The 54444-nt window shown below is 58.5% G+C and carries 58 protein-coding genes, 1 tRNA gene and 1 riboswitch (2 of these 60 only partly in view); of the genes, 19 read left to right on the forward strand and 40 right to left on the reverse strand.

What is annotated here, in order from left to right; translation table 11 throughout:
- From B9Z41_RS00550 to B9Z41_RS00655, 22 genes are all read right to left on the reverse strand, one after another.
- Window positions 1-3 carry the beginning of an acyltransferase gene (locus B9Z41_RS00550; RefSeq protein ID WP_100143936.1) on the reverse strand. The gene continues 1122 nt to the left of window position 1, outside the view, so only the first 3 of its 1125 coding nucleotides appear in the window; it begins with the start codon at window positions 1-3; its stop codon lies beyond the left edge, outside the window.
- Between the two features lie 4 nt (window positions 4-7).
- Window positions 8-928 carry a cell envelope integrity protein TolA gene (gene tolA, locus B9Z41_RS00555; protein WP_100143938.1) on the reverse strand — a complete coding sequence of 307 codons (921 nt, stop codon included), beginning with the start codon at window positions 926-928 and terminating at the stop codon, window positions 8-10.
- A gap of 18 nt (window positions 929-946) precedes the next feature.
- Window positions 947-1378, reverse strand: a complete 432-nt coding sequence (locus tag B9Z41_RS00560; protein ID WP_100143940.1) for an ExbD/TolR family protein — start codon at window positions 1376-1378, stop codon at window positions 947-949.
- Between the two features lie 16 nt (window positions 1379-1394).
- A complete protein-coding gene (gene tolQ, locus B9Z41_RS00565) occupies window positions 1395-2084 on the reverse strand; it encodes a protein TolQ (RefSeq protein WP_100143942.1) in 690 nt (229 codons plus the stop codon).
- The gene (ybgC, locus tag B9Z41_RS00570) at window positions 2081-2491 is read right to left on the reverse strand and encodes a tol-pal system-associated acyl-CoA thioesterase (RefSeq protein WP_100143944.1); all 411 of its coding nucleotides are present in this window, start codon (window positions 2489-2491) and stop codon (window positions 2081-2083) included. Before ybgC ends, tolQ begins: the two co-directional genes overlap by 4 nt.
- Window positions 2492-2497: 6 nt before the next feature.
- Window positions 2498-3682 carry a pyridoxal phosphate-dependent aminotransferase gene (locus B9Z41_RS00575; protein WP_100143946.1) on the reverse strand — a complete coding sequence of 395 codons (1185 nt, stop codon included), beginning with the start codon at window positions 3680-3682 and terminating at the stop codon, window positions 2498-2500.
- Complete coding sequence (gene nusB / locus B9Z41_RS00580) at window positions 3679-4206, reverse strand: transcription antitermination factor NusB (RefSeq protein ID WP_369823275.1); 528 nt, start codon at window positions 4204-4206, stop codon at window positions 3679-3681. The genes B9Z41_RS00575 and nusB overlap by 4 nt, the downstream gene beginning before the upstream one ends.
- Window positions 4206-4679, reverse strand: coding sequence for a 6,7-dimethyl-8-ribityllumazine synthase (gene ribH / locus B9Z41_RS00585; RefSeq protein WP_100143951.1), 474 nt, complete (start codon window positions 4677-4679; stop codon window positions 4206-4208). Before ribH ends, nusB begins: the two co-directional genes overlap by 1 nt.
- A 19-nt stretch (window positions 4680-4698) precedes the next feature.
- On the reverse strand, window positions 4699-5820 hold the full coding sequence (ribBA, locus tag B9Z41_RS00590) for a bifunctional 3,4-dihydroxy-2-butanone-4-phosphate synthase/GTP cyclohydrolase II (protein WP_100143953.1): 1122 nt from the start codon (window positions 5818-5820) through the stop codon (window positions 4699-4701).
- The gene (locus tag B9Z41_RS00595) at window positions 5817-6479 is read right to left on the reverse strand and encodes a riboflavin synthase (RefSeq protein WP_100143955.1); all 663 of its coding nucleotides are present in this window, start codon (window positions 6477-6479) and stop codon (window positions 5817-5819) included. Before B9Z41_RS00595 ends, ribBA begins: the two co-directional genes overlap by 4 nt.
- A gap of 28 nt (window positions 6480-6507) precedes the next feature.
- Window positions 6508-7608: a bifunctional diaminohydroxyphosphoribosylaminopyrimidine deaminase/5-amino-6-(5-phosphoribosylamino)uracil reductase RibD gene (gene ribD / locus B9Z41_RS00600; RefSeq protein WP_100143957.1), complete on the reverse strand. Its 1101-nt coding sequence runs from the start codon at window positions 7606-7608 to the stop codon at window positions 6508-6510.
- A 30-nt stretch (window positions 7609-7638) separates the two neighbouring features.
- Window positions 7639-8895 (reverse strand): HipA domain-containing protein, encoded by a 1257-nt coding sequence (locus tag B9Z41_RS00605; protein WP_100143959.1) that lies wholly within the window; start codon window positions 8893-8895, stop codon window positions 7639-7641.
- Window positions 8892-9239, reverse strand: a complete 348-nt coding sequence (locus tag B9Z41_RS00610) for a helix-turn-helix domain-containing protein (RefSeq protein WP_100143961.1) — start codon at window positions 9237-9239, stop codon at window positions 8892-8894. Before B9Z41_RS00610 ends, B9Z41_RS00605 begins: the two co-directional genes overlap by 4 nt.
- Window positions 9240-9382: 143 nt before the next feature.
- Window positions 9383-9820, reverse strand: coding sequence for a type IV pilin protein (locus B9Z41_RS00615; protein WP_100143963.1), 438 nt, complete (start codon window positions 9818-9820; stop codon window positions 9383-9385).
- 17 nt (window positions 9821-9837) lie between these two features.
- The gene (locus B9Z41_RS00620) at window positions 9838-10491 is read right to left on the reverse strand and encodes a hypothetical protein (protein WP_143474122.1); all 654 of its coding nucleotides are present in this window, start codon (window positions 10489-10491) and stop codon (window positions 9838-9840) included.
- Window positions 10492-10499: 8 nt separating this feature from the next.
- A complete protein-coding gene (locus tag B9Z41_RS00625) occupies window positions 10500-11294 on the reverse strand; it encodes a PilW family protein (protein ID WP_158236099.1) in 795 nt (264 codons plus the stop codon).
- Window positions 11228-11731 carry a type IV pilus modification protein PilV gene (gene pilV, locus B9Z41_RS00630; protein ID WP_100143969.1) on the reverse strand — a complete coding sequence of 168 codons (504 nt, stop codon included), beginning with the start codon at window positions 11729-11731 and terminating at the stop codon, window positions 11228-11230. The genes B9Z41_RS00625 and pilV overlap by 67 nt, the downstream gene beginning before the upstream one ends.
- Entirely contained in the window at window positions 11722-12243 is a 522-nt protein-coding gene (locus tag B9Z41_RS00635) for a Tfp pilus assembly protein FimT/FimU (RefSeq protein ID WP_158236129.1), read from the reverse strand. The genes pilV and B9Z41_RS00635 overlap by 10 nt, the downstream gene beginning before the upstream one ends.
- A 53-nt stretch (window positions 12244-12296) precedes the next feature.
- Complete coding sequence (nrdR, locus tag B9Z41_RS00640; protein WP_100143973.1) at window positions 12297-12746, reverse strand: transcriptional regulator NrdR; 450 nt, start codon at window positions 12744-12746, stop codon at window positions 12297-12299.
- Window positions 12743-12931 carry a hypothetical protein gene (locus B9Z41_RS00645; protein ID WP_100143975.1) on the reverse strand — a complete coding sequence of 63 codons (189 nt, stop codon included), beginning with the start codon at window positions 12929-12931 and terminating at the stop codon, window positions 12743-12745. Before B9Z41_RS00645 ends, nrdR begins: the two co-directional genes overlap by 4 nt.
- 373 nt (window positions 12932-13304) lie before the next feature.
- On the reverse strand, window positions 13305-14549 hold the full coding sequence (gene glyA / locus B9Z41_RS00650) for a serine hydroxymethyltransferase (RefSeq protein WP_100143977.1): 1245 nt from the start codon (window positions 14547-14549) through the stop codon (window positions 13305-13307).
- A gap of 47 nt (window positions 14550-14596) precedes the next feature.
- Window positions 14597-14724: riboswitch (ZMP/ZTP riboswitch) on the reverse strand.
- Window positions 14725-14728: 4 nt separating this feature from the next.
- Window positions 14729-15577: a lytic transglycosylase domain-containing protein gene (locus B9Z41_RS00655; protein WP_100143979.1), complete on the reverse strand. Its 849-nt coding sequence runs from the start codon at window positions 15575-15577 to the stop codon at window positions 14729-14731.
- 81 nt (window positions 15578-15658) lie between these two features.
- Here B9Z41_RS00655 and B9Z41_RS17175 point away from each other — a divergent pair, with 81 nt between their 5' ends.
- Window positions 15659-18526 carry a DUF349 domain-containing protein gene (locus B9Z41_RS17175; protein WP_100143981.1) on the forward strand — a complete coding sequence of 956 codons (2868 nt, stop codon included), beginning with the start codon at window positions 15659-15661 and terminating at the stop codon, window positions 18524-18526.
- Here the strand turns inward: B9Z41_RS17175 and B9Z41_RS00665 are convergent.
- The 4 genes from B9Z41_RS00665 to B9Z41_RS00680 are packed head-to-tail and all read right to left on the reverse strand — an operon-like array spanning window position 18516 to window position 21098.
- Window positions 18516-19340 (reverse strand): UDP-2,3-diacylglucosamine diphosphatase, encoded by an 825-nt coding sequence (locus tag B9Z41_RS00665; RefSeq protein ID WP_100143983.1) that lies wholly within the window; start codon window positions 19338-19340, stop codon window positions 18516-18518. The genes B9Z41_RS17175 and B9Z41_RS00665 overlap by 11 nt on opposite strands.
- A gap of 25 nt (window positions 19341-19365) precedes the next feature.
- Window positions 19366-19872 (reverse strand): peptidylprolyl isomerase, encoded by a 507-nt coding sequence (locus B9Z41_RS00670; protein WP_100143985.1) that lies wholly within the window; start codon window positions 19870-19872, stop codon window positions 19366-19368.
- Window positions 19873-19875: 3 nt separating this feature from the next.
- Window positions 19876-20475: a peptidylprolyl isomerase gene (locus B9Z41_RS00675; RefSeq protein ID WP_100143987.1), complete on the reverse strand. Its 600-nt coding sequence runs from the start codon at window positions 20473-20475 to the stop codon at window positions 19876-19878.
- The gene (locus B9Z41_RS00680; RefSeq protein ID WP_158236100.1) at window positions 20472-21098 is read right to left on the reverse strand and encodes a tetratricopeptide repeat protein; all 627 of its coding nucleotides are present in this window, start codon (window positions 21096-21098) and stop codon (window positions 20472-20474) included. The genes B9Z41_RS00675 and B9Z41_RS00680 overlap by 4 nt, the downstream gene beginning before the upstream one ends.
- A gap of 100 nt (window positions 21099-21198) precedes the next feature.
- Here B9Z41_RS00680 and cysS point away from each other — a divergent pair, with 100 nt between their 5' ends.
- The 6 genes from cysS (at window position 21199) to B9Z41_RS00710 (ending at window position 26556) form a co-directional block, all read left to right on the forward strand.
- On the forward strand, window positions 21199-22572 hold the full coding sequence (gene cysS, locus B9Z41_RS00685; protein ID WP_100143991.1) for a cysteine--tRNA ligase: 1374 nt from the start codon (window positions 21199-21201) through the stop codon (window positions 22570-22572).
- On the forward strand, window positions 22572-23219 hold the full coding sequence (locus B9Z41_RS00690; RefSeq protein WP_100143994.1) for a DNA-3-methyladenine glycosylase: 648 nt from the start codon (window positions 22572-22574) through the stop codon (window positions 23217-23219). Before cysS ends, B9Z41_RS00690 begins: the two co-directional genes overlap by 1 nt.
- Before the next feature lie 21 nt (window positions 23220-23240).
- Window positions 23241-24218, forward strand: a complete 978-nt coding sequence (locus B9Z41_RS00695) for an acetyl-CoA carboxylase carboxyltransferase subunit alpha (protein ID WP_100145043.1) — start codon at window positions 23241-23243, stop codon at window positions 24216-24218.
- Window positions 24181-25149 (forward strand): tRNA lysidine(34) synthetase TilS, encoded by a 969-nt coding sequence (tilS, locus tag B9Z41_RS00700; RefSeq protein ID WP_100143996.1) that lies wholly within the window; start codon window positions 24181-24183, stop codon window positions 25147-25149. The genes B9Z41_RS00695 and tilS overlap by 38 nt, the downstream gene beginning before the upstream one ends.
- A gap of 33 nt (window positions 25150-25182) precedes the next feature.
- Window positions 25183-26451, forward strand: a complete 1269-nt coding sequence (locus B9Z41_RS00705; RefSeq protein WP_100143998.1) for an aspartate kinase — start codon at window positions 25183-25185, stop codon at window positions 26449-26451.
- A gap of 12 nt (window positions 26452-26463) precedes the next feature.
- Window positions 26464-26556: transfer RNA gene (locus tag B9Z41_RS00710), tRNA-Ser, on the forward strand.
- 102 nt (window positions 26557-26658) lie between these two features.
- Here B9Z41_RS00710 and B9Z41_RS00715 read toward each other — a convergent pair.
- The 5 genes from B9Z41_RS00715 to B9Z41_RS00735 all read right to left on the reverse strand — a co-directional run bounded on the left by B9Z41_RS00715 (window position 26659) and on the right by B9Z41_RS00735 (window position 31483).
- Window positions 26659-27300, reverse strand: a complete 642-nt coding sequence (locus B9Z41_RS00715) for a flavin reductase family protein (RefSeq protein WP_100145045.1) — start codon at window positions 27298-27300, stop codon at window positions 26659-26661.
- Window positions 27301-27394: 94 nt separating this feature from the next.
- Window positions 27395-28441, reverse strand: coding sequence for an esterase (locus B9Z41_RS00720; protein ID WP_100144000.1), 1047 nt, complete (start codon window positions 28439-28441; stop codon window positions 27395-27397).
- A 53-nt stretch (window positions 28442-28494) separates the two neighbouring features.
- Window positions 28495-29472: a tripartite tricarboxylate transporter substrate binding protein gene (locus B9Z41_RS00725; RefSeq protein WP_100144002.1), complete on the reverse strand. Its 978-nt coding sequence runs from the start codon at window positions 29470-29472 to the stop codon at window positions 28495-28497.
- Window positions 29473-29484: 12 nt separating this feature from the next.
- A complete protein-coding gene (locus B9Z41_RS00730) occupies window positions 29485-30288 on the reverse strand; it encodes an enoyl-CoA hydratase (RefSeq protein WP_100144004.1) in 804 nt (267 codons plus the stop codon).
- Between the two features lies 1 nt (window position 30289).
- Complete coding sequence (locus tag B9Z41_RS00735; RefSeq protein WP_100144006.1) at window positions 30290-31483, reverse strand: CaiB/BaiF CoA-transferase family protein; 1194 nt, start codon at window positions 31481-31483, stop codon at window positions 30290-30292.
- Window positions 31484-31705: 222 nt separating this feature from the next.
- Here B9Z41_RS00735 and B9Z41_RS00740 point away from each other — a divergent pair, with 222 nt between their 5' ends.
- The 4 genes from B9Z41_RS00740 to B9Z41_RS17000 are packed head-to-tail and all read left to right on the forward strand — an operon-like array spanning window position 31706 to window position 33825.
- Entirely contained in the window at window positions 31706-32152 is a 447-nt protein-coding gene (locus B9Z41_RS00740) for a DUF2141 domain-containing protein (RefSeq protein ID WP_100144008.1), read from the forward strand.
- A 2-nt stretch (window positions 32153-32154) separates the two neighbouring features.
- Window positions 32155-32952, forward strand: coding sequence for an SDR family oxidoreductase (locus B9Z41_RS00745; protein ID WP_100144010.1), 798 nt, complete (start codon window positions 32155-32157; stop codon window positions 32950-32952).
- Window positions 32953-32963: 11 nt separating this feature from the next.
- On the forward strand, window positions 32964-33659 hold the full coding sequence (locus tag B9Z41_RS00750; RefSeq protein ID WP_100144012.1) for a TetR/AcrR family transcriptional regulator: 696 nt from the start codon (window positions 32964-32966) through the stop codon (window positions 33657-33659).
- Between the two features lie 4 nt (window positions 33660-33663).
- The gene (locus B9Z41_RS17000) at window positions 33664-33825 is read left to right on the forward strand and encodes a hypothetical protein (protein WP_158236101.1); all 162 of its coding nucleotides are present in this window, start codon (window positions 33664-33666) and stop codon (window positions 33823-33825) included.
- A gap of 70 nt (window positions 33826-33895) precedes the next feature.
- Here B9Z41_RS17000 and B9Z41_RS00755 read toward each other — a convergent pair whose 3' ends face one another.
- From B9Z41_RS00755 to B9Z41_RS16885, 4 genes are all read right to left on the reverse strand, one after another.
- A complete protein-coding gene (locus B9Z41_RS00755) occupies window positions 33896-35008 on the reverse strand; it encodes a HupE/UreJ family protein (RefSeq protein WP_158236102.1) in 1113 nt (370 codons plus the stop codon).
- A gap of 26 nt (window positions 35009-35034) precedes the next feature.
- The gene (locus tag B9Z41_RS00760) at window positions 35035-35955 is read right to left on the reverse strand and encodes a YHYH protein (protein ID WP_199172906.1); all 921 of its coding nucleotides are present in this window, start codon (window positions 35953-35955) and stop codon (window positions 35035-35037) included.
- A 61-nt stretch (window positions 35956-36016) separates the two neighbouring features.
- Window positions 36017-37060, reverse strand: a complete 1044-nt coding sequence (locus B9Z41_RS00765; RefSeq protein ID WP_100144018.1) for a YHYH protein — start codon at window positions 37058-37060, stop codon at window positions 36017-36019.
- Between the two features lie 19 nt (window positions 37061-37079).
- Window positions 37080-37358: a hypothetical protein gene (locus B9Z41_RS16885; protein ID WP_143474123.1), complete on the reverse strand. Its 279-nt coding sequence runs from the start codon at window positions 37356-37358 to the stop codon at window positions 37080-37082.
- A 175-nt stretch (window positions 37359-37533) separates the two neighbouring features.
- On the opposite strand from B9Z41_RS16885, the gene B9Z41_RS00775 reads away from it, so the two are divergent.
- Together B9Z41_RS00775 and B9Z41_RS00780 are read left to right on the forward strand one after the other, a co-directional pair.
- Window positions 37534-39111, forward strand: a complete 1578-nt coding sequence (locus B9Z41_RS00775) for a multicopper oxidase family protein (RefSeq protein ID WP_100144022.1) — start codon at window positions 37534-37536, stop codon at window positions 39109-39111.
- Window positions 39112-40359 (forward strand): YHYH protein, encoded by a 1248-nt coding sequence (locus B9Z41_RS00780; RefSeq protein WP_100144024.1) that lies wholly within the window; start codon window positions 39112-39114, stop codon window positions 40357-40359.
- Here the strand turns inward: B9Z41_RS00780 and B9Z41_RS00785 are convergent.
- The gene (locus tag B9Z41_RS00785; RefSeq protein ID WP_100144026.1) at window positions 40347-41153 is read right to left on the reverse strand and encodes a MipA/OmpV family protein; all 807 of its coding nucleotides are present in this window, start codon (window positions 41151-41153) and stop codon (window positions 40347-40349) included. The two genes, B9Z41_RS00780 and B9Z41_RS00785, sit on opposite strands and share 13 nt — an antisense overlap.
- Before the next feature lie 148 nt (window positions 41154-41301).
- Between B9Z41_RS00785 and B9Z41_RS00790 the strand changes: the two genes are divergently transcribed.
- Together B9Z41_RS00790 and B9Z41_RS00795 are read left to right on the forward strand one after the other, a co-directional pair.
- On the forward strand, window positions 41302-42762 hold the full coding sequence (locus B9Z41_RS00790; protein ID WP_100144028.1) for an ATP-binding protein: 1461 nt from the start codon (window positions 41302-41304) through the stop codon (window positions 42760-42762).
- Window positions 42759-43445: a response regulator gene (locus tag B9Z41_RS00795; RefSeq protein ID WP_100144030.1), complete on the forward strand. Its 687-nt coding sequence runs from the start codon at window positions 42759-42761 to the stop codon at window positions 43443-43445. Before B9Z41_RS00790 ends, B9Z41_RS00795 begins: the two co-directional genes overlap by 4 nt.
- Before the next feature lie 43 nt (window positions 43446-43488).
- Here the strand turns inward: B9Z41_RS00795 and B9Z41_RS00800 are convergent, their stop codons facing one another.
- The 3 genes from B9Z41_RS00800 to B9Z41_RS00810 all read right to left on the reverse strand — a co-directional run bounded on the left by B9Z41_RS00800 (window position 43489) and on the right by B9Z41_RS00810 (window position 49440).
- Window positions 43489-45585: a spermidine synthase gene (locus B9Z41_RS00800; RefSeq protein WP_100144032.1), complete on the reverse strand. Its 2097-nt coding sequence runs from the start codon at window positions 45583-45585 to the stop codon at window positions 43489-43491.
- A gap of 129 nt (window positions 45586-45714) precedes the next feature.
- The gene (locus tag B9Z41_RS00805) at window positions 45715-48558 is read right to left on the reverse strand and encodes a bifunctional diguanylate cyclase/phosphodiesterase (protein ID WP_233202445.1); all 2844 of its coding nucleotides are present in this window, start codon (window positions 48556-48558) and stop codon (window positions 45715-45717) included.
- A gap of 144 nt (window positions 48559-48702) precedes the next feature.
- Window positions 48703-49440 carry a hypothetical protein gene (locus B9Z41_RS00810; RefSeq protein ID WP_158236103.1) on the reverse strand — a complete coding sequence of 246 codons (738 nt, stop codon included), beginning with the start codon at window positions 49438-49440 and terminating at the stop codon, window positions 48703-48705.
- Window positions 49441-49813: 373 nt separating this feature from the next.
- Here B9Z41_RS00810 and B9Z41_RS00815 point away from each other — a divergent pair, with 373 nt between their 5' ends.
- Genes B9Z41_RS00815 through B9Z41_RS00825 form a run of 3 tightly spaced genes read left to right on the forward strand, consistent with a single transcriptional unit; the run spans window position 49814 to window position 52817 of the window.
- Window positions 49814-50035, forward strand: coding sequence for an HNH endonuclease (locus B9Z41_RS00815; RefSeq protein WP_100144039.1), 222 nt, complete (start codon window positions 49814-49816; stop codon window positions 50033-50035).
- Complete coding sequence (locus tag B9Z41_RS00820) at window positions 50032-51483, forward strand: pitrilysin family protein (protein ID WP_100144041.1); 1452 nt, start codon at window positions 50032-50034, stop codon at window positions 51481-51483. The genes B9Z41_RS00815 and B9Z41_RS00820 overlap by 4 nt, the downstream gene beginning before the upstream one ends.
- Window positions 51480-52817, forward strand: coding sequence for a pitrilysin family protein (locus B9Z41_RS00825; RefSeq protein WP_100144043.1), 1338 nt, complete (start codon window positions 51480-51482; stop codon window positions 52815-52817). The genes B9Z41_RS00820 and B9Z41_RS00825 overlap by 4 nt, the downstream gene beginning before the upstream one ends.
- A 3-nt stretch (window positions 52818-52820) precedes the next feature.
- Here the strand turns inward: B9Z41_RS00825 and B9Z41_RS00830 are convergent, their stop codons facing one another.
- Window positions 52821-53651, reverse strand: coding sequence for a metal-dependent hydrolase (locus B9Z41_RS00830; protein WP_100144045.1), 831 nt, complete (start codon window positions 53649-53651; stop codon window positions 52821-52823).
- Between the two features lie 84 nt (window positions 53652-53735).
- On the opposite strand from B9Z41_RS00830, the gene B9Z41_RS00835 reads away from it, so the two are divergent.
- On the forward strand, window positions 53736-54444 hold the 5' portion of the coding sequence (locus B9Z41_RS00835) for a hydroxymethylglutaryl-CoA lyase (RefSeq protein WP_100144047.1). The gene runs 209 nt beyond the window's last position; 709 of the gene's 918 nt are visible here — the first part of the coding sequence; the start codon lies at window positions 53736-53738; its stop codon lies beyond the right edge, outside the window.

The raw sequence follows: 54444 nt of genomic DNA on the forward strand, positions 1-54444 counted from the left end.
CATTCAGTCAGTCTTTGGGACGGAAACTAATCAACAGCGGAGAGTGCACCCGACCGTCTACATCGCGCGGCAGCACCTCTGTCTTGTCGATAGCTTTGAGCACAGCGTTGTCCCAGGCAAGGTTGCCACTGGACTTGACGAGCTTCTTGCCTACGATGGTGCCGTCGGGTGCGCAGCGCACCTCGACCTCGGCCGGGGTGTTGCCCACAACCTCTTCGGTGAACACGATGTTGGGTTTGATGCGGGCACGGATGCGACCGCCGTAACTGTCAGAGGGCCCTGCTGAGCGCAGCGCCGATCCGGTGGCATTATCGCCGCCTGTGGCCCCGGCCAGGCCTGCGATGCGCTTCATGTTTTCGTTACGTATCGCTTCCAATTTCTTGGCATCCTCTGCCGCTTGCTTGGCTTCTTTTTGAGCCTGGAGTTTTTTGGCTTCTTTGTCTTTGCGCTCCTTGTCCTTACGTTCTTCTTCACGCTTGGCGTCGAGCTGGCGCTTGTCTTCCTCGGCCTTGAGCTTGGCTTTCTTCTCGTCGGCTTTCTTTTGTTCAGCCTTTTTCAGCTCGGCCTGACGGCGCTCGGCGTCTTTGGCCTGTTGCAGCTTTTTCTCGTCGTCGAGTTGTTTGCGTTTCTTGGCCAAGGCAATGTCGGCCTCACGGTCTGGCGCAGGCGGTGGCGGCTTGACCACTTCTTTGGGGGCAGGAGGCGGTGGTGGAGGGGGCTCCACCTCGACCAGCTTGGGTGCAGCGGCCTGAGGTACGGCAGACCACAATTCGGCTTCCGCTGACAAGGGGTTGTCTTGGTTCCACTGAATGCCTGCGGTCAGTGCCACCAGCAACAAGGCGTGCACAAACAAAGCGAGCGTCAACGAACGCCCCGTGCCCGGTGGGGGTGGGGGCGCGAATTCGAGGTGCTGGGCGTGGGCGCTCATGGGGACGCGAGGTGTCAATCAGTCCACCAGCTGCACAGCCAGTCCCACACGCTGCACGCCAGCGCGTTGCAGCACATCCATGGCTTTGACCACGGTTTCGTATTTGATGGTGCGGTCCGCCGTGATGACCACCGGGCCTTGCGCCACCTCACCCTGCAGCTGGCGCACATCGCGCGCCAGCATGTCCAGCGTGCTGCTTTGCGTGGCAACTGTGGTGCCAGTGCTCTTGAGGGTGATCTTCTCGTCTTTGCTGATTTCGACGTGGATCACCTGGTCGGGCACCGTGGCTGCTTTGCCCACGGTGGGCAGGTCGATCACGCTGGGCGAGATCAGCGGGGCAGTGACCATGAAGATGATCAGCAGCACCAACATCACGTCGATGAAGGGCACCATGTTGATCTCGTTCATGGTGCGACGACCACGGCCGGAGCGGGGAGCGATAGACGCCATGGGGGAGCCTTTGAACTCAGTGAGCCAGCGTGGTGGCGCTGACGTTGCGCTGCAAGATGTTGGAGAACTCTTCGATGAAAGTCTCCAGCTTGATCGACACGCGGTCGATGTCGCGCGCAAAACGGTTGTAGGCCAGCACGGCGGGAATGGCCGCAAACAAACCAATGGCGGTGGCCACCAAGGCTTCGGCAATGCCGGGGGCCACTTTGGCCAGCGTCACTTGCTGCATACCGGCCAAGCCGGTGAAGGCGTGCATGATGCCCCACACCGTGCCAAACAAACCCACATAGGGCGACACCGAACCGACCGAGGCCAGCAAAGACAGGTTGGATTCGATGGCATCCATCTCACGTTGGTAGCTCGCGCGCATGGCACGGCGTGCACCGTCCATCAAGGCACTGCTGTCGTTGATGCGGCGCTCACGCAGTTTTTGGTACTCGCGCATGCCACTGGCAAAAATGCGTTCCATCGGGCCTGACTGCTTGGCGTTTTTGGCGGCAGAGGCAAACAGCTCGTTCAAGCTGGTGCCCGACCAGAACTCACGTTCGAACTCTTCGTTCAGGGTCTTGACGCGTTTGAGTGAAATGATTTTGCGAAAGATCGCGGTCCAGCTGGTGATGGACACGCCCATCAGCATCAGCACCACCACCTGCACCACCCAACTGGCGTTGAGCAACAAATGGACGATGGAAAAGTCTTGTGTCATGTCAGGCGTTCCAATACAGAAGAGGGAATTCTCGCAGGCTTGAGGGTGGCGGCATCGACCCAGCCAATGCGGATCGTGCCCTCGCACAGCAGCGTGTCACCGCACCATGCTTGTTGGGCTATCACCAGGCTGGCGCGGCCATCTTCGGCCAAGCGCGCGGTCACACGCAGCAAGTCATCAAGCTGCGCCGGGCGGTGGTATTTGATGCTGGTTTCACTCACCACAAACATGCCGCCAGTGGCTTGACGCAAGGCATGTTGTTCCACACCCAGGGCACGCAACCACTCGGTGCGTGCGCGCTCAAAAAACTTGAGGTAGTTGGCGTAAAACACAATGCCACCGGCATCGGTGTCTTCCCAGTACACCCGCACAGGGTGTTCAAAGGCTGTGGGTGTGGTGTGCGTCATCGGTGTTCAGCCCAGCAAGGTGTGCAAACGGGCCACGGCTTCGCGCAACTCGGGCAGCGAGCGGGCGGTTGAAAAGCGCACAAAGCGCGCGGTGTCGGCCTGGCCAAAGTCACGCCCCGGCGCACAGGCGATGTTGGCGCGTTGCAGCACTTCAAACGCAAAATCCCAACTGCCTTGAACGCCCAGTTTTTCGCAAGCGGCGCTGCAATCGGCCCAAGCGTAAAACGCGCCGTCGGGCATCACCGGCACGGTCAGGCCCAGCTGATTCAGGGCTGGCACAAAGAAATCGCGCCGGGCTTTGAACTCGGCGCGGCGGCGTTCGTACTCGGCCAGGCTGTCGGCTTCAAAGCAGGCCAGCGCGGCATGCTGCGCCACCGTGCTGGGGCAGATGAACAGGTTTTGCGCCAAGCGCTCGACCACCGGCACCAAGGTCTCTGGCACCACCATCCAGCCCAAGCGCCAGCCGGTCATGCTGAAGTACTTGGAGAAGCTGTTGATGCTGATGATCTGATCGTCCAGCGCCAAGGCGGTGTGGCCAAACTCGTCGTCGTAGCTCAGGCCCAAATAAATTTCGTCAATCAGCGTCACGCCCCCGCGCTGCGACACCTCGGCATGGATGTCACGCAAAGCGTGGGGGTGGATCGAGGTGCCCGTAGGGTTGGACGGTGAGGCCAAGAGCACACCACGGGTGTGCGCGTTCCAGTGCTCGCGCACCTGCGCCGCATTGAGCTGAAAGCGGTCTGCGGCGGTGGTGGGCACCAACACGGCCCGACCTTCGGCTGCGCTCACAAACTGGCGGTTGCAGGGGTAGCTGGGGTCGGGCATCAGCACTTCGTCCCCGGCCTCAATGAGGGCCAGACACGCCAGCTGCAAAGCCGCCGAGGCACCCGCGGTGATGACGATGCGGCTGGCCGGCACCTGCACACCAAACCGCTGGCTGTACCAGCCGCTGATGCGTTCGCGCAAAGCGCCAAGTCCCAAGGCTGCGGTGTACTGCGTCTGTCCGTCGCGCAGGGCACGCACGGCGGCTTCTTGCACCAGCGGCGGGGCGGTGAAGTCGGGCTCGCCAATGCTCAGGTAGACCATGGCCGGGTCGGTGGGCCCCAAAGTGGCGGCGCGTGCAGCCGCCGCCTTGGCGACTTCCATCACATAAAAAGGCTCAATGCGCTGTGCGCGCTGGGCGATCTTCATCTGGCCTTGCCGTTGTTCCGATCGGCCTGCACTTCCAGGGGGCGCAGTTGAGGTGCCAAGCCATTGAGCACGGCGTTGACGTACTTGTGGCCATCGGTGCCGCCAAACGATTTAGCCAGTTCGATGTATTCGTTCAACACCACGCGCCAAGGCACGTCGATGCAGTGCTGAAACTCATACACACCCATCCACATCACCGCATGTTCAATGGGGGAGATTTCTTCCAGCTTGCGGTCGAGCAGCGGCACGATCAAGGCATCTAGCACTTCGCGCTGTTCGACGCAGCCGTACAGCAGCGCGTCGTAGTGGGCTGAGTCGGATTTGTGAAAACCGCTCAGGTCACGGGTGAACACATCGATGTCTGCCGCCTCGTTGCGGCCCACCAAAAATTGGTACAGGCCTTGCAACGCAAATTCACGCGAGCGGCTGCGGCCCGATTTGGCTGAGCTCTTGCGCGGTGCTTTGGCTTCAGGCGTGGCGGGCTCTGGCGTCGGGGCAGATTCGGGTGTGACGGTGTCAGTCATCATGCGAGTTGCTCCAGCAGCAAGGCCATTTCCACGGCCACGCGGGCGGCGTCGCGGCCTTTGTCGGTTTGGCGAGCCACGGCTTGCTCTAAGTTTTCGGTGGTCAAAATCGCATTCGCAATCGGCACGTGGTAGTCCATGCCCACGCGGGTCACGCCGGCGCCCGACTCGTTGGCCACCAGCTCGAAGTGGTAGGTCTCGCCACGGATGATGCAACCCAAGGCGATCAGCGCGCTGAAGGGCTCGGGGTCTTCAATTTGGGCCAGCGCTGCCAGCGTGAGGGGCACTTCCAGTGCGCCGGGGACTTGCACCACGGTGATGCGCTCGTCGGCCACGCCCATGGCCTTGAGTTCGGCCACGCAGGCTTCACGCAAGGTGTTGGTGATGTCTTCGTTGAAGCGGGCTTGGACAATGCCGATTTTCAGGCTGCTGCCGTCCAAGGTGGTGGTGCTGGCGAGGTTGGAGACAAACATGTCAGAGGTTCCTTGAGACTTATTCTTTGGCCAGATAGCCGACGATTTCGAGGCCGTAGCCGGTCATGCTGGGCATGCGACGCGGGTTGCCCAACAGGCGCATCTTGTGCACGCCGCAGTCACGCAAAATTTGCGCGCCCACACCATAGCTGCGCAAGTCCATGCGGCCACGCGATGGCCCATGGGCCGAGCGGGCGGTGCCGTCAAACTGGGCCAGCAACTGCTCGCCGCTTTCGCCACAGTTGAGCAACACCACCACGCCGGCGCCTTCTTGGGCAATGCGTTGCAGGCTCGAATCCAAGCCCCAGGAGTGCATGACACGGTTGGGCTCCAGCGCATCGAGTACCGAGAGGGGTTCGTGCACCCGGGCCAACACGTCTTGTTCTGCGCGCCAGCTGCCCTTGACCAAGGCCATGTGTACGGCACCGTTGGTCATGTCTTTGTAGGCATTGGCGGTGAACTCGCCGTGCGCTGTGTTCAGTGGGCGGCTGCCCACTTTTTGCACCAGCGACTCGGTGCGGCTGCGGTGGGCAATCAGGTCGGCGATGGTGCCAATCTTCAAACCGTGCTCGGCCGCAAACAGCTGCAAGTCGGGCAGACGGGCCATGGTGCCGTCGTCTTTCATGATTTCGCAAATCACCGAGGTGGGCGAGCAACCGGCCATGGCAGCCAAGTCGCAACCCGCTTCAGTGTGGCCTGCGCGCATCAACACGCCGCCGTCCACCGCTTGCAGCGGGAACACGTGGCCGGGTTGCACCAGATCACTGGGCTGTGTGCCTTTGGCCACGGCTACTTCGATGGTGCGGGCGCGGTCAGCAGCGGAAATGCCGGTGGTCACGCCCTCGGCGGCTTCGATCGACACGGTGAACGCGGTGCTGTAGACCGTGCCGTTGCGTGCGGCCATGGGCGGCAGCTTTAAAAATTCGCAACGTTCACGGGTGAGCGTGAGGCAAATCAAGCCACGGCCAAAACGGGCCATGAAGTTGATGGCTTCTGGCGTGACATGGTCGGCGGCAAGCACCAAGTCGCCTTCGTTTTCGCGGTCTTCTTCGTCCACCAAGATGACCATGCGGCCAGCTTTCATCTCGGCCACGATCTCTTCCACAGGCGAGATGGCCACGGGTGTCAAGGCAGTTGTCATTGGGGTGCTTTCAAAGAGGTGTCTACGCGCAGCATGCGTTCAACGTAACGCGCCACGGTGTCAATTTCAAGGTTCACCGTGCTGCCTGCTTGCAGGCTGCCGAGGGCGGTGTTCTCAACGGTGTGAGGAATGAGGTTGATGCTGATCTCTGAACCGCGCAAACCCAGGGGTCCCGCGGCATCGAAAAAGTCTTGCACCTGGTTGACCGTCAGGCTCACGCCGTTGACGGTGATCGAGCCTTTGTACGCCAGGTACTTGGCGAGCTCGGGCGGCGCCATGATGCGCAGCTCCCAGCTTTCGCCCACGCGCTCAAAGTGGCTGACTTGGCCGATGCCATCGACATGGCCGGACACGATGTGCCCGCCCAAGCGGTCGTGGGCCCGCAAAGCTTTTTCGAGGTTGACGCGCCCAAGCTGCGCTAAGCCGCTGGTGCGGGCCAGCGATTCGGCAGAGATGTCAATCGTGAACTGGTGGTGGAGGGGGTCAAACGTGGTGACGGTCATGCATGCGCCGTTCAAAGCGATGCTGTCACCCAAGCCCACGTCGTCGAGGTACCCGGCAGGGGCCTCGATGGTGAGGCGCTTGCCGTGGTTTAAAGAGCTTCCCAGGTCGTGAACTGCGGTGATGCGCCCCACGCCGGTGATGATTCCGGTGAACATCCTGCTATTTTCGCAGGTTTATCGCGCCTCACCGCTGGATTCGGGCCAATATCCTTAGATCGGGACCAATTTGTGTGAACTCATGGAAATCTAGGGCCAGAGCTTCTTGCAGGTTTGACAAGGGTCCCAGGTTGCTCATGCCGCGTCCTTGGCCAATCAAGAGGGGCGCCATGTAGACCAGCAACTCGTCCACCAAGCCCGCGCGCAACAGCGAGCCATTGAGTTTATGGCCTGCTTCTACATGCAACTCGTTGACGCCGCGTTGCGCCAGGTCGTGCAGCATGTGGGCCAAATCGACTTTGCCGGTGGCGTCGCTCAGGCAGCTCACGCTGGCGGCTTGGGCCTCTAAGGCGCGGCGTTTCTCGGCATCGTCTTGTGCAGCGTAGAACCACACCGGGCGTTGCGGGCCAAACAGCTTGGCATTGAGCGGCGTTTCCAAGCGGCTGTCGACCACCACCAAGCTGGGTTGGCGCGGTGTGGCAACGGCACGCACGTCCAACTGCGGGTCGTCTTCCAGCACGGTGCCAATGCCGGTCAGCACGGCGCAGGCACGGGCCCGCCAGGCGTGGCCGTCTTGGCGCGCGGCGTCGTGGGTGATCCACTGGCTCTGGCCATTGGTCAATGCGGTTTGGCCGTCGAGCGAGGCGGCGATTTTCATGCGCACCCAGGGCATGCCGTGCTGCATGCGCTTGAAAAAACCAATGTTGAGTTCGCGTGCTGCATCGGCCATCAAACCCACGTCCACCTGCACGCCCGCAGCGCGCAAGCGCGCCACGCCTTGGCCCGCCACCTGGGGGTTGGGGTCTTGCACGCTGGCCACCACGCGTTGGATGCCCGCTTGAACCAGCGCATCGCAACACGGGCCGGTGCGGCCTTGGTGGCTGCAAGGCTCCAGCGTGACATACGCCGTGGCACCTTGCACCGAGTGGCCCCTCGCCTGGGCATCGCGCAAGGCCATGACCTCGGCATGGGCCTGGCCCGCCGCTTGGGTGTGGCCGCTGCCCAGCACCACGCCTTCGGCGCTGGTGATGACGCAACCAACCCGTGGGTTGGGTGAGGTGAGGTACAGCGCCTGCTCAGCCAAGGCCAAGGCCTGGGCCATGTGGGCGGTGTCAGTGGGGGAGATCATGTGGCAATTATCTGTGCAGGGGTGTCTGGCTCAGCCGATCATGGAGAGTGCCAACCCACAGTTGCGCTCGATCACGCCGGTGATGGTCTGCACCAGCTCATGCTCGGTGGCTGTGAAGGGGTGGATGGCCATGGCTTGTTGTGTGACCTTTGCCCATGCGGTGGGTACATCGGTGGCCATTTTTTTGAACAGGCGCAAGCTGGGCTTGACGCCAAACCCGCAGTCGTCACACAACGCTTCCCATGAGTGAGCGCCAATGCGGGGGTAGGTGTCATCGTCACCGATGTAGAGCGCCAAGCGGTCGTCGCCATAGGCCTGCACGCACAACAGGTCATAAAAAGGGGCCAGGGCGTAACCCGTCTCGTCGATCAACACCGAGATGTTCTTGGCGTGGGCGTCGCTGTTGCCAATCAAATAATTCAGCATGACCCAGCGCTGAAAACTCAACAGGTCTTTGGCTGGCAGCTGCAACGCGCGCAAGGCGTGTGCTATTTTTTTCAGACTGACCAAGCCCCCTTGCCGTTCGTACTTCCAGTCAGAGCCCACGCCCAAGAGCTGGCAAGCGTCGATCTGATGCATGCAGACGATGTGACCGTCGACCACTTGGCGGTCGTAGCGTTGCACGATGTAAAGCGTCTCGGGCAAGTGCAGCAGATGGACCTCTGGCACTGGCAACTGGATTGCCCGGGCCAACTTCATGCACAGGTATTCGTTGACGGCGCTGGGTGTGAAATGGGGCAGACGGGAGTCTGGTTTGGCAATGTGCGTGGTGGGCGAGCTGCCCACGCTGTCGTAGAGCTGGGCCCGTTGTGCGTCGTAGCGCAAGCCCATTTTGTCTTGCGCGCCAGGCAGCGACATGCTGCTTTGCGGGTTGGCCAAAAGCAGCGGTTTGCTGTGGTGACGTTGTTGAAGGCGTTGGCGCAAGGTGTCTGGGCTCAACACGCTGTATTGCTGCAAAGTCTGAGGTGCTTGGCCCTCGGGCAACACCGACAACACACCCGGCAACTCGGCACCGAGCTGGCCGACGACTTCAAAGGCACTGGCGTTGCGCAGTTGGATGGCGTTGAGAATTTCTTCCAAGGGCGCACCCTCGGGCAACAGGTTGGCAAAAAAGGTTTTGACGGCTTCGCCTCGATAGGGCGTTGCGCTCAACGCAAATTGCGGGGCCAGCACATAGGCGCACGAGGAGGCCAGCCACTGGGGGTCGTATTGAAAAATGTATTGCCCGGCCTCATGCCCAAACCACCCCATGGCTTGCGCATTGGCCCAAACGCGCAGCCGAATCATGGCTGATGCGCCTCGGTGGGTGAGTCTGCGGCAGATTCAGTGCTCAGGACGATTTGTGCCTCCGACACGCCGTAGTCCGCTCTGAGGGGGGCTTGTTTGGAACGCCGGGTGTTTGCTTGTGCGGTGACCTGAAAACCCTGGGCTTGCAGACTCAGGCCGAGGCCATTGATGAGCTGGACCAGCTTACCCAAGCTGCAATTCTGAGGGCTGGACTCTGCATCACGGATGAAAGACACGCTCACACCGCAAGCGGCGGCGGCAGCCTCACGCGACAACTGTTGACGTTTGCGCTCAGCGGCCAAGGCAGCGGCCAAGGAGGGCAGTGTGCTGTTTTCAATTTTCATATTTGCTCCTGATAGGACAAATTATTTGTTTTCTTAAGCAGTATTATGATTTTTTGACCTCAAAAGGTCAATTTAATGATGTTGATTGATGGCGTCGGCAAAATTGTTCTTTCAGGGGCAATGGTTGGCGTCTGGCCGTGCCTTCAACGCCCCCAACACTGCGCCACGCTGAGCGACGCGTTGACCACCCCGCGCACGCCCGTGTGTGTGAGCGTGAAGCTGCCACAGGCGTCGCCCACTTGCGCTCCGGTGGGTGTGGCGGTGAGGGTGAAGCCTTGCGCGCTGCTGGCAAGGCTGAGTTGGTAGCGCAGGCCTTCGGCTTGCAGCACGCTGGTGGGCACGTCTGCTGCTGCGGGGTAGCTGCCGTTGGCGCTGGCGGCGCGCTCTAGCCAATGGGCGGCTTGCAGCAAGGCGGTGCGGGCTTGGGCGCGTTGGCTGCGTTGCAGCAACTGTTGGTAGTTGGGCCAGGCCCAGCCCACCAAGACAGCGATGCAGGCCAAGGCGATCAACAGCTCGATCAAGCTAAAGCCGTGTTGAGCCACCGCAGTGTGAGGGCGCAGGTGATGTGCAGGTGTTGTCATGTTCAGTCGTTCCCAGCTTAGTCGGCCAGCACCTGCCAGCTGTGCCAAGTGCCGCCGCCCGTGCTGCCCGGCACCGGGCTGGCGGGGGCCGACCACAGGGCTTGCAACACCACCGCTGTGCCGGGCAGAACCCCGCGTGCCAGCACGGTGATGCGGTAGACAAACGGCGCGCTGGCGTTGAGGGGCGTGGCATCGACCAGCACCTCCACCCAGTACCAGGTGGTGTTGGCGCCGTAAGGGGTGTCGGCGCCGCTCAGAGGCCAGGCGGCGTTGGTCATGGCTTGCCATTCGCTGGCGCTACGGGTGGGCGCACCGCTGGGTGCGCAGATGCCGCTCACACAGGCTTGTGCGCCCAGGCGTTGGCGCAAGGTGTCGCGCTCGCTCAGGCTGGTGGGGAAGAACGCATGCGTTTGCGCGTTGTTGCCCGGTGTATGGCGCGGGTTGATATTGCCCTGCGCGTCGGTGGCTGCGCCCAAGATGTCTTGCAGCGCCAAGGGCAGGGCGGCTTCGGCGCTGTGTTGGGTGCGCAGCAGGTCGGCCTCGGCGTTGAGCAGCCACTCGGTGCCGCGCAGGTTGCGCCAGCCTGTCAACGCGGCCAGGCCCACCAAGGCCAACACGGCCATCACGGTGGGCAAGGCCAGCCCCAAGCTGCGTTTCGGGTAGGAGCGCATGCGGTAGCTCACGGCAGCACGCCCACATGGTTGCGCAGGGTGAAGGTGCGGCGCAGCACGCGTCGGCTCAAACCGTCTGCAGCCACGGTTTCGCCCTGGCAGCCCAGGCTGGCGGTGTTGCGTGTGGCGTTGGGCTGGCTGCTGACCCAGCGCATGCACACTTCGATGGCCAGCACTTGGCGCATGTCGCTGACTTGGGCCGCCGTTTTCCATTGAATGGTTTGGTTGGCACCGGCTTGGGCGTAGCGCACTTGCAGGTCTTCCACGCCTTCGGCCAAGGCTTGGTAGGTGCTGCCGCTCAGGCGCAGGTCTTTGCAGGTGAGTTCTTTTTTGGTGTTGAGCTGGTAGTTGTTGAGCACCAGTGCGTCGCTGCCTGCATGGTTGCCTTGGCAGTCGTAAGGGTTCAGGCTGTGCCAGTGACCCAGGCTCACGCTGTCGGTGCGGGTGCCCTCAGTGCCTTGCAGATCGGGTTGGCTGTTGTCGTGCGGCGCTGTGCGTTGCACCTGTTGACCATCGGCTGTGGTGCTGACTTGCGCGGCACCCGCCATCTGAGCTTGGATGCGCAGGTTGCGCAGTGCGACACGGGCGTTGTGGTGCAGCGCATCGACCGCTTCAAAGGCGGCCCACGATTGGCGGCTAACGTTGTAGCTGGCCACGGCGCTCAGCATCACAGCCAAGCCCACGGCCAAGCCCACCAGAAGTTCGGGCAGGGTGTGGCCGCGAGTCAGCATGGTGCTCACCATGCGGGCCGAAAGAACAAACGCCAACAGCTCATGGCGCTCGGGCAAGCGGGGCTGCCCCACGCGGTGTCGGTGCGGTAGCTCTCGCCGCTGTCGTGCCAGGCCACCATCACACCCCACCAACCGCTTTGGCCGCTGAGGGCAAACACGGTGGCATCGCCTTGTGGCAGCTGTGTGCTCAGGGTCTGTTGCAGTTGCGCCATGTCCCATTGGGCCAAGTCGCTGCGGGTGCAGGCCAGGGCGGTGCAGTCGGTCGTGGCGCTACGGGCGGTAGTGCTCCACGTGCGTGTGTACAGCGCGGCTTGGCTGGCGTTGAGGCGCATGCGCTCGGCCAGGTCGTCTGCCAGCCCCATGGCGATGCTGCGGTTGACCTGCTGGCGTTGGGTTTGCAAGCCGATTTGTTGCAACCACAGCGCGGCCAGCACGCCAGAGGCCAACAGCAGCAAGGCCATGAGCGCTTCCAGCAGCGCCACACCGTGGTGCATGTGCTTCAACTGCACGAGGTCCCCAAGACCGTGCGAATGCGCCCGGTGTTGTTGAGGCACAGCGAATAGGCCACGCTGAGGCTGGGGTTGCGCGAGCCCACCGTCCAGCGGTCGCCCACGCCACCCAACTCGCCTTGGCGGCTGATGGTCAGCGCACTGGTCTTGGTGTAGCTCACCAACAAGGGGGTGTGCAGCGGGGTGACTTGCAAGGTTTGGCTGCCGTCGGCGAGTTGCAACTGCCAGCCGCAACTCCAGTCGGAGCCCACTGCGGTGGCCCAAGTGCAATCGCTCAATCGTGCCAAGCGCAGTGCTTGGCCCAGTTGCAGTGCCCGCACACGTGCGCTTTGCAAGTCGTTGTGCAGTTGGTCACGGGCCAGTTCGGCCCGCGTTCGCTCCAGCACGCGTTGCATGCTGGGCACCGCCAGCAGGCCGACCCAGCCGAGCACTGCCAACACCAGCAGCAACTCCACCAAGGTGAAGCCCTGGTGCGCGTGCCTGTGAGAATGAAAAATGCCCAGCGTTTGCATGCAGCAAATGCTAGGCATCTGGGGGAGTGCGGCGCGTTGCCGCCACTCGAAAATTATTTGCGAACTTCGTCGACCAAGCTCTTGAAATCGTCGATGTCTTCAAAGCTGCGGTAGACGCTGGCAAAGCGGATGTAAGCCACTTTGTCGAGTTTTTTCAGCTCGCGCATGACCAGTTCACCAATGCGGGTGGAGGGCACTTCGCGCGCGCCGAGGCTGAGCAGTTTTTCTTCGATGCGTTCAATCGCGTTGTCGACTTGTTCCGTGCTGACCGGGCGTTTGCGCAGGGCCAGACTCATGGAGTCGAGCAGTTTGTGGCGTTGGTAGTCGATGCGTCGCCCGTCTTTTTTGACGATGTTGGGAAAGCTCACATCGATGCGCTCGTAGGTGGTGTAGCGCTTGTCGCAGGCACCGCATTGGCGGCGACGGCGGATGGAGTCGCCGTCTTCAGACATGCGGGTCTCCACCACTTGGGTTTCAAGGTGACCGCAGAAGGGGCATTTCATGGGGTGTTGTCTCGCTTTGGTTTGTTGGCGATTGTGCTTGTGGTTTTGTCTTTGCCCTTGCCTTTGCCTTTGCCTTTGCCTTTGCCTTTGCCTTTGCCTTTGCCTTTGCCTTTGCCTTTGCCTTTGCTGTGCTCGCTGGGGGTATGGGTGGGGGCCGCTTCTTCATACTGTGTACAGAAAATCATCAGCGGCCCCCACCCATACCCCCAGTCTGCGGCTGGCTTGGCTGGCGCTCGCCGTGTTCATGCGCTGCAATGCACGATCTGAGCTGGCTTTTTTGTTGGCACGCAAATCACTTGTAACTTTCGTGGCTTCTGGATTCTGGCGTCATGCTTGTGATTCAGCATGGGTTCCCGAAAGAACTTGCTCTCAACCCAACCGCAGGGGTGATGGGTGCGGCGGGCGATGATTTTCTGTACACAGTATGAAGAGCCCGCCGTACCCATCGCCCCTGCCGTTTCCGGCGCGAACGCTTCACAAGAACCATCACGCCAACAGAACCAGCAAACCCCAAAAGCAGTGACCGGCGCGAAATCTTCACGCCAGAAACACCCCAACTCAGCGGTAGACCGGAAAGCGGCTGGTCAAAGCATGCACCTTGGCGCGCACGGCTGCGATGTTGGCTTCGTCGTGCGGGTTGTCCAACACGTCGGCAATCAAATTGGCGGTCATGCGCGCTTCTTCGTCCTTGAAACCACGCGTCGTCATCGCTGGGGTGCCAATGCGCACGCCGCTGGTGACGAAAGGTTTTTCGGGGTCGTTGGGGATGGCGTTCTTGTTGATCGTCATGTGGGCGGCGCCCAAGGCGGCTTCGGCTTCTTTGCCAGTGATCTTTTTCGAGCGCAGGTCCACCAACATCACGTGGCTTTGTGTGCCGCCGCTGACGATGCGCAGGCCGCGTTGGGTCAGCGTTTCGGCCACGATGCGGGCGTTGGTAATGACTTGTTGTTGGTAAGCCTTGAACTCAGGCGCCAGGGCTTCTTTGAACGCCACGGCTTTGGCCGCGATGACGTGCATCAGCGGGCCGCCTTGCAGGCCAGGGAAGATGGCGCTGTTGATGGCTTTTTCGTGCTCGGCTTTCATCAAGATGATGCCGCCACGGGGGCCGCGCAGGCTCTTGTGGGTGGTGGAGGTCACCACATCGGCGTGAGGCACGGGGTTGGGGTAGACGCCTGCGGCGATCAAGCCGGCGTAGTGGGCCATGTCGACCAAGAAGATGGCACCCACGTCTTTGGCCACTTTGGCAAACCGTGCAAAGTCAATGTGCAGGCTGTAGGCCGAGGCACCGGCGATGATGAGTTTGGGCTTGCTCTCGTGGGCCTTTTTCTCCATCGCGTCGTAGTCGATTTCTTCTTTCTCGTTCAGACCGTAGGACACCACGTTGAACCACTTGCCACTCATGTTGAGCGCCATGCCGTGGGTCAGGTGACCGCCTTCGGCCAGGCTCATGCCCATGATGGTGTCGCCGGGCTTCAAGAAAGCCAAGAACACGGCTTCGTTGGCCGATGCGCCGCAATGCGGCTGCACGTTGGCCGCGTCGGCGCCAAAGATTTGTTTGATGCGGTCGATCGCCAGTTGCTCAGCCACGTCCACGTGTTCGCAACCGCCGTAATAGCGCTTGCCGGGGTAGCCTTCGGCGTATTTGTTGGTGAGCTGCGAGCCTTGGGCTTGCATGACGGCGGGGGAGGCGTAGTTTTCGCTGGCGATCAGCTCGATGTGGTGCTCTTGGCGCGCGTTTTCAGCCTGGATGGCGGCCCACAGTTCGGGGTCGGTCTGTTCGATCAAGATGTTGCGGTGGTACATGCTGGCAGTCCTAGTAGAGGTGGTCCCGGCGTGCCGATACATCGGCACAGGGCTGCCCAGGCGAACGGCAAAACACCTCAAGGGTTGAGGCTGCGCGCTTCCCAGTGGTCAAAACTCCACGTCAGCGGTGCGGGGCAGGGGCCCAGCACGCCTATCGCCAGTTGCGCGCGGGTCAGAGTTTAGCGTGATTCCTCGTCGTCTTTGGCGGCATCACGGCCAAAGGGGGTGAGGCGCTGGGCTTTTTCCCACAGGCTCTCCAGACGGGCGGTGGCGGCTTCAGCGGCAGACGATGGTGGTGGCGTGAGCGGCACTTTCACACCCTTGGCCACTTGTTGCAGGCGGCCATATTCGGCCACCACTTTGGCGGCGTAGCCGGTGTCTTCTTTGATGTTGGCGGCGCCGACGTACAGACGCAGACCACCTTCCACGCTGCCCGCGCGGGTGATGCAGTCTTTCAGCACGTTCACGCCCACCCGCACATTGGCCACCGGGTCAAAGGCAGCCAGCGAGCCGCCAAAACTCACGTATTTGTCTTCGTGAACTTTGGTCATGACCTGCATCAGACCCTGCGCACCCACGGCGCTTTGCGCGAAGGGGTTGAAGGCCGACTCGACCGCCATCACGGCCAGAATCAGCGTCGGTTCAATTTGGTTACGGGGCCCCAAGTCGTAGGCTTCGGCCACCAGCGCGCTCAAGGGTTCGGGGGCGACCCGGTATTTGCGGCTCAGCCAGTAGGCCAGGTAGGCCTGCTGTTTGGGTAGGTCGCGTGGGTCGGTGGCGGTGGCGCGGTCTACGGCGTCGGCGTCGGAGCTCAAACCGGTGGCGTCGTATTGACGTTCTTGCAGCCAACTGATCAGCTTGGCTTCGGTGACAGCACGCAGGTCTGGGCGCACTGTCAATGCGACGACGACGAAGAAGATCGACAACCCCACCACTGCCATGCCGTTGTGGGTGATGGCAAAAAAGCCCTGCGCCACATCGGCTGCGAAAGTTCGCAGTCCTAATTTGATGTGGGTGAGCAAGGGCATGAAGATATTTATAAAAGTGAGGTAGCGGAAAATTTTAAAGCCTAGGCGACAATCTATAGATATTTGATACGAGCCTGACCTGTGAACGATTCTGCTAACAAACCCCACGACCTGACTTCTTTAGATGCTTTGACCGGCGGAGCCTTCACGGCACCCACCTCGGGCGAACGCGCGTCGCGCTTGCGTGACTGGCTGGCCAAAGAGCCCAATGCCGAGCAATTGCAAGCGGTCTTCACTGAAATGAGCCACCGGGACAAAGGCGCATCCAAAGTCTTGCGTGAAAAGCTCGATGAGTTGCGTCGTGCCAAAGGTCAAGACGCTTTGGCCCAAGAGTGGTTGGCCAAAGGCGAGGTGCTGCGCGACGCGGCACACATCAACTTGGCCGATGCCATGGCTTGGCAACGTGACGCTGCCAAGGCCGGTGCCCCCTTGTCGCGCGAGCCATTGGCGGGTTTGAAAACCGCTTTGGTCGAACGCGTCAAAGCCATCGAAGACTTGCAGCATCAAACCCAGGTGCAGCGCGAAGCCGCGGTGTTGCTGGCACAGCGCATTGAGGTGTTATCGACCAAGCCTTGGCAAGACGCGCAAGCCCAACGCGCAGGCCTACAGGCTGACCTGGACCGTTGGGTGGCGCAAGCCCAAGCTTTGGCGGCCGATGCGCAGTGGCCCAGCGTGGATGCGAAATTTGCCCCCGCCTTGCAAACCAGCACCCAACAAGTGCAAGCCGTGTGGGTGGCGTTTTGCGAGGCCCTGGCTTTGACCGAAGCCGCTGCTGCCGATGCCAGTGCCCCTCTGCCAGCGGTGCCCGCCTGGGCTGATCAGTTGCGTGTGGCCCGTGGCGAAGTGTTGCCCCAAGCGGCTGCTGCGCCCGCCAAACCCGAGACCGTGCGTGTGGACCCCACGCGCAACGTCAAACCCACGGCCGATAAGGCAGTGGTGGATCAAAAACGTTTGGAGCTGGCACAACAAGCCGAAGCCTTGTTCAAACCTGCACCGACGCCCAAAGCGGCCAAGCCCGCTTTGGCCAAAGCCGAGCAGCCTGTGGTTGCTGTGGCGTCTGTCGAAGTAAGTGCAGCAAATGCTGACCCCGTGTTGGCAGAAGCGGCACCCGAAGTAGAAGCGGCACCCGAAGTAGAAGCGGCACCTGAAGTGCAAGCCTCTCCTGTCGAGGAGGCGCGGGCCACGCCCGCAGAAGCATGGGTGCCAGAAGTTGCTGCCGAAACACCTGCACAAGCCGTTGCCAACGATGAGCCTGCAACACCCCAGCCCCTTGTTGATGCCGTGGCACCTGTCGCTGCTGAACCCGAATGGGTGCCCGCCATGGGCGGACGCAAGATGCAAGAAGCCCTGCGCAACTTGCGTGACCAGTGGAAAAAAATTGACAAAGAGGCAGCGCCCAACCCTGCGTTGTGGAAGCGCTTTGACACTGCATGCAACCGTGCCCACCACGTGGTGGACGCTTGGCTCAAAGAAGCCCGTGCCCAAACCGCAGCCCACAAAGCACAGCGTTTGGCTTTGATCGAAGAGGTCAAGGCTTGGGCGGCAGAGCACGCCCAAGGCCCCGACTGGAAGGGCGTGGCGCGTCAACTGCACCAATTCGCCCAACGCTGGCGCGACAGCGGTCATTTGAGCGAGAAGATGTTTGCCGAGTTGCAGCCTGTGTGGAAGGCGGCCATTCACGCCGCCCACGAGCCACTCGAAGCCGTGCAAAAAGCCAGCTTGGCACGCCGCCAGGCCTTGATTGCCGAGGCCCAAGAGTTGGGTGCTGCGCCCACCTTGCGCATTGACGCTGTCAAAGCCTTGCAACAGCGTTGGCAAGAAGAAGCTCACACCGTGGTGCTGGACCGCAAGCAAGAGCAAAAGTTGTGGGATGCATTCCGTCAGCCGATTGACGAAGCGTTTGCGCGCAAGTCGTCGGTGCGTGAGCAATCGCAAGCCGCCCTGACCCCACATGACCGTGCGGTGTTGGACGCCTCGAAGGCGTTGGAAGCGGCCATTGCCAAGGGCGATGGCGCACAGATTCGCGCCGCCATGCAGGTGTTGGAGCAAGTCTCTCGCGGAGAGTTGCCGCCCGAAGCAGCCAAGCCAGCAGCCCCGGTTGCCGCGCCTGCGCAAGCAGCGCCTGCACCAGAGATGCCGGTCGCTGCCGATGCCAGCACAGAAGCCGCACCCGCGGCCAGCGCCGAAGCGCCTGCGGCGGATGCCCCCCCATCAGATGCCTCGCAAACAACCACCGACTCAGAGGCAGCGCCTGCTGAGCCCGATGTCGCCCCCGCCCCCGCACCCAAACCCCACAAGCCCGTGGTCGCGGTGCGTGGTGACGATCGCCCAGGTCAAAAACGTACCGAGGTGGCCCCAGCGGGTTTCCGTGGCCGTGATGGCAAACCGGCTGGCAAGTTTGGCGACAAGCCCGGCTTTGGCCGTGACGGTGGCGCACGTGCTGGACGTGATGCACGCGACGGTGGCCGTGATGGTTTTGCACCGCGTGGCCCGCGTTTGGGTGACGCGGCTTTCCGTGCCCAGCGCAATGCCTTGGACATGGCCCAAGACGCACTGCGTAAGCTGGCCGCACAAGCCCACGGCGAAGTGCTCACGCAACTGATGCACGCTTGGGAAAAGCGCGATGCCAGCCAGTTGCCCGCAGCGCAAGCCATTGGCAACAAGCTCACACCCGCACAACGCGCCCAGTGGGCCCAGGCTTTGTCCTCGGCACCGCAAGGCGAGGCCGTGACGCCTTTGCTGCGCCTGGAAGTTGCTGCCGAGTTGCCTACGCCTGCTGCCCAGATGGATGCTCGCCGCGCTTTGCAATTGCAACTGCTGACCCGCCGCAACGACCCATCGCCCCAAATGACCTGGGCCGCCGACGCGTCTCAGGTACTGGCTGGCGCTTACGACGAAGCCGCTGCACGCCGCTTGCAAGCCGCTTTGAAGGTGTTGCTCAAGCGTTGAGTGAACGCAAGGGGCGTCGCACCAAGCCGTGGCTGACGCTGTCAGCCTCTTTGCGCAGCCAAGACACCACTTCCAAGCGCGGGGCTGTGCCGCTGGCATGCCAGTCACTCAAGACCCAGCGCTGTAAACCGTCACCCATATCGTGCACCGCAGGTCGGTGGGTATGGCCGTGCAGCAGCAATGAACTGTTGGTGGCCAGCAGCCAGCTGCGTGCGGCTGGCGTGTCCACGTCGGCATAGTCGGTGTGCGTGCGTTTGCGTGCTTCGCTTTGGGCACGCATGGCTTGCCCAGTGGCTTGTCGCTGCGCCAAAGGCTGTGCCAGAAACTGCGCTTGCCATGCGGGTTGGCGCACTTGGTTGCGAAAAGCCAGGTAGTCGTGGTCGCCCAAGCACAGGCTGTCGCCGTGGCTCAGCAGCATGCGTTGGTCGCCCAAGGACAGCACCGTCGGGTCGTGCAAACCCTGCATGCCTGCTGCTTGCAAGGCGTGTGCGCCTAACAAAAAGTCACGGTTGCCACAGAGGAAGTAAACCGGCAAACGCTGCGACGTGCGCTGGATCACCGACAAACACTGCAAAGCAAAAGGCTCTTGGGTGTCATCACCCACCCACACCTCGAACAGATCGCCCAAGATGAACAGGGCATTGGCCTGTGTATGGGCCATGTAATGGGACCAAGCGAGGAAGGTGTCTGGATCGTGCACATCGAGGTGCACGTCAGAGATGAAATCCACCTGTTGCCAGGTGGAGCTTGCCTGGATGTGTGACACCGCATCAGCCAACAGGCCAGGTGACAAAGCCGGTGACGGCGTGAACATGTCGGCTGGCCCTACGGGTGGCGCTTTAGAGCGCAACCGCTTTCTCAATCACCACGTCTTCTTTGGGCACGTCGTCATGGAAGCCTTTGCGCCCGGTTTTGACGGCGGCAATTTTGTCGACCACGTCCATACCACTGACCACTTTGCCGAACACGGCGTAGCCCCAGCCTTGTGCGCTGGGGGCGGTGTGGTTCAAGAAGCCGTTGTCTGCCACGTTGATGAAGAACTGAGCCGTGGCCGAGTGGGGGTCTGAGGTACGCGCCATGGCCACCGTGTAGTGGTTGTTTTTGAGGCCGTTGTTGGCTTCGTTTTGAATGGGCTCATCGCATGACTTTTGGGTCATGCCGGGCTCGAAGCCGCCACCTTGCACCATGAAGCCAGGAATGACGCGGTGGAAGATGGTTTTGTCGTAATGGCCTTTGGCCACGTAGCTCAAAAAGTTGGCCGTGCACTTGGGGGCTTTCTCGGCATCGAGTTCCAGCGTGATGACGCCGTGGTCCAAGATGTGCAGTTCGACTTGTGGGTTGCTCATGATTTACTTCTCAAGGGTTGCAGATTGAATGACGATGGCCGTGCGTGGCACATCGGTGGCGAAGGGGCCGCCAGAACTGGTGGGCACTGCCTTGATGCGTTGCACCACCTCCATGCCAGAGACCACGCGACCAAACACGGTGTAGCCGGGTTGCTGTGGGCTGGGATCTAAAAAGCCGTTGTCCACCACGTTGATGAAAAACTGTGACGTGGCTGAATTGGGGACATTGGTGCGCGCCATGGCAATGGTGCCTACGGTGTTGCGTGGGCCTCCTTTGGCCAAGGCCTCACGGCCTTCGTGCACCACGGGCGCACGGGTGGGGCGCTCCATGTAGCGCTGGTCGTAACCGCCGCCTTGAATCATGAAGTTGCCGATCACGCGGTGAAAGATGGTGCCGTCGTAGTGCTTGTCGCGCACATATTGCAAAAAGTTTTCCACCGTCTTGGGGGCTTTGTCGGGGTAGACCTCGACCACGATGTCACCCGCATTGGTGGCAAATTTCACCCGGGGTGCGTCTTGTGCGAAGGTGGTTTGTGCGGCCAAGCCGCACAGGGCCAGGGTGATCGTGCACAGGGCACGCCGAGAGATGAAGGACAGGTTCATGGTTTGCTTTGGCTCAGTTCAAGTGCAGGTTTGAGGCGCTCTACTTTTTGTGCTGCGGTGCGATGTTTGGGGTCTAGGGACGAGGCACGTGCATAAGACTGTTGAGCCAAGTGCAGCAGCACATCGCCTAGGTTCTCGTGGGCCGCGGCATAGCTGGGGTTGTCGCGCAAGGCCGCCTCAAACGATTCTTTGGCACGGTTGTAGTCGCCTTTGGCGGCATACAACACACCCAGGTTGTTGTGCGGCTCAGCCAGCTCCGGGTAGTCTTGCGTCAGCCCCAGGTAAACGGGCAGGGCTTTGTCGGCTTGACCGGTTTGTTCGTAAATGAAGGCTTGCCAGAACAGCATTTGCGGATCGCGTGGTTTTTTGGCCAAGCTGCGATCAATCCACGACAGCGCGGCGGTGTACTTGGCTTGGCGCAACAGTTTGCGCACTTCTTGGTGGTCGTCGGTTTGGGTGGTGCTGGCCAATTCTCCTGGCTGCCAAGCGGGGCCCACATCGGATTGCGCGAAGGTGGATGTCACCACGCAGGCCAGCGCAAACCCCCAGGCCAAGATGCCGTGTCTGCCCAGTACATGACCGATGTCACGCGGGTTGGCAAAAGTGTGCTGAGGGTTTTTCATGTGCTTTGTATACTGAGAGCCATTGTAAAACAGCGGGTCTTCATCACCCTTTGCCTTTGCACCCTTGTTGACCCAATCTGCGGTCCTTAACGATTCACTCATGACGCTTCGCATTCACAACACGCTTTCGCGTGCGCTGGAGACTTTTTCGCCGCTCGAACCTGGACATGTCCGCATGTATGTGTGCGGCATGACGGTGTACGACTTGTGCCACTTGGGCCATGCCCGTTCAATGGTGGCTTTTGACGTGGTGCAGCGCTGGCTCAAAGCCAGTGGCTACCGCGTGACCTATGTGCGCAACATCACCGACATTGACGACAAGATCATCAAACGTTCGGTCGAGAACGGCGAGACCGTGCGCGCCCTGACCGATCGCATGGTCGACGCCTTGCACCAAGACGCCGACGCACTGGGCATTGAGCGCCCCAGTTTTGAACCCCGCGCCATGGACTATGTGCCCCAAATGTTGGCCATGATTGGCACGCTCGAAAACAAAGGTTTGGCCTATCGTGCGAGCAACGGGGATGTGAATTACTCCGTGCGCAAGTTTGCGGGTTACGGCAAGCTTTCGGGCAAATCGCTCGACGAGTTGCAAGCCGGTGAGCGTGTGGCTGTGGACGACGGCAAGCACGACCCGATGGACTTTGTGTTGTGGAAGTCAGCCAAAGCCAGCGAGCCCGACGAGGTGAAATGGGCCAGTCCGTTTGGTGCCGGGCGACCCGGCTGGCACATCGAGTGCTCGGCCATGAGTTGCGAGATGTTGGGCGAGAGCTTTGACATTCACGGCGGTGGTGCCGACTTGCAGTTTCCACACCACGAAAACGAAATCGCCCAAAGCGAAGGCGCGTTTGACAAACCCATGGCCCGCGTGTGGATGCACAACGGTTTCATCAATGTGGACAACGAAAAAATGTCCAAGAGCTTGGGCAACTTCTTCACCATCCGCGATGTGCTGAAAGAATTTGATGCCGAGACCATCCGCTTCTTCGTGGTGCGCAGCCACTACCGCAGCCCGCTCAATTACAGCGATGTGCATTTGAACGACGCACGCGGCGCGTTGAAGCGCCTGTACACCGCCTTGCATGCCGTGCCTGCCGCAGAGCTTGAGATTGACTGGACGCACCCTCTGGCAGCGCGTTTTCAAGCCGCCATGAACGAAGACTTTGGTACGCCGGAAGCCGTGGCGGTGTTGTTTGAATTGGCGGGTGAAGTCAACCGCACGCATTCTGCGCAGGCCGCAGGTTTGCTCAAGGCCTTGGGTGGCCTATTGGGTTTGTTGCAAGACAACCCCGAAACCTTTTTGCAGGCGGGTGCCTCGTTGGATGAGGGTGCTATTCAGACCCAAATCGCGGCACGCGCCGCAGCCAAGGCTGCGAAAAACTTTGCCGAGGCTGACCGCATTCGCCAAGAACTGGCAGCGCAGGGTGTGCTGCTGAAAGACTCGCCCACGGGCACCACCTGGGAACGCGGGTGATGATGGCGCACCAAGAAAAAATCACCATTGCGACGCCCGCCTACTGGGCCGAAGCGTGCAAGCACTTGGTCAAAAAAGACCGGGTGATGAAGCGCCTCATCCCTCAATTGGGCGACGCTTGTTTGCAGTCGCGCGGCGATGCTTTCATCACGCTGGCGCGCAGCATTGTGGGGCAGCAAATTTCCGTCAAAGCGGCCCAAAGCGTGTGGGATCGATTTGCCTTGTTGCCGCGCAAAATCTCTCCAGCCAATGTGCTCAAACTCAAGGTGGATGACATGCGTGCCGCAGGTTTGTCTGCCCGAAAAATTGAATACTTGGTGGACTTGGCTTTGCACTTTGACAGCGGTGCGTTGCATGTGAACCAATGGGCTGAGATGGAGGACGAAGTCATCATCGAAGAGCTGGTGGCCATTCGCGGCATCGGTCGTTGGACGGCTGAGATGTTCTTGATTTTTCACCTCATGCGGCCCAATGTGCTGCCGCTCGACGACGTGGGCTTGATCAACGGCATCAGCCACAACTATTTTTCAGGGGAGGCCGTCAGCCGCAGCGAAGTGCGCGAGGTAGCTGCCGCCTGGGCCCCCTATTGCAGCGTGGCGACTTGGTATATTTGGCGCTCGCTAGACCCGCTGCCGGTTGAATACTGAGCAGCCAAGGAGTAATTGATTTTGGCTAAGAAAACTTTCCTCGATTTTGAACAACCGATTGCCGAGCTGGAAGGCAAGATTGACGAGCTGCGCTATGTGCAAAGCGAGTCGGCGGTCGATATTTCGGAGGAGATTGATCAGCTCAGCAAGAAAAGCTTGCAGCTGACCAAGGATATTTACAGCAACCTCACGCCCTGGCAAATCACCAAGATTGCTCGCCATGCCGAGCGTCCTTACACGCTGGACTACATCAACGACATCTTCACCGACTTTGTCGAGCTGCACGGTGACCGTCATTTTTCCGATGACTTGAGCATTGTGGGGGGCTTGGCCCGTTTCAACGGCAACGCCTGCATGGTGCTGGGCCACCAAAAAGGCCGTGACACCAAAGAGCGTGCCGCCCGTAACTTTGGCATGAGCCGTCCTGAGGGCTACCGCAAAGCTTTGCGCCTCATGAAGACGGCTGAAAAATTCAAGCTGCCCGTGTTCACCTTTGTCGACACACCCGGTGCCTACCCCGGCATTGACGCCGAAGAGCGCAGCCAGAGCGAGGCCATTGGCCGCAATATTTTTGAAATGGCCCAACTCGAAGTGCCCATCATCACCACCATCATTGGTGAAGGTGGCTCGGGCGGCGCCTTGGCCATTAGCGTGGCCGACCAAGTGTTGATGTTGCAGTACTCGGTGTACTCGGTCATCAGCCCTGAAGGTTGCGCCTCCATTCTGTGGAAAACCTCTGACCGTGCCGAAGATGCTGCCGAAGCCTTGGGCATCACGGCTCACCGGCTCAAAGCGCTGGGGCTGATCGACAAAATCGTCAACGAACCTGTGGGTGGCGCACACCGTGACCCCAAACAAATGTCCGCACAGCTCAAGCGTGGCTTGAACGACGCGTGGCGTCAGGTGACCGACCTCAAGGTCAAAGAGTTGCTGGACAAGCGCTACGAACGTCTGCAAAGCTATGGCCGGTACAACGACACCAAAGCCGACGCCCGCTGATTTCCCTCCGCTGGACGCGCTCCAGCAGGCCTTGCCCTTAGGTGTGGCCTTGAGCGGCGGGGCCGATTCCACCGCCATGCTGATCGCCTGTGCCACCCGCTGGCCGGGCCAAGTGTTTGCAGTGCATGTGCACCACGGTTTGCAGCAAGCCGCCGACACTTTTGAAATCCACTGCATCGAGTTGTGCCAGCAGTTTGATGTGCCTTTGGTGGTGCAGCGCGTCAACGCTGCACACGCGAGTGGAGAAAGCCCCGAAGACGCCGCCCGCCAAGCCCGCTACCGAGCTTTGAGTGATGCGGTGAAGCAGCATTGGAATGGCCAAGTTCAGCATGTGGTGCTGGCGCAGCATGCCGATGACCAAGTGGAAACTTTGCTGCTCGCACTCTCACGTGGCGCGGGCTTACCCGGCTTGGCCAGCATGCCCAAGGTGATGGTGCGAGACGGCGTGACTTACCACCGCCCCTGGTTGCAAGCCTCGGGGGCGAGTTTGCGCCAGGCCTTGCATCGCTTGGGCCAACCTTGGGTGGAGGACCCCACCAACCAAGACACCCGTTACACCCGCAATCGCATTCGCGCGCAATTGCTGCCCGTGCTAGAGGGAGCTTTTCCATCCTTTCGTGACACCTTTGCGCGCTGTGCGGCCCATGCCGCACAGGCCCAAGAACTTTTGCAAGAAGTGGCACAGCAAGACCTGCAAACCGTGGGCGATCCACCGCGCATCAAAGCCTTGCAAACATTGAGCGTGGCCCGACAAAGCAATGTGTTGCGCCATTGGTTGGTACAGCAGCAACAACGCCCCAACACAGCGCAATTGCACGAACTGCTGGCGCAGCTCAAAGCGTGCACCACCCGAGGCCACAACATCGACATCAAGGTGGGGCGTGGCTTTGTCAGGCGCGATGGGGCGGTGCTGCGTTGCTACAATCTTTAGCTTTGCTTTGATCTTTCAACCTTTTCACGCAACATGGCATTGATTGTTCATAAATACGGCGGCACCTCGATGGGCTCGACAGAGCGCATCCGCAACGTCGCCAAACGCGTGGCCAAGTGGGCCCGTGCTGGCCATCAAATGGTGGTGGTTCCTTCGGCCATGAGCGGAGAAACCAACCGTTTGCTGGGGCTTGCCAAAGAACTGGCTCCTTCCAAAGCCGACTCGGCCTACAACCGCGAACTCGACATGTTGGCCTCCACCGGTGAGCAGGCCTCGTCGGCTCTGTTGGCCATTGCGCTGCAAGCCGAAGGCCAGCCCTCGGTGAGCTACGCCGGTTGGCAAGTGCCTATTCGCACCAACAGCGCGTTCACCAAGGCGCGCATCGAGTCGATCGATGACGCACGTGTGCGTGCTGACTTGGATGCAGGCCGCGTGGTCATCATCACCGGCTTTCAAGGCAAAGACGAGCACGACAACATCACCACCTTGGGCCGTGGCGGCTCAGACACCTCGGCTGTGGCCGTCGCCGCTGCCATGAAAGCCCACGAGTGTTTGATTTACACCGACGTTGACGGCGTTTACACCACCGACCCGCGCGTGGTGCCCGAAGCACGTCGCTTACAGACCTTGTGCTTTGAAGAGATGCTGGAAATGGCTTCTTTGGGCAGCAAAGTGTTGCAAATTCGCTCGGTTGAATTTGCGGGTAAATACAAGGTGCCGCTGCGCGTGTTGTCCAGCTTCACCCCGTGGGACATTGACATCCACGAAGAGGCCAAATCTGGCACGTTGATCACCTTTGAGGAAGACGAACAAATGGAACAAGCCATCGTATCGGGCATCGCATTCAACCGTGATGAAGCCAAAATTTCTGTGGTCGGCGTGCCCGACAAGCCAGGCATTGCCTACCAAATCTTGGGTGCTGTGGCCGATGCCAACATTGAAGTGGACATGATCATTCAAAACATCAGCAAAGGTGGTTTGACCGATTTCAGCTTCACCGTGCACCGCAACGACTACGCCCGCACCACCGACTTGTTGAAAGAAAAAGTGTTGCCCGCTTTGGGCGCCACGGATGTGCAAGGCGACACCAAAATTTGTAAGGTCTCCATCGTGGGCATTGGCATGCGCAGCCACGTGGGTATCGCCAGCAAAATGTTCCGTTCCTTGAGCGAAGAGGGCATCAACATCCAGATGATCTCCACCAGCGAAATCAAAACCTCGGTGGTGATTGACGAAAAATACATGGAATTGGCAGTTCGGGCCTTGCACAAGGCGTTCGACCTGGACCAAGCTAAGGCATAATACGCACCTGCTGGAAACGTGACCGAGTGGCCGAAGGTGCTCCCCTGCTAAGGGAGTATGGGGTGTAGAGCCTCATCGAGGGTTCGAATCCCTCCGTTTCCGCCAGCAAACCCTAAAAAGCCGTTCTAAACCAACGGCTTTTTTTATTTTGAATTTCAGCATTTGAGTTGCCTGTACTCGCAGCATGAGGCCTTGAAAAGGCCTCATTCAAATTTCATCAATGGGGGTCGATGGAGGCGCAGCAACGCCAGCGACTTCTTCAACTGAAAATCTGTCGCGTGTGGTGGTGTAAAAACTGGCACCAAATCGACCAACGGGGTGGTAGTCACGCAAATTGACGCGCCATGCCTGTGTGTCAATCAGCCCATCGCGTGCCGACAACCATTTGACACGGCCAATGAACACATAACGACTCGGTGTTTCCAGCGTTTCATGCAGCACACATTCAAAAGCCACAGGCGCTTCAACGATGCGAGGTGGCTTGACGGTGTGTGATGCAGCGCTGGTCAAACCGACATGCGTCAACTCACTCACGTGCGAGGGCAAGGCTTCGCCACAGGCGTGCATTTTGGAGGCCATGGCTTCGTCGGTCATGTGCACCACAAACTCACCTTGGTTCAGGATGTTTGCTGCCGTGTCTTTGAGCCGTCCATCGGTGAGCCGGTTGATGCTCAACATCACAATCGGTGGGTCTTCACCCACCATGTTGAACATGGAAAAAGGTGCCGCATTCGCCACACCGTTGGCTCCGAGTGTTGTCACCAAGGCAATGGGTCGAGGCACGATCAGGCTGGCCATCAGCTTGTAGCGCTGATAGGCGTTGATTTGCTCGAAGTCAACTTCAGTCATGGGTTCGCTTTGTGTGGGTTGCTCACCAACCATACCATCGACAAGTCACTTCATTGATGGGGTTCGTGAAAGCATGAAACCCCATTCAGCCTACTCAGCGCACAAACCCTTTGTTGGACAACCACTGTTGAATCACTTGCGCAATCTGCTGGTTGTTGCGGTCCATCATCATCATGTGGCTGTTGCCTTGAATACCGATCTCAGGCAGGTTCACCAAATCGGGCTTGCCCCCAGCAGCGCGAATGGCGTCATGAAACTTGATGTTATTGGCACGGATGGTGGGCCAACGGGCATCGCTGGCAATGTAGTCGCCATAAATGCTCAAGCTGGGGATGTCTTTGAGTTTGGCCGCTTGGCTGATGTCGCCCACGCCTGCGGGCTCCACCAACACCAGCGCCTTGACTTTGTCGGGCCGTGCTTGCGCCACTTTGTAGCCAAAGGGGCCGCCTTGTGAGTGCACCAGCACCACGCACGGGCAGACCTTGTCCACCAGCGCGATGTAGGCGGCAATGGTGGGTTCGTCGGTGCTGGTCCAGCGTGGCACCACCTGTTTGGTGAAGTTGTCGTAGCCCTCGGTGGGGAACTGGTTGCCGGGCAGTGGCTTCATCTTGGCCGGGTCGCGGTTGTAGCTGCCAGGGCCATTGCCAATGCGAAAACGCTCAAACGGATTTTCTTTGGTCAAGAACACCGGATCGGTCTTGGTGATTTCGGGGTACATGGCCCAGCCTGAACGGCCGCGCTCCACGGCGTCGCTGTTGTACACCGTCCAGCCTTGGCGGATGAAGTAGTTGAGCCAGCCTTCGCGACCGTCGGGCGTGGTCTCATACGTCACACCACTCAAGCCCCCGCCATGCCACATCAGCAAAGGCAGCTGGCCTTTTTCGTTGGCAGGCACAAAGTACTGCACATACATTTGCTCGACCTGGTAGACGCCATTGGGATCGACTTTGGCCGGCACACCGCCTTGCGAGAACAAGACTTCTTTGATGGGTTTGCCCGAGAGTTCCACCTCACGTCCGCCCACATGGAAAGAGCCCATGTCTTTGAGTGCCAAAGATCCTGAGGGTGTGCTGCATGCACTGAGCAGTGCGCAGCTCAAGGCGAGCCAATTGAAGAGTCGATGAGGTAACTGGGTTTTCATGTGAGGTGTTTTCCGTGTGAGATAAAAAGAATGCGAACGTGTTGCAGCGTGGGTCAATCGACCTTGGCCCCCGACTCCACCACCAGTTTGGCCCACATGGGGGCGTCTTTGAGGTTTTGGGCCTGAAATTCAGCAGGGGATGCATTGGGCGCAGGGTCCATGCCTTGGGTGGCGAGCTTGTCGCGAATGTCCGGGCGCTTGAGCACCTTGACCGCAGCATCAAACACCTTCTTGATATCTTCCGCACGCATGGCAGAGGGCGCATACAAACCGAAAGAGAAGCTGATGTCGTAGTCAGGCAGGGCCGCTTCTTTCATGCCCATGATGCCGGGGATGGCGCCCGATTTTTCTTGCGTGGTGATGGCCAAGGCCCGAATGCGCCCACCGCGCACCTGGGGCAGCACCACGGGCGAGGTGCCGTAAATCACCTGGGTGTCGCCCGCGATCACCGATTGCACGGCAGGTGCGCCACCCTTGAAGGGGATGTGCAAGATGTCCAAGTCCGACACGCTGTTGAACAACACCCCGGCCATATGCGGCGCTGAGCCGTTGCCACTGGAGGCAAAGTTGAGCTTGCCAGGGTTCTTCTTGGCATAGGCGATCAACTCTTTGATGCTGTGAACGGGCAAGTTGTTGTTGACCGCAATCACCATCGGGCCATTGGCCAACAGGGTGACGGGTTGAAAGTCTTTCTCAATGTCGTAGGGCAGTTTTTTGTACAGCGCTTTGTTGATGTACGGGTTGCTGCCCACCAGCAGTGTGTAGCCGTCAGCGGGTGCCTTGAGCACGATCTCACTGGCCAAGTTGCCCGCCGCGCCCGGGCGGTTGTCAATCACGGCCGACTGTCCCAGCTCCGCCGCAATGGCTTCGCCCACGGTCCGCGTGACAAAGTCACCCGAGCCGCCGGGTGGATAACCCACCACAAAGCGAATCGGTTTGTTGGGATAGGGCTGAGCCAACACCGACAGCGCGCTGCACAAACAAGCAGCGCCTAACCACTGAAACGAGCGACGTGACAAACCGTTGAACATGGGCGTGTACTCCTAGTGACCTTTGAAAACAGGGGGGCGTTTGGCGGCAAAGGCTTGTCGGCCTTCTTGGTAGTCTTGGCTGGCAAAGCACGCGTTCACCATGGCTTGTACCAAGGCCATGTCACGTTGCTCGGGGTTCTTGCGCAGTTCCAGCAAAGCACGCTTGGCAGCAGCCAGCGTGAGGGGCGCGTTCTCGCACACCGTGCGGGTGTAGTCGTCCACAGTGGCCGACAAGGCTTCAGGGGCCACCACTTGCTTGACCAAGCCCATGGCCAGTGCGTCGTGCGCGTCAAAGATGCGGGCGCTGAAAAACAAATCGGCCGTGTGGCCCACGCCCACAATTTCTGTGAAGCGTTTCACGCCATCGAAGGCATAGCCCAAGCCCAGTCGTCCTGCTGGCATGCGAAATTTGGCGTTGCTGGCGCAAATGCGCACATCGCAGTTGAGCGCCAAACCCAAACCACCGCCCATGCAGATGCCTTGAATTTGCACCACCGTAGGCTTGGGGCAATCGAGCACGGCGGCATAGCCCGCTTCGGAGGCTTGCGAGTAGACGAGGTTGGCGTCGCCCGTGCGCATTGTGTCGAATTGGCTGATGTCGGCACCTGACACAAAGGCTTTGTCGCCTGCACCGCTGAGCACAATCACCCGGATGTCGGCGTCATCCACAAAATCTTGCATGACCTGGGGCAGGGCGGCCCACATGTCATAGTTCATCGCGTTGAATTTGCGGGGGTTGTTGAACACGACATGGCCGACGTGTCCGCGTTTGAAACTTTGCAGTGTGCCGGGGGCGTGGGGTTCAGGTGTAGACACGTCAGATGACCTTTTTTTCTTGCCATGTGGCGATTTGTGATTCGGTGTACCCCAGGCTGGTGAGCACCTCGTGGTTGTGCTCGCCCAGTTGGGGTTGGCTGGACCGCACGCTGGCAGGGGTGCGCGTGAGTGTGATGGGTTGCGCCACGACACGAATGTCACCGCGCTTGGCGTTGTGCACTGTGACGGCTGCCTTCAAATGTTGAACCTGTGGATCGTCAAACACCTCTTGCATGTTGTAGATCGGGCCACAGGGCACACCGGCTTCATTGAGGCAGTCCACCCAGTGCTGGGTGGTGTGTTGGGCGAAAGCGCGGTTCAGTTCGGCGTTGAGGTAGCTGCGGTCTTTCAAGCGCCCTGGGTTGGTTTGGTAGCGCGGTTCATCGCGCAGGTCCAAGCGCCCGAGCACGGCGCACAGCGCACGAAACTGCGTGGTGCCCGAGGCCCCAATGTTGAAGTGCCCGTTGGACGATTGAAACGTGCCCATGGGCGTGGCAAACGGGTGGTCGTTGCCGGCTTGTGGTGGCACCTCGCCATCAATCAAATAGCGTGCCGCTTGGAAATCGCACAGGCCAATCATCGATTGCAGCAAATTGGTTTGCACCCATTGGCCACGGCCCGAGGTTTCGCGCTCCAGCAGCGCCACCATCACGCCCATGGCGGCAAAGTTGCCGGCACTTGAATCTGCAATCGCAATCCCTGCGCGCACTGGGCCTTGGCCGGGCAAGCCCGTGACCGACATCATGCCGCCCATGCCTTGGGCAATCTGGTCAAAGCCTGGGCGCTTGCGGTAAGGACCGTCCTCACCAAAGCCAGAAATACTGGCCAAGATGATGCGTGGGTTGATGGCTGCCAGGCTGTCGTAATCGAGACCTAAACGAAACTTCACATCCGGGCGAAAGTTCTCCACCACCACGTCGGCGGTTTGCACCAGCCGGTAAAAAATCTCTCGCGCCTCGGGCTCTTTCAAGTTCAGCGTGATGGCCCGCTTGTTGCGGTGCAGGTTGAGCATGTCGTAGGTCTCGCGCCCACCCAAAGCCCCTTCGTTGGGGTCAACGCCTGGGGGCGATTCGATGCGAATCACATCGGCCCCAAAGTCGGCCAACACACGCACACAGGTCGGTCCCGAGCGAACGCGTGTCAAGTCCAGCACCTTGAAGCGTGCCAGTGCGAAAGAAGTGGGGGAGGAAGGCATGGAGGAAAACCCGACGTGAGCTGAGGAATCAAAACAGACCTGAAGCTAACGGGGCACCGTGCCTGTGACAAGGGTGGAATCCATGGCCCATGTCGCCCAGGTGTCGCCAATGCCTCAAGGGTAAGTGCTCTATTTTTTTAATCATTAGTGATTAATTTTTGTTGGCATTCGCATTTAATCGAATCTAAACTTTACTTAGATTGTTTCAAAAGGAGTGTCTTCATGCGTGCTGTTCGCTTTGTTTTTCCCCTCATTCTTTGTGCTTTGACCACCCATTCGATGGCGGCTGAACCGGCTGACAAAACCCTGCGCGTGGAGGTTTCTCAAGTTCGCAGCGCTACCGGAGATGTGGGCTGTTTGTTGTTCAACTCTGCCGATGGTTATCCTGAAGTCCATGCCAAGGCTTACCAAGAAACACACGTCGCGATTGATGCAAATCGCGCCACGTGTGAGTTCAAAAATGTCGCTTCAGGAACTTATGCAGCCATCGTTTTTCACGATGAAAACAAAAATGGCAAGCTGGATAAAAACTTTGTGGGCATGCCCAAAGAGGGGTATGCGGCCTCCAACAATGAGCGACCTGCTTTTTCAGCCCCTCGGTTCAAGGAAGCTTCGTTTGTGCTGAATGCAGACAGTCCAACGACCATCAAAATTCAAATGGGGTACTGACCATGGCTCAGCTCAAAGGCAAAACTGCACTCATCACCGGTGCATCCTCGGGCATCGGAAAAGCCATTGCATCCAGACTGGGGGCCGAGGGCGTCAACCTTGTTCTGGTGGCACGTTCTCAGGCAACGCTTGCGCAACTGGCGGATGCGCTGAGCCGTCAATACGGCGTCAGCGCTACCGCTGTTGTGCTGGACCTGTCGCAACCCAACTGCGGGGCTCATCTACACAGCCAGCTGGCATCCAAAGGCGTTGTTGTGGATATCTTGGTGAACAACGCGGGCTTGGGGACCTATGGCCCGTTTGAAACACTGTCACCGGAAGTCGAGCAAGAGGAGATTGCCGTGAATGTTTCAGCTGTTGTGAGCCTCACACATGCGTTCATTCCCCGCATGCTTGAACGCCGCACAGGTGTGGTGTTGAACTTGGCATCGACTGCGGCGTTTCAACCTGCGCCCTACATGGCCGTGTATGCGGCCAGCAAGGCCTTTGTGTTGAGTTTCAGTGAGGCGCTGTGGGCGGAGTACCGTGGCAAAGGCGTTCATGTTGTGGCCCTATGCCCTGGCGCGGTAGAGACGCAATTCATTGACAAATTAGACGATGCTTCGGTCAGACAAACCAGCGTGTTTTCTAAAACCATTCAACCCGAACAAGTTGCCGAACAAGCGTTGATGGCCATTCAGGGGCAGGCACCCACCCGAATCATTGGCATCAAGAATTGGTTGCTCGCCAATTCGGTTCGGTTGGCCCCCAGAGACATGGTGGCCCGCAGTGGTGAAAAAATGTTGAGACCATCCAAGTAGAGGAGCGTGGGTTGGCTCAAACATCCAAGTCAAACGGCATGCGCATCAAGAAGGCCGATTACCACCACGGTGACTTACGACGTGCGTTGGTGCAGACGGCGCTCAAGGTCATTGATCAGCGTGGGGTGGATGCGCTCACGTTGAAAGATTTGGCCGTTCGCACAGGTGTTTCCCCTGGGGCGCCTTACCACCATTTTGCGGACCGCTCAGAGTTGCTGGCAGCCATTGCACAAGAAGGTTTCGAGTTGCTTGCATCAGCCATGAGGCACGCGAGCGAGGCTGCCGTACAAACGCCAGCAGCCAACTTGCAAGCTCTGGGGTGTGCCTACATCATGTTTGCTGTCTCTCACCGCGGACACTTCAAGGTGATGTTTCGTGGGGATTTGCATGGCAAAGAAAATGCGGCTCGGGCTCAGGCGGGCGAGCGTGCTTTTCAACTGTTATGCGATGCGGTTCAAGCTTGTCAAAAAGCTGGCGCTGTTCCCAAGGGAAACCCAGAGCCATGGGTGCTCCATGCCTGGGCGACGGTGCATGGCTTATCCACCCTTTTGGTGGATGGCAGCCTGAAAAAAACAACCATCCCCGCCGATCAATTGCCGCAATTGATCACGAGCTTGGGCACCCAAATGTTCCGCGCTTTGGCCGCAGAGTCAGAGAGCAAGACACGCGCCACCCGTGCTACCCCCCCAACTGAAAAGCTAAGTTGAAACGATGGAACTCACGCCAACAGTTGCCATCCATTCGGTGATGCATCGGGCACATGACGCGCACCGAAAGACCATGCAGTATCTGTATTGGTTGGCCTGTGTCACCCCTGGCATCTTCACGCTGCTACCTGGGCGCTTGTTGGGGCAAATGGTCTGGGGACAGTAGCTTTGCATGGCGATGCGTGAGTGCTGGAACATCGTCAAAAAAATATTGGCGCAAGTGCCCGGGGCTCGTCTTAAGCGCTGACGAGTAATCTTTCAAAAAACCAAACCATGCCCAAAGCCATCGCACCATACGAGATCCAAGCGTTGTCGAGCTTGATCGATGCGTTGCCAGACAAGTGACGCATGGCTTGAAACGCAGCAACTGCTGCCATCGCCACGGCCAGCTGTCCCAATTCAATGCCCAGGTTAAATCCAGCCAAGCTCAACACCTTGCGACTGCCGTTGAGCCCCAAGTCGCTGAACGCCTGTGCCAAACCCAGACCATGAATCAAGGCACAGCCAAACACGCCGACCCACCGCACCGCTGCTGGGGGTGTTTGCGCCCGGTGCACGCACCATCGGTCAAACCCTGCCATGCCCACAATGGTGGCTGCAATGGCGGGCTCTACCAGCGCAGCAGGTGCCGTCCAGCCCAAGACGTTGCAAGCGATCAGCGTGACGGCGTGTCCTGCTGTGAAGCACGTCAAGGCCACCACCATGTGTCGTACGCGCCATCCTGCGGCCAGCACCACCAGCAAGAACAACACATGGTCTGCGCCCGTCAAAATGTGTTCCGCGCCTAGCGTCAGTTGATCGACAAACACGGTCCAGCCAGAGGGTAAAACCTCCAGCGTGCGCCGCGCTGGCGTGAAGGTCATGAGTTGTGATTCTTCACCACGTGTCACGGTGACGTGTTGTGTTTGTTCATCGGCTCGGCTGCCGAACAGGTCCAACTTGAATTGCCATGCTGCGCTGATCGGCGTCAAGGTAAATTTCCCCAACACCACCAGTTGTTGGGCGGGTGCCGTGGGTGCATCGTCAGGCGGTGACAGGGTGAATATCACGCCTTGTAGAGGGGCCAGTCCCTGCGGCCCAGCCAATTGCACGCCCGCGCGTATTTGTGTCTCAATCTCGCGCCGGTGTGCATTGCCCTCCACATAGGACAGTCGCCCATCACCATCGTCATCGATGTTTTTGAACGCCGTGGTGGGCAGCGACATCACCATGTAAGCCCCATCGCCAACCAGGTTCAGTGTGCCGCGCTGAGCCACCATCAGGTGTGCGTGGACTGTCGTGCTGGCAAGCAGCATGACCATCCACAGCCAGGCGTTCACCACCTGCGCCTTGCATGAATGTCTAGACATCCATCGGCGCATTCAAGCGCAATGCCTCATAGTTTGCCCTTCATGCACCGCTGCAAATAGGGGTAGCTGTCGGTGGCGTAGTAGTGGTAAATGCCTTGAGGGAACTCAGGCGTCACCCCTATGCGGCCATTGCATTCATCCAGGTCGCCCAGTCCTGCCACATACTCACGGTCTTGCTCGAACGTGCCCATGGCGTACAAGCTGGTCGGGGGCCGATTGGCATCTGGTGTGGCCTTGAGTCGGTAGCTGCCCTGCATCACTTTGAGTGCAGAGTGAGCGTCGGACGCAACGCTGTAACCGTAGCGCGCATAAATAGGAAATCCATCGCCAGCCCAGCCAATCAGTGTCATGGCTACCCCTTTGTTGAGCTTGGCCACAAACTCTTCTGGAATGCCGTGGTAGTGGTACGTGCCACTCGGTTGCACGTGTGCATTGCTGGGATCGGTGCCGAAGTTGAATGAGGATTGGCCCATTGCTTCAATGTTCCAACGCCCAAAACTTGGCCCCATTGGGCAATGGGTGCCTGCATCGTTGCACGTGCCCGCAGTGCCTGGATCTATCTTGATGCCGTTGAGGACATAGCCCGTCATCACACGCGGCCCGCCTTTGCGGGTGATGGAGGGGGTGGCCTCGGGAAACAACGGCATCGAGACTTGAATGCGCTGTTCAGACATCGTCTCTGGGTTGCCAGGGTTGGGAAAAACGCCCGTGGGGTGGTCGGGAATGCCGTTGGCTGTCAATTTGCGCCGAGAACCTTCACACGACCAACGGGCTTTGCTGGTGGCCTTGACCGATGGCGTGCTGTTGAATTCTTCTTGTGCGTAATCACACAACACTCCTACGGTGCTACTTTGGTTGGCCCTCAGAGACATTGGGTTGACGCTGGCTGCATGTGGCTCAACACAGCCTTGCAACGACATGACAACGAGTGATGACAGTGTGGCCATCAACCCCCACTTCGGCCATGCAGTGGATTTTTTGAAGGGCCTGACGACGAGATGTGCGTGGCTAATTGAGCTTTCCATAAACGCAACGTTGAAGGTGAGGGAAGGTGTTGGTGGCGTAATAGTGGTAAGTGCCGTTGGGAAATTCAGGCGTTTTACCAGTGCGACCGTTGCATGCGTCTAAATCACCCGACCCAGCCACGTATTCATAGTCTTGCGTGAAGGCTCCTAGAGGGTAGGTGGTGGTGGAAGGACGATTGGCATCAGGGGATGTTTGGAGTTGGTAGCTGCTGACGATCTCCTTGATCGCAGAAGTTGTGTCCAATGGATCTGTATACCCGTACGGTGAATAGATCGGGAAACCATCTATCGCCCAACCGATGAGGGTCATGCCAGTGGTCGATTTGGTTGGGTTGAGTTTTGTCACAAGCTGTACAGGATTGCCGTGGTAGTGGTAGGTTCCCTGGGGCTGCACGTGTGCGTTGCTGTCGTCCGTTCCAAATTTGAAGCTGCTCTGACCCAAAGCCTCAATATTCCAAGCGTAATTTCCTCCACCCAATTCGCAAATAGTCCCAGAGTTGTTGCAGGTGCCTGCCGTGCTCGGGTCGAACACGATGCCATTCAATGCCACCCCTAACTTTTGCGTACCACTGTTGCTGGCTGTGACGGCAGATGTTTGGGTGGGCGTCAATGTCATGGACTTAGAAACGCTCTGAGCCACGATGGTGTTGGGGTTGTATACGTTGGGGAAAGCTATGTTGGATGCACTGTCCGTCACACTCACACTGTTGACGGTTCTGCTGAGCGTGTAGTCTGGCAAGCCATTGGCGCTGACTGAGCGCGTTGTGCTGCTGCAAGACCACGTCACGATGGCACATGTACCTGCCTTCAACACCGAGTAAGAGCTGATTTGTATTTTGGTCGCGTAGCTGCAAAACACCCCAGCAGTTGTGCCCGTGTCCGTATTGCTGGTGGATGTCGTGCCCGTGGAGCTGTATGCACTACAAGACGTCTCCGCGGTTGTAGATCCACCTCCACCGCCGCAACCCCAGAGTGAGGCAAGCATGACGATGGCAAGACTTGTTTTGATGCAACGAAAGCGAGTCATGGTGTGAACTGCGTGAGATTTATTTGGGAGGAGGCATGCCACCCTCGGGGGCGTTCAATGGCCGACAGGCCAGTGGCTTGCCTTCGGGGGCCCAGCAACTGCCTTTGAGGGTGCCTTGTGGGCTCGAAAAATTGCAGTCCTGACCAGACTTCAGCGTCTTGCAGGCTGCCAGTGATTCAGGAGGGGGGGCTGGCGGCATACCTCCACCTGTTGTCGGTTGAGCGCAAAGTGCAATGCCATACAGCGCCATGCAAGAAGCCATGACGGCGCGTAACACTTGCAGTCGTGGGGTGTTCATTTTTTCTCCTAGAGGTTGGCTAGGACGGCATGTCCTGGTTCTTATTCTGAGAAAAAAATGTGTTGCAAATATGTGTAAATTATTTTGAGAGATTTAATTAATACAAATCAAACTTCGCAATTCCTCCACAATTTTTTTTCAGAATTAATGCCCATCTATTCATCGGTGCGTGGTCATGAAAAAGACATTGAACAAGCCAGTCGATCTGGGCAAACGCGAGCACCTCAAGTTCATGGCGGGTTCTGCATTGGCCTCAACCACTGTTCTTCTGGGATGCATAGGGCCACCACCACGCCATGCGCCCCCACGCCTTGTGCCCTCAAGCGATTCGCACGCCAATCAGCCCCGCAACTTCAACGCTTTGCCCATTGCGCCGTTGCATACCGGCACGCTCAGTCAAGGGGTGACCACGTTTGACCTGGCACTGTCTGCCAGCACCGTGCCCTACCGCGAGGGGCCCCACACCAACACCTATGGTTACAACGGGGCTGGCTTTGGGGGGCCAACCTTGGTCATGAAAAAAGGGTCGCGGGCCAGAATGCAAGTCACCAACCAATTGGCTGAACCCACCACCACGCATTGGCACGGCCTGCTGGTGCCTGGGCCTGTTGATGGCGGGCCGCACCAGGTGGTGAAAGCTGGGGCTACTTGGTTGACCGATGCCTTCACCGTCAAGAACAACGCGGCGACCTATTGGTACCACCCCCACATGCATGAGATGACCCAAAAGCAACTCACCCTCGGGGCGGTCGGCTTGATCATTGTGCAAGACGAAGCCGAGGCAGCGCTTGAACTGCCAAGAACCTATGGCGTGGATGACATTCCTTTGGTGCTGACCAGTCGACGCTTTACCAAAGTACAGGGCGTGGCCAATCAGTTTCAGTACACCGACACGGCCTATGGCGATCACATGCTGTCGAATGGCGTGATGAATGCGCAGGTGGGCTTGCCTCAACAACTGGTGCGCTTGCGTCTCTTGAATGCGGAGGTTGAGCGCGACTACAACCTGGGCCTGAGCGATGGTCGCAGCTTTTATGTGGTGGCCAGCGATGGCGGCTTGCTCAATGCGCCCGTGGCTGTGACGCGTTTGATCATGTCCCCGGGCGAGCGTTACGAAATACTGTTGGACTTATCGGGCGATGCGGTGGGCAACACCCTTGACCTGAATGCCTACAACGGCCCAGATGCAGGCTTGAGTTTTGGCTTTGCTGGCTATGAGCCCGATCAAGCAGGTGAGTTTGGCAGTTTGTTGAATTACAAAACATTCAGCGTCTTGAACATCAAAGTCGTGGCGTCTACAGACAAGCCGGTGACTCGGATGCCGTCCCGTTGGGTGAGCCATGTGTACCCCAACACGTCACAGGCCACGAACGCACGCGCGTTGACCATCACGGCACGTGGCCCAGGGGACCCATTCACGTTCAACAACGTGGGGTTCAATATGGACAGGATCAACCAAGAGGTGAAGCTTGGCAGCACAGAGTCTTGGACCATCCATGCAGGCAATATTTTTGGACACTCATTCCACATCCACGGCGTGCAATTCAAACTGGTGGCTCGCAACGCAAGTGCTGCGGCTGTTAAAAACTATGAACAGGGATGGAAAGACACCTTCCACATACCCCTTGGCGAATCGGTCACCTTCGTGGCCAAGTTTGACGAGGCCGCCGATACCCGCTATCCCTTCATGTACCACTGTCACATGGTGAACCACGAAGACGCTGGGTTGATGGGGCAATTTGTGGTCCAGTGAATGCGTTGGATTCGTCTGTTGCAGACCTCTCGGGTATTGCTGTATGCGATGGCTGTTGCGTCATCGGGCTGTGACTGGGGCAGACTTCCCGCAGCTCCGATTCTGATCCATGCAGCGACTGAGCAGGCCAGTGTTCGTCTGGCGTGGATCGCTCCTTTTTCCGCAGGGCAATCTGCCATTGCAGCCTACACAGTCACATGCCGCGCACCTGGCGAAAACCTCACTGCCATGGCGCTGGCCAGTCCGGTCAGTGTGCATGGGCTCAATCTTGGTACCCGTTATGAATGCGTTGTGGCTGCCAGCAATGCATCGGGAACAGGTCCGGTGTCCAACACACTGAGCGTGTTCACCCAGCCTGAGGCTGCACTTTCGTTGGCCAGTGTTTACCGCAGCGCGCCATGGGCGAAAGGTATGTCGGTGACCTTTCCTTCCGAGTGCGTCATGACCCTTTGGCCTGCGGCAAGGCCCAACCATGCGGTGGATGATTTTTATTTGTCACCACCCACAACGGGGCAGGCTCGCAATCAGGTCACAGGCGCAAATCAAGCCGTGGCACGCACAGCCATCAGTCGCATGCCGCTAGTGGTTCGAGCTTATGAAGGCCCCGGTCGTCACGAACCCATCCGTGTGAATATTTGCCCTCGCCAAGCGCCATCCACCACGCCCACCAATGCGGGGGTCATCGGCCTACTTGTGTCTGGTGCAACGCTCTACAAAGCAGCAGAAATCACGGGCCACCGGGCGACGGCACTCAATGACAATGTGGCGTATAGCTTCAAGGGCACCAAAGGGCAGAACATCACAGCCCATTTTTTGGACACATGCGGTGGCCATCCGACCCCTGCTGATTCGGGTAACAGTTACCACTACCACGGGTATTCGTCGTGTGTGACTTCTGTGGTTGATCACGCCGACGGGCCGTCGCACATGATCGGCGTTGCCTTGGATGGTTTTCCGATTTATGGGGATCGCGACATCCATGGCCGCAGCATCGATCCCACCCAACTCGATGGCTGCAATGGCTTGACCAGCCCGACACCCGAGTTTCCACAAGGCATTTATCACTACGTCCTGCCCCGTGGCATCACACAACACCATGCTTCCATGCGGTGTTACGGTGGCCACGTGCCAGCCAAAACACTAGCGGCGGCACAAGCCGCTGGCTTTTGTTACGCATCCGAACAAGCCCCAACGCCGCAGGCCTTGGGGATGGGCATGCCAATGCTGCCGCAGACTCAGAAACGGTAGTTGGCAAACACGCCATAGCTCGATTGGGTGCCTTTATCAATCGTCGGGCTGTTGGCCGCATCGCCTTGCAATTTGGAAACGCTGGCCTTGGCACTCAGACGCCATTCGCGAGTGAGTTCGTAATCGACACCCGCACCCAATCGCACAGCATTGACACCCGCCGACGCTTGGTAGGTGCTGTAGCCTGAGCTGGTGCTTTGTGCCGCAGTCACGCCATAGTAGGTTTGTGCATATTGACTGTTCATCCAGGTGATACCGGGCCCGGCACTCCAGACCAAGCGACCCGGTCTTGTCCTGAACATCACATCCAGCGTCGCGCGTGTGCCCTGATCGTGTCCACCTATGTCGGTGATCAGGTTGGCCATTGTCGTCATCGGGCCTTGTGTGTAGCTACCAGATACAGTGCCTAAGGTGGTTTGTTTTATTTCGCCAAGCCCTGACAAATTCGAACCGTCGTTGCCGCCGCGCGGATTGCCCAGGCTGGTGCCGATACCCACCCCGAATCGCCAAGGGCCTTCTTGCAACAAGGTGTATCCCAGGCCCAAAGGCACGGCTGCACCGGGCAGGGCACCTATTTGAAAGCGTCCTTTGGTGGCGCTGAAAGTTGGCATGGGGCCCATTCGGGTGTCGCTGCTGCCGGGGTACTTGGGTTGCGAGATCAGGCCCATGCCGACACTCACGTGCCAAGCATCGTCGTCAACGGGTTGTGCCAACACCATGCATGGTGTGGCCATCGCAGTCAAGGCCGCCGAGCGCACGATCAGTTTCAGTGAAGAGACAGAAATTTTCTGCATAAAGTCCTTTGAAGAAAAATGGGAGCGCCTCTTTGCTTGCGCCAATCCGAGACTGATTCTGCAAAGGCAATGTGATGGCAGTGTGTGAAAATCTTCACGCTTTGCTCACAATGTTCAGGTTTACTCAGCAGATACTTTTCTTCACCCCATGCATCTGCGCCTCGTCCACAAACTGTCCTTGCTCATGCTCAGCTTTGCCTTATTGGCGGTTGTGGCACTTGGAGGCTTCACTGCATGGAATCTGCGTCAAGGCTTTGGCGAATACTTGGCCGCCAAAGATGTTCAACATTTGGAGCAACTCACTGCGGGCGTTGAAAAATTAATTCAGAACGAAGGGCTGGACGTTCTGCAAAACCGTGGCTTGTCGATCCATGACTTGCTCAACCGTTTCAGCGGTATGCCTTTCGATTTGCCTGACCCTTTTCCATGGAAAGATCGTGGCTGGCTTAACCCGCCGCCAAATGGTTCGCATGGGCCGCCCCCCGGCGGACCAGACGCTTTGCCCAATCGGCTGTCCATCGTGGGTCTTGACGGTCAGACACTGTTGGGGCGGCCACAGATTGATATTTCAGCGCAAGTGCTTCGCCCCGTACACAGCCATGGTCAGGTGGTGGCATGGGGCCGCATGGTTCCGGCTCGCGTCATATTGGGTGATCAATCCAGATTTTTATTCGCGCAATACGTGGGCATTGTGTTGATCTCTGGTGTGTTGGTGGTGCTGGCCTTGTTTGGTGCCATTTGGCATTCCCGGCGCTGGGTGAGGCCGTTGATTGCTGTGCAATCGGCGACGCAACAGCTGGCGACAGGTAAATTTTCTGCACGCATACCCGTGGGTTTGGGGGTTCAATCGGTAGGCGATGAAATTGGTGAGGTGGTGCACAACATCAACCAAATGGCCGCGAGCTTGGAACGCTTGGACTCCTCTCGCCGACGCTGGCTGGCTGATATTTCCCACGAGCTGCGAACCCCTTTGACGGTGTTGCAAGGTGACATTGAAGCTCTGTGTGATGGCGTTCGACCCATGCAACACCAAGCCATGGTGGTGTTGCGTGAAGAGGTGCTGTCGCTTGGAAAAATCGTCAACGACTTGCACTTGCTGGCCTTGTCCGACCTCCATACGTTGTCGTGCCATTTTGCGGACTTCGATTTGGTGGAGTGCGTGGCGCAATGTGTCGAACGTTTTCAGCGACGCGCGCAAGACGCTGGGTTAGTGATGGTCTTCAACGAAGGCCACGACATATCGCAACGGGTGTGCTGGGATGCAGACCGCATTCAGCAACTGATGGCCAATATTTTGCAAAATAGCCTGCGTTATACGGATGCGCCTGGGCAAATTCGCATCCGTTTGAAAGTTTCAAATGAACGCGTACATCTCATGATTTCAGACAGCAGTCCCAGTGTGCCCTTGCAAGACTTGGCGCACATTTTTGAACCGCTTTACCGCTGCGACTTGTCACGCTCTCGCGTCCAAGGGGGCAGTGGTTTGGGCTTGTCCATATGCCAGGCCATTGTGAGTGCCCATGGTGGCACGATCCAGGCCATGCCTTCAGATTTGGGTGGACTCAGCATCGAGATTGTTTTGCCAGTCCGGCCAGAGAGTGCCGTATGAGTCAGCCCCGTCATATTCTGGTTGTGGAGGACGATGCACGCATTGCACAGCTGTTGCTGGACTATCTCGCGCACGAGGGCTGGCGTGCCAGCTCTGAGAGCGATGGCAACCAAGCATTGCATGCTGTCCAGCGCCAGATGCCCGACTTGGTGCTGCTCGATGTGATGCTGCCAGGCATGGACGGTGTGAGCCTGTGTCGCGCCATCCGTCAGTTCAGCGATGTTCCCATCATGATGATCACGGCCAGAGTGGACGAAGTTGACCGATTGCTGGGCCTCAATACAGGTGCCGATGATTACGTGTGCAAGCCCTTCAGCCCCCGTGAAGTCATGGCCCGGGTGCATGCTTTGTTGCGACGCTCGCAGAGTCACGGCAAAGCACACATCAAGCCCTGGGAAATTCAGGATGAAGCCATGCGAATTGCTTGGCGCGGACAAAGCCTGAACCTGACCCCGCTTGAATACCGACTCTTGCGGCTTTTCATCAGCCAGCCGGGGCGAGTGTTTTCGCGTGCACAGCTTCTGGAGGCCTTGCACTTGGAATTGCGAGACATCAGTGATCGGGCCATTGACACGCATGTGAAAAATTTGCGCCGAAAAATTCAAGCCATTGAGCCCGATGCCAATTGTTTGACGTCTGTCTATGGCGTGGGCTATCGGTTTGAAATCACTGAAACTGTGTGAGCAGATCTAAGAGACCGGGTGCTTGCTTGCACCCTTTGCGCGTCTACAACTTCAAAACTTCAAAGACGTTGCTGAAGTCATCGGTCCAGACTTTCAATCCTTCGGGGATGTTAATTTTTTCGGGTTCACCCTCCAGCGGTATCTTCTTCAATACCTCTGGGTTTTTGGCCAGCAAAACCCACGAACTTGAGTAAGCCAAGGGCGACGACGAGCCGTCGTCGTAAATGCTCAGTGCTGTCAGACCGCGTGCTTGAGCCAGCAAGGCCAACACACTTTTCAAATCCAGGTAACGATTGGTCACATGAAACGCCATCACACCATCGGGTTTGACGTGTTTCAGAAATACGTCTATGGCTTCCAGCGTGATCAGGTGAATAGGGATTGAATCACTCGAGAAGGCATCCACCACCAAAATGTCATAGCGCTGTGCTGGCTCACGCGCCATTGACAAACGTGCATCGCCGAGGACGACTTCCGTCGCGCCAGCCGAGTCCGCCAGAAACGAAAACTGTTTGTGTGCAACGTCGATCACTTGTGGGTTGATTTCGTAAAAGCGCATGACATCGTGGCGACGGCCATAGCTGGCCAAAGTGCCAGCCCCAAGACCAATCACCCCAACACGCAAGGGCGCTGCGCCATCAAGGCCTTTGAAGGTGCGACCAATGCCTGACGTTTGGGTGAAGTACGTGGTGGGGTTCTGTCGGTGCTCAGGATTTAAGGACTGCTGTCCGTGCAAGATGACGCCGTGCACGAAATTGCGCACACGCTCACTTCCCACTTTGTTGTCTTGTACGCGCAGTGCGCCAAAAAAGTTACGTTCCATCCGTAAGGTGCGGCGCCCCAAGTAGTCTGTTTCGTATTGGTACAAATACCAGCCCGTGGTGACGGTCGCGTAGAGAGCTGCAACCACCATGACAGAGCGATGCAGCGATGGCGTGATGCCAGCGCTAAGCGTTTCATTTGACGTGACAGGTGGCGTATCCGCCTGTGCAACATCCGGTTTTTTGGCAGATTGGTAGAGCAGAAACATTGTGACGAGACCGCCTGCCATCAATACGATAGGCAATTCGTAGTAGGCCGAGAAAATGCGCGGTGCCACCACGCCAACGAAGATGCCCCCGAGTGCACCCCCCAAAGACACCATCAAGTAAAACCGCGCCAGATGCTGCGGCGAAGGTTTCTTTGCTGCCAATTCGCCGTGAAAAAATGTGCACGCCACAAACAAGCCCGCGCAATAAAGCGGTATAGCAATTTCAATGCTCAAAATTCCATTGTCTGCTTGCAGTCCCCACGCCATGGCGGGCAGCAAAAGCAGCAAGGGCCAGAGGAATTGCCAGCGTTGGTAACGTCCTTCAAACGACACGATGAAGGAGCACAGGTACAAGGTCAGCGGGGCCAGCCACAACAGCGGAATCGATGCAATGTTTTGCGTGATGTGGTTGGTGACAGACATCAGCATCACGGTCCCCAACGCTGAAAGCGTCAACCACAAACTTTGCGCGCCCAGGCTGGGGGGCGCAGTGATGTCGCTCTCTTCAGGTGAGACGCCATGTACAGCCCGGGGGCTGGCTGCCAGCAAGACGCTTGCCCCACACAACACCATGAAGACACCGTATGCCACGCTCCATGTCACGGCCTGAAGGTGTGTGTTGAGTACCGACTCAATGGCCAAAGGAAATGCCAACAAGGCCAGCAGCGAGCCAAAATTTGACAGGGCAAAGAGCCGATACACGCCATCTCCTCCATGGCAGCGCACATAGCAGGACTGAATCAATGGGCCCGTTGACGCGAGTAAAAAATACGGCAAGCCAATGGTGGCTGTGAGCAGCGAAAGAATGCGCCAAACCGGGTCTTCGTTGGCGAGGGGTTTCCAATCAAGGCTGGCGATGATGGGTAGAAATGCAAGGCTGATGATCAGCAGCGTGCAATGGAGCAACGCTTGCCGACGCGGTGACAATTTGCGCGTGCTCCATTCCGAATAGGCGTAACCAGCCAGCAGCAAGGTCTGGAAAAAAATCATGCAGCTATTCCACACGGCCGGTGCGCCGCCAAACCAAGGCAGGATTTGCTTGGCAATGATGGGCTGCACCATGAAAAGCAGAAAAGCAGACAGAAAAATAGTCCAGGCGAAAATCGGCATGTCGCGTCCTAATAAGGATGAGTCAGTCAAATTAACCCAACGCCTTATGCTAACCAAATTAATTTATATCTATAAATAAATAGACTCTTTGGTGTTAATTATTTTCTGATTCAGCAAGCCTGCACACGATCAATGCAACAAGCGTTCATCGTCTGTGTCTGCCCGTGCGGTGAAGTCCATCAAGCTGAGTTTGCGCACAAAGGCCATGGTGTCCGCGTCTTGGATGAAGTCGGCTGACGACTGCGCCGTCAAAATTCGCTCGGGCTCCACCGGCTTGCTGATGCCGTAGCCCTGTGCGTAACTGACGCCTGCATCCACCAAGGCTTTGATGATGGGGAGGTTTTCGGCAAATTCACCCACGCAAGTCATGCCCAAGCTGTGGGCCAAGCCTGCGCAAGCGTGCACGATGGCATGGGTTGCGGGGTTGGTCGCAATGCTTTGTACCAACGAGCCATCGAGCTTCAAGGAGTCAGATGGCACATCACGCAAGTAAGTGAAACCGGCAAAGCCCGAGCCGAAGTCATCAATCGCAATACGCAGTCCTAGCTGACGTGCACGTTCCACAAACTTGATCGTGTTTTTGATGTCTGTCAGCGCCACGGTTTCGGTGATCTCAAGACACAGTTTGCTGGCTGCTTCTCGGTGCTGAGAAAGAATCGCAAACGCATCGCCGAGAAAAACTTCGTCATTCATCGAGGCACCCGACAAATTCACGCTGATGAACTTGGTACGACTCAAGTGCGGCATGTGCTGCTCGATCCATTCCAGCGTGGTACGCAGGACCCATCGATCGATCAATGTAATCTTGCCAAGAAACTCTGCCGTTTCAATCAGCCCGACCGCGCCCAAAATACTGCCATCGGGTTTCCTGAGCCGCAACAACACTTCAAAATTCAGGGAGGCAAAAGGATTTTTAAGACTCATGATGGGCTGCATGAACAAGGTCAACCCTTGTGGCATGCGACCGTCTTCCAAGCACCGTGCAATCTCTAATTCCTCTTTGTTTTTTTTGTAAAACCCCGAGGCACTGTTGGCCTCCACCAACCGCTTACCTTGTTTTTTGGCCATGCGACATGCGGCATCGGCGGCTGAAATCATGTCTTCTGCATGGAATCCTTGGGCTGCTGATTCGACCAGTCCCGCGGAAGCACTCAGGGAAAAACTTTTGCCATCAAAGTGAAACAAAGACTCACACAAACTGGCCATCAATTTTTCAACAATCGCATGGGCCTCTTCAATCGCCGTCGATGGAAACACCAGCAAAAACTCATCGCCACCCACACGTGCAATGGCGTCGCGCGCGCGAACGCATGCGCGCATGCGCATGCACACCTCGCGTAACACGTGGTCGCCCGCAGGATGACCGTACAAATCGTTGACGAGTTTGAACCGATCCAAGTCCAGATACACCATCGACACAGGACCTACAGCGGCTTGTTTGATCTGTTCCAACTCAGCGGTTGCACCGCGTAAGTTCAAACATGCCGTCAACGGGTCGTGCGAAGCCAAAAACTCCAAGGCCTGTTTGGAGGCATGGGCTTCGGTGGCATCTTGGATGGAGCCTTCAATTTGATGCGTCTTGGCATCCAGCGAGCCACGCACCAAGAACCACTTGTCGGTGTTGGGCCTCAGTCCTGCCACCTGTACCTCTACCTCACTGCTTTGGGCGTTGTCGAACGCATCGCTCAACGCGTGCCAAGCTTGTTGCTCTAGCAGTGTCATGAGTGTGCAGCCGACCGGATCAAACCCCATCATGCGTTGCATGGCTGGATTGCCCTTCACCACCGTTCCTGTACTCGACAGGGTGAACAAACCAATCGGCGACCCCTCATAGGCACGCCGTGCGCTGGATTTGGCTTCGTCTTTCTCCTCGCGTTCTGAGCGAATACGCTCCGCAATGGCCAAAGACGCCATCAGCGCAGAAATTACAGCAGCAGACACCGATGTCAGCATCATCGGTGGTTTGGCCAGACTCAAGGCTGCGGCGACCACCTCAGACATACCCGCGGCCAGCGTCACCACAATCGAGGCACCATACCAAGCCGCCGCACGGTCAAAGCCTTGCATCAACACGCGCGTCAAACTGTAAAGAATCAAGGCCACGTTGATGGTGGTGCAGACCCAGACCACGATCAGAAAGTGACCATAAGCGAGCAGGGCGGCCGCTCCCATCACCAGCATGGCCAGTCCCTGGATGATCCGCGTGGGGGTTTTGACACCAGCTTGTTCCAGCTCGGTCTTGAACAGTTTTGAAAACATCACCACAGTGGTGGCGAAATAAAAAGCGATCGTCCACTGGCGCGCCGGTATCAGTGCGCTCAGTGGCAAACGCCAGCCCATCAATTCAAAGTCTGTGCCCGCTGACAGCGCTGCCATGCGCATACCCAGACCCAACCAGACGCCAAACACCAGATGCGCAGGTTCCTTGTTGATCCATGCCGAGATCAGCATGAACAAGGCCAGCACCCCCATGCCAGCTTCAATCAATGCGCCTTGCTTGCTGTGGTGAACTTCAAAGCTCTCCAGCGCGGTTTCAGACATGATGGCTGCGGACACTCGGGCGGGACCTTCGAATTGACCTTGACACAAGATAGACGATTGCGCTGCGTTGATGCGCAGCGAGAAGCCCGTGCCAGACACGTGCAAAGCCCCGACGCTTGCCGCTCGTGTTGCCGTTCCTAATAACTCTCCTGTTGCGCTCCAACACGACACACTCAGTGCGTGTCGGGAGGGAAAGACCAAAAACTGTCCTGCCGAAACAGGTGTGTGAATGACCCACCAAAGAGGATTTTTTGAAAACTGAGCTGGCAACGTCGTCTGCGGCGTGCTTTGCAGTGCTGCCGTGCGTGCTTGTTCTAAGCTGGTGTCTGGCGTGGTTTGCTCCCAGCCATGCAACGGCACAGCGATGGCTGGCTGTGACGATGTGTCTTGGCCGCCAATGGCCATCAGGACCACCAAGACAAGCAACGCCATCGGCACACCGAAGCGACACATGAAAGTCAGCGCTTGTTCTACATAGGTCTTGCCGCGACGTAAGGATGGATCAATCTGGGAAAAGTATCTTTGAAACATGAGACCTGGTGTGCCACACACGGCCGTGTGTGTGGCACTTATGGGTTAAATGAACGGGAATGCGTGTCGGCGCTCAGGCTGGTGGTGCATGGGGGGCAAAGAAGCAATGAAAGACTCTGGGTGAAACACTGATTCGTGCGTCACATCGATGTCTGGGTGGTGTGTTTCAAACACAAAGCGATAGAGGGGGTGTTCTTTGGCTTTCCACAGCGCCTGTGCCTCAGATGGGGCAAAGCTCATCACACGGTGTGGAAGGTTGGCCACATGGTGCATGGGATAGAAGGTGTTTTTCTCCAGCACATCCTCAAACAACAATCCGTCATAGATGCGGTCCACGGGGGAGCGCCCAGTGACAACCATCCAGTCAATCTCTTGTTGCATCGTGAACAGATAGAACGCTTTAAACAAGGCATTGCGCACCACCGAGGAGTTGGGAGATCTGCCCACGCTCAATCGCGTCGCCTCACACAAACGCAGACCTGTGTAGTGCTCGGGAAGCTCCAGTGAACTCTCCAATGGCAGTGGACGATGTGCATTGGTGTGAATGCGCATGCTCCCCAACACTTCATCGTCCATGCGCGATGTGGCGCATATCACCAAGCAGCCCGCTTCGTAATCGGCGGATTCTGCGGTGGCAAGTCGCGCTCCCAATTCAGGAAGATGGTGTCCGTATGCGGCAGCCCGCAGTTGAACGACTCTAGGCAGTACGTCTTCTCGTGCAACCTTCACTTGGAAGGGAAGGTATTCAATGCGTTTGGGGGTATCAAATGAGATGGCTTTCACATCGGGCTCCTAGTGTGTGGATGAATACGATGTGGACTTTTGTAGACGATCCAACACCGTACTACATTTATCTCATATAACTATGTCCAATCAACACTTTGAGCGTGCAAAGGCGACACCAATTAGTATCTAAAGCTTATAACTATCTTCATCTTTTATTTTTTCTACTTTTGATATTTATGAATAATTTGAACCTATAAGTACTATTTATTGTGTGAAAATCTTCTCATGTGTCGCTCTTGGGCGTAGCTATCAATCGTTAGGTACAAAGACGGGTGACCCAGCTTTCAGAACCATTTGGTCGAAAGGCCAGGAATGGTGATCCCATGGACAATCGAATTTCTTTGCAGACAACCGCCGGAGACCCTTCACCTTGAGCCGATTAGCCCTCACCCGAGACAAGATTTACAAAACGGTCGCACGTCAACTGCATGGCGTGGTACCTTGCTGGGTGTGTGGTGAGCATGTGTCACACGACAGTGCCAGCCTGGAGCACATCCAACCTTTGAGCGAGGGCGGCAGCAGCCATCTCGACAACCTGGCCATCAGCCATGCACGCTGCAACCACCAACGTCACGCGAAAACCACACCATGAACCACCCTTCAGTCCTGCGCCTCCTCTCCATGCGGTCTATCTGGGCCCTGTGTGTGGTGACCTTTGCTGCACTCGCAGGCGTGCAAACGGCGCAGGCGCAAACTGATACGCAGGTGCAGCGCTTCACACTCGACAACGGCATGACGCTCCTGGTCAAGGCCGACCACCGTGCGCCCACCGCAGTGCACATGCTGTGGGTGCGTGTGGGCTCGATGGACGAAGTCGATGGGAGCACGGGCCTGGCCCACATGCTCGAACACATGCTGTTCAAGGGCACGCCCACGGTCAAAGCAGGCGAGTTCTCGCGCCAGGTGGCCGCTTTGGGCGGGCGTGAAAACGCCTTCACCAGCAAAGACTACACCGGCTATTTCCAACAAATTCCAGCACACCGTTTGGCCGATGTGATGCGCTTAGAGTCCGACCGCTTTGCCAACAACCTGTGGCCCGATGACGAGTTCACCCGTGAGCTCGAAGTGGTCAAAGAAGAACGACGTATGCGCACCGACGACGCCCCCCGTGCGCTGTTGTTTGAACAACTCAGTGCGGCGCAATTCGTGGCCTCGCCTTACCGGCGCCCCATCGTGGGCTGGATGAACGACTTGGAGGCCATGAAGCCTCAAGACGCGCGCGACTTTTACCGCCGCTGGTACGTGCCCGCCAATGCCACGGTGGTGGTGGTGGGCGACGTGGATGCACAAGCCGTGCTGCAACTCGCCCAAGCCAGCTATGGCCGCGTGTCAGCGGGCGCGGTGCCTGCGCGCAAGCCACGCATTGAACCGCCACAAAAAGGCATCAAGCGTGTGGTGGTGCAAGCACCTACCGAGCAAGCCTATGTGTGTTTGTCGTGGAAGGTGCCCAGCTTGTTGGCCTTTGATGAAAGCCAACAGACTCAAGACAGTCTGGCACTCACCTTGTTGTCTGCCGTGTTGGACGGCTACAGCGGCGCACGCTTGGAGCGTGCCTTGGCACAAGGCCCAACACGTTTGGCCGATGACGTGGGAGCCTCGTATGGCTTGAGTGGCCGTGGTCCGCAGGTCTTCATGCTCACCGGTGTACCCGCAGTGGGCAAAACCATTGATGCTCTGGAGCAGGCTTTGCGCGCTCAGGTGCAACGTATTGCCAAAGAGGGCGTGACCGACGCCGAGTTGCGCCGCGTCAAAGCCCAATGGATGGCCAGCAAGGTGTACCAGCGCGATTCCTTGTTCAACCAAGCCCGTGAGATCGGGACCTCATGGATCGAGGGCCTACCCTTGGACAGCAACGAACAGCTGCTGGATCGGCTTCAAGCCGTCACGCCTGAGCAGGTGCGCTTGGTGGCGCAACGCTACTTTGACGACACCCAACTCACGGTGGCAGTGTTGCAGCCGCTGCCTGTGCCCAAGCCCAGCACTGCCCCCGCAGCGCGCAAACCCGGCGCATCGACCCAAGCTGTGGAGGTCACACGATGAACACCGCACGCTGGACACGCACTCTCTGCGGGCTGGCCCTGGCCTGCCTGACGTCATGGGCCCATGCAGGCATTCCGATTCAACACTGGGTCATGCCCAATGGTGCACGGGTGTATTTGGTGGAAGCACCTGGCCTGCCGATGGTCGATGTGCAGATCGACTTTGACGCCGGTACGCGCCGTGACCCCGCCAACCAAGTGGGCTTGGCTTCGGCCACGGCGTTGATGATGGGCAAGGGCGTAGCCGCTGCGGGTGGTGCCGCAGCGATGGACGAAAACGCCTTGGGTGAAGCCTGGGCTGATCTGGGGGCATCGCTGAGCATGGGCGCGAGCAATGACCGCTTCAGCGTGAACTTGCGTAGCCTCACACGCACCGAGCTGCTCGATGCAGCGGTGCAACTGGCGGCGCGACAACTGGCGCACCCCAGTTTTCCAGAGGCCGTGTGGCACAGCGAACGCCAGCGTTGGCAAGCGTCTTTGGCCGAGGCCAAAACCCAACCCGGCTATCTGGCTGGGCGCGCGTTTGCGGCTGCTGTGTACGGCACGCACCCCTATGGCTACGACACCACGCCCGCGCACTTGCAGGCCATCGAGGTGGGGCATCTGCGGGCCTTTCATGCGCGCTACGTGCATGCCTGCCAGGCGCGTGTGAGCATCGTCGGTGCACTTAACCGGGCGCAAGCCCAGGCACGGGTCACGCAACTGCTGGCCGGCTTGCCGCAAGCGCGAGGGTGTGCCGCTTTGCCTGCTGTGCCCGAGGTGCAGCCTTTGGCACGCGCTCAAGACATCGCCATCCCTTTTGAGTCGGCCCAAGCGCATGTGTTCATCGGTCAACCGGGTATCGCGCGTCAAAGCCCCGATTTCTTGGCGCTGACCGTGGGCAACTATGTGCTGGGCGGTGGCGGCTTTGTGTCGCGCCTGACTGCGCAGGTGCGCGAAAAGCGCGGCTTGAGCTACAGCGTGTCGAGTTACTTTTCACCCAGCATGCACGCGGGCGCGTTTCGTATTGCCTTGCAAACCCGCGCCAACCAGGCGGCTCAAGCCGTGCAAGTGGCGCGTGAGGTGCTGGCCGACTTTGTGCAGCATGGTCCTACCGAGGCCGAGGTGCAAGCCGCCAAGGACAACCTGATTGGCGGCTTTGCCTTGCGCTTGGACAGCAACCGCAAGTTGCTCGACAACGTGAGCAACATTGCCTGGTACGACTTGCCCTTGGACTACCTGGACACCTGGACCGACAAGGTGCAGCGCCTCAGCGCGTCTGACATCCAAGCCGCCTTCGCACGCACCTTGCAACCCGAGCGCATGGTCACGGTGGTGTTGGGCGCCAAGCCCTGAGTTTTAAAACTTGGCGTGCTCGCCCGGCTTCAAGGCTAGCACTGGAATGCCACTGCCTTTCATGGCCTCGACAAACTGCGCGGCGGTGCCTTTGGCCAAGGGGTTGGCCCCGTAGTGCATGGGGATCACCGCTTGTGGTTTGAACCACGCCTTCAGCGCATAGGCCGCTTCGGTCGGGCCCATGGTGAAGTTGCCGCCAATCGGCACCAACACCAGGTCCGGTTTGTACATCTCGGCAATCAGCTTCATGTCGCCAAACACGCCGGTGTCGCCCATGTGGTAAATCTTGAAACCGTTCTCCAGCGTGATGATGAAGCCCAGCGGCTCGCCGCCCACATGGGCTTCGTCCTTGCCAGTGCTCGGGTTCTTCCACACCAGCACCGACGAGTGCTCGGCGTGTACGGCCGTGACGTGAATGCCCGGCGCGGGCTCGACGGTGCCGCTTTTGTTGAAACGTGGCAACAACTCGGGCGGCAAGATGCCCAGCAAAGTGGCGGTTTGGTTCATATCACCGGGCGCATACATCTTGACGTTGTGCATCAACGCCAGGGCCGGGGCATCGGCAAAGTGGTCCCAGTGCGCGTGGCTCACCAGCAGCACATCCACCTTGCCCAGGTTCTCCAGGTTTTTGTACTCAGGCGGTGTCAGCGGGTTGGCTTTGAGCCAAGGGTCGGTGATGACGGTCTTGCCACCGGGCGTGGTGATTTTGAACGCCGATTGGCCCAGCCACTGCACCTCGGTGCTGGGCGTTTGGGCCCACAGGGCGCTGGCACCCATCAACGACAGGGCCAGGGTGGTGTGGCGCAATGTGCGGTTTAGAAAACGGTTGAACATGGGTGTCTCCTTCTCATCGACAGGCCCACTTTACCCGTTCAGTCGATGGTTAAATTGGCACCATGTCCACCCCAGTTGTTTCTGATGTCGTCCACGCCTGATGTGCTGATCAGCGAAGTCGGCCCGCGCGACGGTTTGCAGTCGGTCAGCCGGGTCATGTCCACCGCGCACAAACTGCGTTGGCTCGATGCCCTGGTGGCGGCGGGCTTGCGCGAAATCGAGGTCGGCTCCTTTGTGCCGGCGAAGCTGTTGCCGCAAATGGCCGACACCGCCGAGGTGGTGCGTCACGCCTTGACCCACCCGGGCCTGACCGTCATGGCCTTGGTGCCCAACCTGCGTGGTGCTGAGGCTGCGCTGCGTGCGGGCGTGCACAAGCTCACCATTCCGGTCTCGGCCAGTGCCGCGCACTCTATGGCCAATGTGCGCAAAACACGCGAAGACATGGTGGCCGAGGTGCGTGCCATCGTGCAGCTCAAAAACCAACTCGCGCCACAGGTGCACATCGAAGCCGGCATTTCCACCGCCTTTGGTTGCACCTTGCAGGGCGTGGTGCCCGAAGACGATGTGGTCTGGCTGGCCCAAGCCGTGGTGGAGGCGGGGGCCGATGAGTCGGGCCTGTCAGACACCACCGGCATGGCCAACCCCGCGCAGGTGCGGCGCCTGTTTGCCAAAGTGCGCGCTGCCATTGGCGACAAAACCGGCGCTGCCCACATGCACAACACGCGTGGCTTGGGGCTGGCCAATTGCTTGGCCGCCTATGACGTGGGCGTGCGCACCTTTGACAGCTCGCTCG

It is taken from the genome of Limnohabitans sp. JirII-31, assembly GCF_002778315.1.
Classification (GTDB): domain Bacteria; phylum Pseudomonadota; class Gammaproteobacteria; order Burkholderiales; family Burkholderiaceae_C; genus Limnohabitans.

Excerpts from the sequence above, each read along its gene's own strand:
- tolA (WP_100143938.1), bottom strand. The coding sequence starts at position 928 with ATGAGCGCCCACGCCCAGCACCTCGAATTCGCGCCCCCACCCCCACCG.
- B9Z41_RS00560 (WP_100143940.1), bottom strand. The coding sequence starts at position 1,378 with ATGGCGTCTATCGCTCCCCGCTCCGGCCGTGGTCGTCGCACCATGAAC.
- tolQ (WP_100143942.1), bottom strand. The coding sequence starts at position 2,084 with ATGACACAAGACTTTTCCATCGTCCATTTGTTGCTCAACGCCAGTTGG.
- ybgC (WP_100143944.1), bottom strand. The coding sequence starts at position 2,491 with ATGACGCACACCACACCCACAGCCTTTGAACACCCTGTGCGGGTGTAC.
- B9Z41_RS00575 (WP_100143946.1), bottom strand. The coding sequence starts at position 3,682 with ATGAAGATCGCCCAGCGCGCACAGCGCATTGAGCCTTTTTATGTGATG.
- nusB (WP_369823275.1), bottom strand. The coding sequence starts at position 4,206 with ATGACTGACACCGTCACACCCGAATCTGCCCCGACGCCAGAGCCCGCC.
- ribH (WP_100143951.1), bottom strand. The coding sequence starts at position 4,679 with ATGTTTGTCTCCAACCTCGCCAGCACCACCACCTTGGACGGCAGCAGC.
- ribBA (WP_100143953.1), bottom strand. The coding sequence starts at position 5,820 with ATGACAACTGCCTTGACACCCGTGGCCATCTCGCCTGTGGAAGAGATC.
- B9Z41_RS00595 (WP_100143955.1), bottom strand. The coding sequence starts at position 6,479 with ATGTTCACCGGAATCATCACCGGCGTGGGGCGCATCACCGCAGTTCAC.
- ribD (WP_100143957.1), bottom strand. The coding sequence starts at position 7,608 with ATGATCTCCCCCACTGACACCGCCCACATGGCCCAGGCCTTGGCCTTG.
- B9Z41_RS00605 (WP_100143959.1), bottom strand. The coding sequence starts at position 8,895 with ATGATTCGGCTGCGCGTTTGGGCCAATGCGCAAGCCATGGGGTGGTTT.
- B9Z41_RS00610 (WP_100143961.1), bottom strand. The coding sequence starts at position 9,239 with ATGAAAATTGAAAACAGCACACTGCCCTCCTTGGCCGCTGCCTTGGCC.
- B9Z41_RS00615 (WP_100143963.1), bottom strand. The coding sequence starts at position 9,820 with ATGACAACACCTGCACATCACCTGCGCCCTCACACTGCGGTGGCTCAA.
- B9Z41_RS00620 (WP_143474122.1), bottom strand. The coding sequence starts at position 10,491 with ATGCGCTCCTACCCGAAACGCAGCTTGGGGCTGGCCTTGCCCACCGTG.
- B9Z41_RS00635 (WP_158236129.1), bottom strand. The coding sequence starts at position 12,243 with ATGCAAACGCTGGGCATTTTTCATTCTCACAGGCACGCGCACCAGGGC.
- nrdR (WP_100143973.1), bottom strand. The coding sequence starts at position 12,746 with ATGAAATGCCCCTTCTGCGGTCACCTTGAAACCCAAGTGGTGGAGACC.
- B9Z41_RS00645 (WP_100143975.1), bottom strand. The coding sequence starts at position 12,931 with ATGATTTTCTGTACACAGTATGAAGAAGCGGCCCCCACCCATACCCCC.
- glyA (WP_100143977.1), bottom strand. The coding sequence starts at position 14,549 with ATGTACCACCGCAACATCTTGATCGAACAGACCGACCCCGAACTGTGG.
- B9Z41_RS00655 (WP_100143979.1), bottom strand. The coding sequence starts at position 15,577 with ATGCCCTTGCTCACCCACATCAAATTAGGACTGCGAACTTTCGCAGCC.
- B9Z41_RS00665 (WP_100143983.1), bottom strand. The coding sequence starts at position 19,340 with ATGTTCACGCCGTCACCGGCTTTGTCACCTGGCCTGTTGGCTGATGCG.
- B9Z41_RS00670 (WP_100143985.1), bottom strand. The coding sequence starts at position 19,872 with ATGAGCAACCCACAAGTCGAACTGCACATCTTGGACCACGGCGTCATC.
- B9Z41_RS00675 (WP_100143987.1), bottom strand. The coding sequence starts at position 20,475 with ATGAACCTGTCCTTCATCTCTCGGCGTGCCCTGTGCACGATCACCCTG.
- B9Z41_RS00680 (WP_158236100.1), bottom strand. The coding sequence starts at position 21,098 with ATGAAAAACCCTCAGCACACTTTTGCCAACCCGCGTGACATCGGTCAT.
- cysS (WP_100143991.1), top strand. The coding sequence starts at position 21,199 with ATGACGCTTCGCATTCACAACACGCTTTCGCGTGCGCTGGAGACTTTT.
- B9Z41_RS00690 (WP_100143994.1), top strand. The coding sequence starts at position 22,572 with ATGATGGCGCACCAAGAAAAAATCACCATTGCGACGCCCGCCTACTGG.
- tilS (WP_100143996.1), top strand. The coding sequence starts at position 24,181 with ATGGCCGGTACAACGACACCAAAGCCGACGCCCGCTGATTTCCCTCCG.
- B9Z41_RS00705 (WP_100143998.1), top strand. The coding sequence starts at position 25,183 with ATGGCATTGATTGTTCATAAATACGGCGGCACCTCGATGGGCTCGACA.
- B9Z41_RS00715 (WP_100145045.1), bottom strand. The coding sequence starts at position 27,300 with ATGACTGAAGTTGACTTCGAGCAAATCAACGCCTATCAGCGCTACAAG.
- B9Z41_RS00720 (WP_100144000.1), bottom strand. The coding sequence starts at position 28,441 with ATGAAAACCCAGTTACCTCATCGACTCTTCAATTGGCTCGCCTTGAGC.
- B9Z41_RS00725 (WP_100144002.1), bottom strand. The coding sequence starts at position 29,472 with ATGTTCAACGGTTTGTCACGTCGCTCGTTTCAGTGGTTAGGCGCTGCT.
- B9Z41_RS00735 (WP_100144006.1), bottom strand. The coding sequence starts at position 31,483 with ATGCCTTCCTCCCCCACTTCTTTCGCACTGGCACGCTTCAAGGTGCTG.
- B9Z41_RS00740 (WP_100144008.1), top strand. The coding sequence starts at position 31,706 with ATGCGTGCTGTTCGCTTTGTTTTTCCCCTCATTCTTTGTGCTTTGACC.
- B9Z41_RS00745 (WP_100144010.1), top strand. The coding sequence starts at position 32,155 with ATGGCTCAGCTCAAAGGCAAAACTGCACTCATCACCGGTGCATCCTCG.
- B9Z41_RS17000 (WP_158236101.1), top strand. The coding sequence starts at position 33,664 with ATGGAACTCACGCCAACAGTTGCCATCCATTCGGTGATGCATCGGGCA.
- B9Z41_RS00755 (WP_158236102.1), bottom strand. The coding sequence starts at position 35,008 with ATGTCTAGACATTCATGCAAGGCGCAGGTGGTGAACGCCTGGCTGTGG.
- B9Z41_RS00760 (WP_199172906.1), bottom strand. The coding sequence starts at position 35,955 with ATGGCCACACTGTCATCACTCGTTGTCATGTCGTTGCAAGGCTGTGTT.
- B9Z41_RS00765 (WP_100144018.1), bottom strand. The coding sequence starts at position 37,060 with ATGACTCGCTTTCGTTGCATCAAAACAAGTCTTGCCATCGTCATGCTT.
- B9Z41_RS16885 (WP_143474123.1), bottom strand. The coding sequence starts at position 37,358 with ATGAACACCCCACGACTGCAAGTGTTACGCGCCGTCATGGCTTCTTGC.
- B9Z41_RS00775 (WP_100144022.1), top strand. The coding sequence starts at position 37,534 with ATGAAAAAGACATTGAACAAGCCAGTCGATCTGGGCAAACGCGAGCAC.
- B9Z41_RS00780 (WP_100144024.1), top strand. The coding sequence starts at position 39,112 with ATGCGTTGGATTCGTCTGTTGCAGACCTCTCGGGTATTGCTGTATGCG.
- B9Z41_RS00785 (WP_100144026.1), bottom strand. The coding sequence starts at position 41,153 with ATGCAGAAAATTTCTGTCTCTTCACTGAAACTGATCGTGCGCTCGGCG.
- B9Z41_RS00790 (WP_100144028.1), top strand. The coding sequence starts at position 41,302 with ATGCATCTGCGCCTCGTCCACAAACTGTCCTTGCTCATGCTCAGCTTT.
- B9Z41_RS00795 (WP_100144030.1), top strand. The coding sequence starts at position 42,759 with ATGAGTCAGCCCCGTCATATTCTGGTTGTGGAGGACGATGCACGCATT.
- B9Z41_RS00800 (WP_100144032.1), bottom strand. The coding sequence starts at position 45,585 with ATGCCGATTTTCGCCTGGACTATTTTTCTGTCTGCTTTTCTGCTTTTC.
- B9Z41_RS00805 (WP_233202445.1), bottom strand. The coding sequence starts at position 48,558 with ATGGCGTTGCTTGTCTTGGTGGTCCTGATGGCCATTGGCGGCCAAGAC.
- B9Z41_RS00820 (WP_100144041.1), top strand. The coding sequence starts at position 50,032 with ATGAACCACCCTTCAGTCCTGCGCCTCCTCTCCATGCGGTCTATCTGG.
- B9Z41_RS00825 (WP_100144043.1), top strand. The coding sequence starts at position 51,480 with ATGAACACCGCACGCTGGACACGCACTCTCTGCGGGCTGGCCCTGGCC.
- B9Z41_RS00830 (WP_100144045.1), bottom strand. The coding sequence starts at position 53,651 with ATGTTCAACCGTTTTCTAAACCGCACATTGCGCCACACCACCCTGGCC.